General features: G+C 40.7%; 56 protein-coding genes, 3 tRNA genes, 2 rRNA genes, 1 pseudogene and 1 riboswitch (2 of these 63 running past the window's edge). Of the genes and pseudogenes, 56 read left to right on the forward strand and 6 right to left on the reverse strand.

The window, feature by feature from the left end:
- The 16 genes and pseudogenes from DBT50_RS03145 to DBT50_RS03220 form a co-directional block, all read left to right on the forward strand.
- Window positions 1–68, forward strand: partial view of a type II toxin-antitoxin system RelE/ParE family toxin gene (locus DBT50_RS03145; protein WP_181566036.1) — the 3' portion only. It extends 232 nt beyond the left edge of the window; the window shows 68 of its 300 coding nt (coding positions 233–300); its start codon lies beyond the left edge, outside the window; its stop codon occupies window positions 66–68.
- 94 nt (window positions 69–162) lie between these two features.
- A complete protein-coding gene (locus DBT50_RS03150; RefSeq protein WP_111851686.1) occupies window positions 163–567 on the forward strand; it encodes a hypothetical protein in 405 nt (134 codons plus the stop codon).
- Between the two features lie 12 nt (window positions 568–579).
- Window positions 580–864 carry a helix-turn-helix domain-containing protein gene (locus DBT50_RS03155; protein WP_111853043.1) on the forward strand — a complete coding sequence of 95 codons (285 nt, stop codon included), beginning with the start codon at window positions 580–582 and terminating at the stop codon, window positions 862–864.
- Between the two features lie 154 nt (window positions 865–1,018).
- A complete protein-coding gene (locus DBT50_RS03160; RefSeq protein WP_111853042.1) occupies window positions 1,019–1,504 on the forward strand; it encodes a hypothetical protein in 486 nt (161 codons plus the stop codon).
- A 9-nt stretch (window positions 1,505–1,513) separates the two neighbouring features.
- On the forward strand, window positions 1,514–2,452 hold the full coding sequence (locus DBT50_RS03165; RefSeq protein WP_060778032.1) for a primase alpha helix C-terminal domain-containing protein: 939 nt from the start codon (window positions 1,514–1,516) through the stop codon (window positions 2,450–2,452).
- On the forward strand, window positions 2,445–3,923 hold the full coding sequence (locus DBT50_RS03170; RefSeq protein ID WP_060778033.1) for a DNA primase family protein: 1,479 nt from the start codon (window positions 2,445–2,447) through the stop codon (window positions 3,921–3,923). Before DBT50_RS03165 ends, DBT50_RS03170 begins: the two co-directional genes overlap by 8 nt.
- A 300-nt stretch (window positions 3,924–4,223) precedes the next feature.
- Window positions 4,224–4,472 (forward strand): hypothetical protein, encoded by a 249-nt coding sequence (locus tag DBT50_RS03175; protein ID WP_060778034.1) that lies wholly within the window; start codon window positions 4,224–4,226, stop codon window positions 4,470–4,472.
- Window positions 4,473–4,482: 10 nt separating this feature from the next.
- The gene (locus tag DBT50_RS03180; protein WP_060778035.1) at window positions 4,483–4,725 is read left to right on the forward strand and encodes a hypothetical protein; all 243 of its coding nucleotides are present in this window, start codon (window positions 4,483–4,485) and stop codon (window positions 4,723–4,725) included.
- An 11-nt stretch (window positions 4,726–4,736) separates the two neighbouring features.
- A complete protein-coding gene (locus tag DBT50_RS03185) occupies window positions 4,737–4,979 on the forward strand; it encodes a hypothetical protein (RefSeq protein WP_060778036.1) in 243 nt (80 codons plus the stop codon).
- A 14-nt stretch (window positions 4,980–4,993) separates the two neighbouring features.
- The gene (locus DBT50_RS03190; protein WP_060778037.1) at window positions 4,994–5,263 is read left to right on the forward strand and encodes a hypothetical protein; all 270 of its coding nucleotides are present in this window, start codon (window positions 4,994–4,996) and stop codon (window positions 5,261–5,263) included.
- 157 nt (window positions 5,264–5,420) lie between these two features.
- The gene (locus tag DBT50_RS03195; RefSeq protein ID WP_060778038.1) at window positions 5,421–5,855 is read left to right on the forward strand and encodes an ArpU family phage packaging/lysis transcriptional regulator; all 435 of its coding nucleotides are present in this window, start codon (window positions 5,421–5,423) and stop codon (window positions 5,853–5,855) included.
- Window positions 5,856–5,876: 21 nt separating this feature from the next.
- Entirely contained in the window at window positions 5,877–6,242 is a 366-nt protein-coding gene (locus DBT50_RS03200) for a hypothetical protein (protein WP_111853041.1), read from the forward strand.
- Window positions 6,243–6,265: 23 nt separating this feature from the next.
- On the forward strand, window positions 6,266–6,748 hold the full coding sequence (locus tag DBT50_RS03205; RefSeq protein WP_111853040.1) for a kinetochore Spc7 family protein: 483 nt from the start codon (window positions 6,266–6,268) through the stop codon (window positions 6,746–6,748).
- A gap of 837 nt (window positions 6,749–7,585) precedes the next feature.
- On the forward strand, window positions 7,586–7,753 hold the full coding sequence (locus tag DBT50_RS03210; protein ID WP_181566035.1) for a hypothetical protein: 168 nt from the start codon (window positions 7,586–7,588) through the stop codon (window positions 7,751–7,753).
- 32 nt (window positions 7,754–7,785) lie between these two features.
- Complete coding sequence (locus DBT50_RS03215; protein ID WP_181566034.1) at window positions 7,786–7,947, forward strand: hypothetical protein; 162 nt, start codon at window positions 7,786–7,788, stop codon at window positions 7,945–7,947.
- Between the two features lie 25 nt (window positions 7,948–7,972).
- A pseudogene (locus DBT50_RS03220) lies at window positions 7,973–8,155 on the forward strand (hypothetical protein); the annotation flags it as partial.
- Between the two features lie 680 nt (window positions 8,156–8,835).
- Here DBT50_RS03220 and DBT50_RS03230 read toward each other — a convergent pair.
- Window positions 8,836–8,923 (reverse strand) — tRNA-Ser (locus DBT50_RS03230).
- Between the two features lie 31 nt (window positions 8,924–8,954).
- Window positions 8,955–9,581, reverse strand: coding sequence for a histidine phosphatase family protein (locus DBT50_RS03235; RefSeq protein WP_111851674.1), 627 nt, complete (start codon window positions 9,579–9,581; stop codon window positions 8,955–8,957).
- A 126-nt stretch (window positions 9,582–9,707) separates the two neighbouring features.
- Between DBT50_RS03235 and mutS the strand changes: the two genes are divergently transcribed.
- The 11 genes from mutS to xerD all read left to right on the forward strand — a co-directional run bounded on the left by mutS (window position 9,708) and on the right by xerD (window position 25,662).
- Window positions 9,708–12,296, forward strand: a complete 2,589-nt coding sequence (gene mutS / locus DBT50_RS03240) for a DNA mismatch repair protein MutS (protein WP_111851673.1) — start codon at window positions 9,708–9,710, stop codon at window positions 12,294–12,296.
- Window positions 12,292–14,196 carry a DNA mismatch repair endonuclease MutL gene (gene mutL, locus DBT50_RS03245; RefSeq protein ID WP_111851672.1) on the forward strand — a complete coding sequence of 635 codons (1,905 nt, stop codon included), beginning with the start codon at window positions 12,292–12,294 and terminating at the stop codon, window positions 14,194–14,196. The genes mutS and mutL overlap by 5 nt, the downstream gene beginning before the upstream one ends.
- Before the next feature lie 62 nt (window positions 14,197–14,258).
- Window positions 14,259–14,696, forward strand: coding sequence for a peptide-methionine (R)-S-oxide reductase MsrB (msrB, locus tag DBT50_RS03250; RefSeq protein WP_111851671.1), 438 nt, complete (start codon window positions 14,259–14,261; stop codon window positions 14,694–14,696).
- Window positions 14,697–14,708: 12 nt separating this feature from the next.
- Window positions 14,709–15,317 carry a Holliday junction branch migration protein RuvA gene (gene ruvA, locus DBT50_RS03255; protein WP_041706144.1) on the forward strand — a complete coding sequence of 203 codons (609 nt, stop codon included), beginning with the start codon at window positions 14,709–14,711 and terminating at the stop codon, window positions 15,315–15,317.
- 19 nt (window positions 15,318–15,336) lie between these two features.
- Window positions 15,337–16,374: a Holliday junction branch migration DNA helicase RuvB gene (gene ruvB / locus DBT50_RS03260; RefSeq protein WP_111851670.1), complete on the forward strand. Its 1,038-nt coding sequence runs from the start codon at window positions 15,337–15,339 to the stop codon at window positions 16,372–16,374.
- Window positions 16,349–17,407, forward strand: coding sequence for a tRNA preQ1(34) S-adenosylmethionine ribosyltransferase-isomerase QueA (gene queA, locus DBT50_RS03265; protein WP_111851669.1), 1,059 nt, complete (start codon window positions 16,349–16,351; stop codon window positions 17,405–17,407). The genes ruvB and queA overlap by 26 nt, the downstream gene beginning before the upstream one ends.
- An 88-nt stretch (window positions 17,408–17,495) precedes the next feature.
- The gene (locus DBT50_RS03270) at window positions 17,496–20,870 is read left to right on the forward strand and encodes a DNA polymerase III subunit alpha (protein WP_111851668.1); all 3,375 of its coding nucleotides are present in this window, start codon (window positions 17,496–17,498) and stop codon (window positions 20,868–20,870) included.
- An 89-nt stretch (window positions 20,871–20,959) separates the two neighbouring features.
- Window positions 20,960–21,946, forward strand: a complete 987-nt coding sequence (pfkA, locus tag DBT50_RS03275) for a 6-phosphofructokinase (RefSeq protein WP_060778053.1) — start codon at window positions 20,960–20,962, stop codon at window positions 21,944–21,946.
- Window positions 21,947–21,966: 20 nt separating this feature from the next.
- Complete coding sequence (gene pyk / locus DBT50_RS03280) at window positions 21,967–23,754, forward strand: pyruvate kinase (RefSeq protein ID WP_013668589.1); 1,788 nt, start codon at window positions 21,967–21,969, stop codon at window positions 23,752–23,754.
- Between the two features lie 134 nt (window positions 23,755–23,888).
- On the forward strand, window positions 23,889–24,758 hold the full coding sequence (locus DBT50_RS03285; RefSeq protein ID WP_111851667.1) for a CvfB family protein: 870 nt from the start codon (window positions 23,889–23,891) through the stop codon (window positions 24,756–24,758).
- 4 nt (window positions 24,759–24,762) lie between these two features.
- Window positions 24,763–25,662 (forward strand): site-specific tyrosine recombinase XerD, encoded by a 900-nt coding sequence (xerD, locus tag DBT50_RS03290; RefSeq protein WP_181566033.1) that lies wholly within the window; start codon window positions 24,763–24,765, stop codon window positions 25,660–25,662.
- Between the two features lie 118 nt (window positions 25,663–25,780).
- Here the strand turns inward: xerD and DBT50_RS03295 are convergent, their stop codons facing one another.
- Entirely contained in the window at window positions 25,781–26,587 is an 807-nt protein-coding gene (locus DBT50_RS03295; protein WP_111851666.1) for an FxLYD domain-containing protein, read from the reverse strand.
- A gap of 134 nt (window positions 26,588–26,721) precedes the next feature.
- Here DBT50_RS03295 and DBT50_RS03300 point away from each other — a divergent pair, with 134 nt between their 5' ends.
- From DBT50_RS03300 to tnpC, 8 genes are all read left to right on the forward strand, one after another.
- Entirely contained in the window at window positions 26,722–27,453 is a 732-nt protein-coding gene (locus DBT50_RS03300) for an NAD-dependent protein deacylase (RefSeq protein ID WP_111851665.1), read from the forward strand.
- A 128-nt stretch (window positions 27,454–27,581) separates the two neighbouring features.
- Window positions 27,582–27,986 (forward strand): reductase, encoded by a 405-nt coding sequence (locus DBT50_RS03305; protein ID WP_111851664.1) that lies wholly within the window; start codon window positions 27,582–27,584, stop codon window positions 27,984–27,986.
- Window positions 27,983–28,753 carry a segregation and condensation protein A gene (locus DBT50_RS03310; RefSeq protein WP_111851663.1) on the forward strand — a complete coding sequence of 257 codons (771 nt, stop codon included), beginning with the start codon at window positions 27,983–27,985 and terminating at the stop codon, window positions 28,751–28,753. The genes DBT50_RS03305 and DBT50_RS03310 overlap by 4 nt, the downstream gene beginning before the upstream one ends.
- A complete protein-coding gene (gene scpB, locus DBT50_RS03315; protein ID WP_060778059.1) occupies window positions 28,750–29,310 on the forward strand; it encodes an SMC-Scp complex subunit ScpB in 561 nt (186 codons plus the stop codon). Before DBT50_RS03310 ends, scpB begins: the two co-directional genes overlap by 4 nt.
- Window positions 29,310–30,032: a pseudouridine synthase gene (locus tag DBT50_RS03320; RefSeq protein ID WP_060778060.1), complete on the forward strand. Its 723-nt coding sequence runs from the start codon at window positions 29,310–29,312 to the stop codon at window positions 30,030–30,032. The genes scpB and DBT50_RS03320 overlap by 1 nt, the downstream gene beginning before the upstream one ends.
- Before the next feature lie 55 nt (window positions 30,033–30,087).
- A riboswitch (FMN riboswitch) is annotated at window positions 30,088–30,206 on the forward strand.
- A gap of 108 nt (window positions 30,207–30,314) precedes the next feature.
- Window positions 30,315–30,905 carry an ECF transporter S component gene (locus tag DBT50_RS03325; RefSeq protein ID WP_111851662.1) on the forward strand — a complete coding sequence of 197 codons (591 nt, stop codon included), beginning with the start codon at window positions 30,315–30,317 and terminating at the stop codon, window positions 30,903–30,905.
- Window positions 30,906–31,232: 327 nt separating this feature from the next.
- Window positions 31,233–31,583, forward strand: coding sequence for an IS66 family insertion sequence element accessory protein TnpB (gene tnpB, locus DBT50_RS03330; RefSeq protein WP_111852809.1), 351 nt, complete (start codon window positions 31,233–31,235; stop codon window positions 31,581–31,583).
- A gap of 56 nt (window positions 31,584–31,639) precedes the next feature.
- Window positions 31,640–33,277 (forward strand): IS66 family transposase, encoded by a 1,638-nt coding sequence (gene tnpC / locus DBT50_RS03335; RefSeq protein ID WP_181566155.1) that lies wholly within the window; start codon window positions 31,640–31,642, stop codon window positions 33,275–33,277.
- A gap of 92 nt (window positions 33,278–33,369) precedes the next feature.
- On the opposite strand, the gene DBT50_RS03340 is transcribed toward tnpC, so the two are convergent.
- Window positions 33,370–34,812 carry a helix-turn-helix domain-containing protein gene (locus DBT50_RS03340; protein WP_111853479.1) on the reverse strand — a complete coding sequence of 481 codons (1,443 nt, stop codon included), beginning with the start codon at window positions 34,810–34,812 and terminating at the stop codon, window positions 33,370–33,372.
- A gap of 433 nt (window positions 34,813–35,245) precedes the next feature.
- Here DBT50_RS03340 and DBT50_RS03345 point away from each other — a divergent pair, with 433 nt between their 5' ends.
- The 14 genes from DBT50_RS03345 (at window position 35,246) to DBT50_RS03410 (ending at window position 51,045) form a co-directional block, all read left to right on the forward strand.
- Window positions 35,246–36,250, forward strand: a complete 1,005-nt coding sequence (locus DBT50_RS03345) for a helix-turn-helix domain-containing protein (RefSeq protein WP_181566149.1) — start codon at window positions 35,246–35,248, stop codon at window positions 36,248–36,250.
- Window positions 36,244–37,722, forward strand: coding sequence for a RecQ family ATP-dependent DNA helicase (locus tag DBT50_RS03350; protein ID WP_111852760.1), 1,479 nt, complete (start codon window positions 36,244–36,246; stop codon window positions 37,720–37,722). Before DBT50_RS03345 ends, DBT50_RS03350 begins: the two co-directional genes overlap by 7 nt.
- A 78-nt stretch (window positions 37,723–37,800) precedes the next feature.
- Window positions 37,801–38,529, forward strand: coding sequence for a LysM peptidoglycan-binding domain-containing protein (locus DBT50_RS03355; protein ID WP_181566148.1), 729 nt, complete (start codon window positions 37,801–37,803; stop codon window positions 38,527–38,529).
- Between the two features lie 31 nt (window positions 38,530–38,560).
- Window positions 38,561–39,235, forward strand: a complete 675-nt coding sequence (gene cmk, locus DBT50_RS03360) for a (d)CMP kinase (protein WP_111852758.1) — start codon at window positions 38,561–38,563, stop codon at window positions 39,233–39,235.
- A 132-nt stretch (window positions 39,236–39,367) separates the two neighbouring features.
- Window positions 39,368–40,690 carry a 30S ribosomal protein S1 gene (gene rpsA, locus DBT50_RS03365; RefSeq protein WP_013668927.1) on the forward strand — a complete coding sequence of 441 codons (1,323 nt, stop codon included), beginning with the start codon at window positions 39,368–39,370 and terminating at the stop codon, window positions 40,688–40,690.
- Window positions 40,691–40,780: 90 nt separating this feature from the next.
- Window positions 40,781–42,091, forward strand: coding sequence for a ribosome biogenesis GTPase Der (gene der, locus DBT50_RS03370; protein WP_111852757.1), 1,311 nt, complete (start codon window positions 40,781–40,783; stop codon window positions 42,089–42,091).
- Window positions 42,092–42,215: 124 nt separating this feature from the next.
- On the forward strand, window positions 42,216–42,494 hold the full coding sequence (locus DBT50_RS03375) for an HU family DNA-binding protein (protein ID WP_013669777.1): 279 nt from the start codon (window positions 42,216–42,218) through the stop codon (window positions 42,492–42,494).
- Window positions 42,495–42,610: 116 nt separating this feature from the next.
- Window positions 42,611–43,900 carry a tetratricopeptide repeat protein gene (locus DBT50_RS03380; protein WP_181566147.1) on the forward strand — a complete coding sequence of 430 codons (1,290 nt, stop codon included), beginning with the start codon at window positions 42,611–42,613 and terminating at the stop codon, window positions 43,898–43,900.
- A 46-nt stretch (window positions 43,901–43,946) separates the two neighbouring features.
- Window positions 43,947–44,735 (forward strand): 4-hydroxy-tetrahydrodipicolinate reductase, encoded by a 789-nt coding sequence (gene dapB / locus DBT50_RS03385; RefSeq protein WP_198434803.1) that lies wholly within the window; start codon window positions 43,947–43,949, stop codon window positions 44,733–44,735.
- Window positions 44,732–45,970 carry a CCA tRNA nucleotidyltransferase gene (locus tag DBT50_RS03390; RefSeq protein WP_224786510.1) on the forward strand — a complete coding sequence of 413 codons (1,239 nt, stop codon included), beginning with the start codon at window positions 44,732–44,734 and terminating at the stop codon, window positions 45,968–45,970. Before dapB ends, DBT50_RS03390 begins: the two co-directional genes overlap by 4 nt.
- 27 nt (window positions 45,971–45,997) lie before the next feature.
- Window positions 45,998–48,670, forward strand: a complete 2,673-nt coding sequence (locus DBT50_RS03395) for an exonuclease domain-containing protein (RefSeq protein ID WP_111853478.1) — start codon at window positions 45,998–46,000, stop codon at window positions 48,668–48,670.
- Window positions 48,671–48,681: 11 nt separating this feature from the next.
- Window positions 48,682–49,158 carry a cell wall elongation regulator TseB-like domain-containing protein gene (locus DBT50_RS03400; RefSeq protein ID WP_111852753.1) on the forward strand — a complete coding sequence of 159 codons (477 nt, stop codon included), beginning with the start codon at window positions 48,682–48,684 and terminating at the stop codon, window positions 49,156–49,158.
- Window positions 49,159–49,171: 13 nt separating this feature from the next.
- A complete protein-coding gene (locus DBT50_RS03405) occupies window positions 49,172–50,359 on the forward strand; it encodes a pyridoxal phosphate-dependent aminotransferase (RefSeq protein ID WP_111852752.1) in 1,188 nt (395 codons plus the stop codon).
- Between the two features lie 14 nt (window positions 50,360–50,373).
- Window positions 50,374–51,045: a DnaD domain-containing protein gene (locus DBT50_RS03410; protein WP_111852751.1), complete on the forward strand. Its 672-nt coding sequence runs from the start codon at window positions 50,374–50,376 to the stop codon at window positions 51,043–51,045.
- A gap of 69 nt (window positions 51,046–51,114) precedes the next feature.
- On the opposite strand, the gene DBT50_RS03415 is transcribed toward DBT50_RS03410, so the two are convergent.
- A complete protein-coding gene (locus tag DBT50_RS03415) occupies window positions 51,115–52,119 on the reverse strand; it encodes an NAD(P)/FAD-dependent oxidoreductase (RefSeq protein ID WP_111852750.1) in 1,005 nt (334 codons plus the stop codon).
- Entirely contained in the window at window positions 52,119–52,622 is a 504-nt protein-coding gene (locus DBT50_RS03420; RefSeq protein ID WP_070559043.1) for a divergent PAP2 family protein, read from the reverse strand. The genes DBT50_RS03415 and DBT50_RS03420 overlap by 1 nt, the downstream gene beginning before the upstream one ends.
- 154 nt (window positions 52,623–52,776) lie before the next feature.
- On the opposite strand from DBT50_RS03420, the gene DBT50_RS03425 reads away from it, so the two are divergent.
- From DBT50_RS03425 to DBT50_RS03455, 7 genes are all read left to right on the forward strand, one after another.
- The gene (locus tag DBT50_RS03425; RefSeq protein WP_111852749.1) at window positions 52,777–53,370 is read left to right on the forward strand and encodes a peptidylprolyl isomerase; all 594 of its coding nucleotides are present in this window, start codon (window positions 52,777–52,779) and stop codon (window positions 53,368–53,370) included.
- Window positions 53,370–53,780, forward strand: a complete 411-nt coding sequence (locus DBT50_RS03430; RefSeq protein ID WP_111852748.1) for a CvfD/Ygs/GSP13 family RNA-binding post-transcriptional regulator — start codon at window positions 53,370–53,372, stop codon at window positions 53,778–53,780. Before DBT50_RS03425 ends, DBT50_RS03430 begins: the two co-directional genes overlap by 1 nt.
- A gap of 2 nt (window positions 53,781–53,782) precedes the next feature.
- Window positions 53,783–55,132: a glucose-6-phosphate isomerase gene (locus DBT50_RS03435; RefSeq protein ID WP_111852747.1), complete on the forward strand. Its 1,350-nt coding sequence runs from the start codon at window positions 53,783–53,785 to the stop codon at window positions 55,130–55,132.
- Window positions 55,133–55,617: 485 nt separating this feature from the next.
- Window positions 55,618–57,165, forward strand: a 16S ribosomal RNA gene (locus DBT50_RS03440).
- Window positions 57,166–57,247: 82 nt separating this feature from the next.
- A tRNA-Ile gene (locus DBT50_RS03445) sits at window positions 57,248–57,321 on the forward strand.
- Between the two features lie 34 nt (window positions 57,322–57,355).
- Window positions 57,356–57,428, forward strand: a tRNA-Ala gene (locus tag DBT50_RS03450).
- A gap of 167 nt (window positions 57,429–57,595) precedes the next feature.
- Window positions 57,596–57,671 (forward strand): 23S ribosomal RNA (locus tag DBT50_RS03455) (it continues 2,828 nt past the right edge of the window).
- Together the 16S and 23S rRNA genes with 2 tRNA genes alongside form the textbook arrangement of a ribosomal RNA operon.

Raw genomic sequence — 57,671 nt, forward strand, 5'->3', positions numbered from 1 at the left:
CGGTGGAAATTATCCAAGTTGGTAGCCGTGAAAACTTTTATAAGGAGTTAACACGGAAAATACCATAAAAGTGACCCAGTCTAGCTAAAACACTTAAGCCCTTATCATTGATTTGATGAGGGCTTTTTATATGCCCAAAAACAGGGATAGGAGCGATTAATTATGACTGATTTAACTAAAAATACAGAGGGAATGAACCAGCGGGAAAAGGCAGCGGCAAGGCGGGAGGCTATGCTTAATTACTTTGGTAGCCACTCAACGGTTACTTTTCAGGAAGTGGCCGACAAATTTGGTTACCCATCTGCTGAGGTGGCACGGCCTAAAATGTATCGCCTAAAGAGCCAAGGCTATATTGATTTCACGGTAAAGGACAGCGCCATGCACGGCCTAGAGGTCTTAAAAAGAGCAGATGAACCAATTTGGATTAAGAGCCAAGAGCAATCCGCCGAGTATTGGGAACTTTACTATCTGCTAAAAGAATTGGCCATGACCGAAAATGATACAACTGTTCTTAATGCAAAAACTAATACCATTCAGGTGGCCATGAAAGCCCTTTCTAAGGTATAGGAGGAAAAGAAAATGAGTGATATTCAAATTCAATTAGACCCTAGCGCTTCAAAGAATTTTGTAGACCAGTTAAAGCCCTATCTGAACCAGCTGGCCGAAGACCTTAAAAGGGACTTGGCCATTAACAGGGAAATGCTGACAATTGATGAAGTCTGTCAGTTATACAGTACCAGCCGGAACACAGTAACAGAAAAATGGCACAGAGAACTAGGCTTGCCCCTCAGTAAGCTAGGAAACAAGATCTATATTGAACGTCAAGTCCTAAACGACTTCATTAGATCACACCCTTACCAATAAAAAAAGCGGCTCATGGCTAACCACAAGTCGCTAAGGACGATTTTATGAACCGAAATTTTTCGGAATTAAAAAGATACTTTGGTAACTTTTTATACGTCCATTATAACAGATCCACAAAGACCGCCGCAATAGGATTTTAAAGGAGTAAATCATTATGAATACAACTAAAGACGATTTAATTAAAGATATTTCTAACCAAACTAAAATTATCCAAAATAGCATTAATGCTATAAGTTCCCGAGAAACTAACCCTAATATCAAAGCTATTCAAGGAGCGGTTAACAACATAACAACTGATCTTTTTTGGCTAAAACCAGCCCCAGAGGGAGACCCGGAAGCTCCTTGCTGCCTGACCGCTGAGCACTTGAACAAAGTGGCCAATGCTTTAAATCCCACTTTATTCACGATCCAAAAGCAAGAAATGATTGACAAAGTGATCAGAATGGCTTCATGCGCTAGCGGGGTCAATTCAGAATTTTTTCAAGAATTAAAGAAAGCTCAGCATGATCTTGACGAAGATTTCCAAAATCAAATTAAGCGCCAAGGTGAGACACTAGAGACCATTTATTGCCTATTATGCAATAGCGATGATGAAGCAGAAGTTCAAAGTAACCTAGAGGCCTTAGGTATTGAATACTAGGTGGCTGCCATGATCTACACAACAACAGGAGTTAAGAACAACCAACTCAAAGAATGCCCCTCTAATGGTAGTGACTTTGAAACCTTAGCCTATCTTTGTCAAAACAATATCCAACACCTAGAGGGCATTCAATCCCAGCCAGACGGTGGCAAGCCGGTTTCTGATGAGATCAAACTAAATGACTGCCTTTACTTCTTTAGTGGCCAAATCCAAGGCTCAAAGCGTTCTGACAGCCAGACCCTTAGCAAGTCACTCATTACCCTAGACATTGAACCTAGGGCCAACGCTGACCCTAATAGCCCTTTTAAATATGAGCCATTGGACTATGAAGAAGCCGTTCAGAAGCTTTTAAAAGAGCTTGAGGGGCTAAGGTATATCATCTATCCAACGATCAATAGCCAGCCCCAGCATGCCAGAATAAGGGTTATTTTAGAGCCTGACCAGCCTATGACTAAGCGAGAATGTAAAGCGACAACTCAGGCGCTTATTGACCACTTGGAAAAGTTAGGTTTACCCATTGACCCAAGTAGTGGCGACTTTAGCCGTCTAATGGGTATGCCAGTAGACAACGGCCTAGACGGTGATTATAAGGTAATTACCCATCTTAGTGGTGCGAAAGTGCCTGTAAATCGTCCTGAGCAACAAGCTAATTTTGAAATTAAAAGGACTTATAGCCCCTATGAGAACGGCCGCTATATTGGCAAAGTGCCCCGGCTATTACAGGAAGTTTATTCCGGAATTTCTCAAGGTGGCCGCAATAACTTTTTCACTAAGGCCTTTGGAACGCTTTTAAAGGCCAATGTTAGCCCAGAATATTGTATTTCTATTTGTCAAGATTGGAATCAGCGCTTCACTCAACCGCCCCTATCTGATCAAGAATTGGTTGGTGTAATGAAAAGCGTTTTATCACGAGAAGAACGAAAGCGAGGTGAACCAGTAAATGACTAATGAATTTGATGAAGTGCTTAGACGTGCCAGAAACCTAACCAATCCCCCTAAGGAAAAAGCCCCCAGAACCATGGAAGAGATCCGTTCAGCACTCGAGGCCGCAGGGGCTAAATGGCATGCTGAACACCAAAAAGAAAACAAAAGCGCCCCCTTTTTACATGAGGGAACAGGGGCAGAACTTTTTATGCAACATGTCCATTGTATTTTGATAGGTAATGACCGGGATAGGGCCATGCTGGCTTATTATGACCCAGAACAAGGCCTTTATATTTCAAGTCAGAATGAAATGAGCGGGCTAATTAATTGCTTGGAAGAATATAAATATAAGCATTGGATCGAGGTTATACGGCAATTAAGAATCAGAGTGCCCCTCAAAGAGCCTTTTTCTAGTCGTGACCTAATCCCAGTGAACAATGGCATTTACTCACTCAAGGAACATAAGTTACTACCCTTTAGCCCTAAGTATGCCATTACCAGCAAAATCGCCACTAACTACAATCCCTTGGCCACTAAGCCTATTATCAATGGCTTTGACTTTGATAAGTGGCTAAAGGCTATTGCTTGTGGTGATGAAGAAGTCGTTACTTTGCTATGGCAGGTTATCAATGAAGCCCTGAACCCTAACCATACACGGAATAAAATCGGTTTTTTAATCGGTAATGGGAATAGTGGTAAAGGAACGTTTCAGCAACTATTAATCAATCTTATTGGCAAAAAGAATGTTAGTGCTTTAAAACCGCCTGATTTTGGCAGTCAATTTGGGAAAGAGGCACTAATAGGGAAAGTCTGCAACATAGGGGATGATATCTCTAATAAATATGTCGATAGTATCTCAGATCTTATGAGTCTAGCCACCGGAGATCCCATTATGATAGAGGAAAAAAGGAAGCCCATTTTTATGGCTACCCTTAAAATATTTTGCTTATTTAGCGGTAACGGCATGCCTAACGTCCGCAATAAGTCTACAGGCTGGTACAGACGGTTACTATTGATCCCCTTTAATGCTGACTTTAACGGGGAAAAGAACGATCCCAATATTAAAGAAGTCTACCTAAAAGACAAGGCTGTTTTAGAATACGTCCTAAAAAAGGCCATTGAGTTGGATTTCACCCACTTTATCGAGCCAGAATCGGTTAAGAAAGAAATCGCTAAGTACCGCCGAGCTAATGACTTTATAGAGGGATACATTAATGATGAGTATATCCCTAATGGCTATCATGAGTTGGGGAAAGTGCCAAACAATTTTATTAAGCATGATTTAACGGTCTATAAAGAGGAGATGGGGAACTATAGCCCCTTGCCCTATGGCTTTTGGACTAAGTTTATTGAGATCTTGGAACGGTTGACGGGTAATAAGTATAAATTGGCCAAACAGAGAATTAATGTTTCTGAATCGGAAAATATGCCAGAGGAAATCCAACCCTATGCCAAGGGCCGCAACCCAATAAGAATTATTCTCAAGCATGAATAATGTCCCGCATTGTCCCGTATTGACCCGCTTGAGGCGGGACGTTAGAAATGCTGGTATATCAACAATCTAACATATATGTCCCCTATGTCCCGCTTCTTTTTAAGTATAACTATAGTAATAAATAATATATATATATAACAAGTTGACAAGAACCGGGACATTTTTTCGAGATAGCTCTAAAGCCTTTGCTATCAAGGGATTTGGGGGCAATTTTTCCCTAAAAACAACCGGGACAAGACTGGGGACACAACCCCCTAAATAGATCATTAACAATGATTAAAGACAAAAGGAGACCTAAAAATGGATGTTTTAGAAATAAAAGATGAATATATCAAGAAGCGAATGAAGCAATTACTTAACCGCCCCCAAGGAGACGGGGCTTATATGTTGGCAGAACAAGAATTCAATCTGATTATGACCATGCAAGGGATCATTTATTACATTGAGGGAGATATTACCAAGGATCAGTTGGAACTAATCAATGATCAAAACGGAATCGACAAACAAGGTTATGAACTCATGCGAGAAGTTGGCATTATTGAATTTTAAGGGGAAATAAATGGACTCACCAGAAAAGAAAAAGCAATTTACAACAATCAGACAAAGCCAAGTGTTGGAATACCCTATCAACCTAATAGCTGATATGGTGGCAGGTCAAGAATACAACACAGCAATGCTTACTAAGGCAATTAATGGCTACTTATCAGGGCAAATCACTAGAGACCAGCTCAAAGCAATTAATGATAAGTACGGAGTGGCCCGGGAAGCTTATCAGATGATGAAAGACATGGATATTTTATAAAGGAGGACCTTATGGACGAAAAAGAAAAGATTGATCAATACATAGAAAAGCGAGTGGCAGGCTTAGTTAATTTACCATGTCCCACTATTGCTAAGTTATTGGCAAATCAAGAAATAGAAATGTTGGGATTGGCCGGCACGGTAATAGACTACCTCAATGGCGATTTACCTAAAGAAGCACTTGAGAAGTATGCCTATTCAGCAGGTATGCCAACCGCAGCAGCTGACCTTTTCAAAGAAGTAGGTATTTTATAAAAGAGGTGGCCAAGATGTTAAGTTTTAGAGAATTAGAATCCCATATAGCGACCTTTGGCGATAACTACATTAATGACCGTGTGGAACTGCTAAAAGGCACTTCAAAAGATGAAGTAAGCAAGGCCTTAGCTCAAAGTGAACTAGATGTGATGGTCTTGTATTATGCCATAACCCGCTACCTTGCTGGGGGCATTAGCGAGGAAAAGCTAGGGAAGATTAAGGAAAACACCGAAATTGAATGCTCAGCCTATAATCTCATGAAGAATTGGAGATTTTTTAATTAAGCAGCCTTTCAGTATCAGGGTATAAAAAAAGCTTATTATCCAAAAAAATGATAATAAGCCCGTTTAGAAAGGAACTTGCAAACCCTTAGCAGAAGCCCACTAGATCAAGTAGGCTATACCAATTATAGCATATTTTGAATCAGAGAGGGGCTAGGTAATGTTCTATATTCCGCCAATTGATGAAGAAAAAACTGCAAAAAAAGCCGATAGTATATTAAGCGATTATGACCGTTTAAGACGACTTAGCGGCTACCAAGGCCGTTTAGTAGCTAACTATAGATATACCCCTGAAAAGCATGTAAAAAATGCTGGTAATTATTCCGAGGACCTAATAGAGATCAGAGAAGAGGCTAAAGCTAAAGTATTAGAAATTGAAAACGCAATTGATTTAGTAGAGCCCGAACTAGGCAAAATTTTGGAAAAAAAGTATATTAAGCACTTCAAAAATACTGATATATATAGAGAGTATTACTATTCTGAATCCACTTTTTACAGGTTCTTAAAAAAGGCTCAAATTCAGTTCGCAGAGGCCTTTAAAGGAGGTGAGCTATTATGCTTTAAGAACGAAACCGATCGTATTACTTGGAATTAAAAAAGAAAAGGAGAATTAATTATGAATGATGTTCAAGATGAAATTTTAAGAAAACCCGGTGCTTTTGACTTAGGCGTTTATATGGAAATTAAAGAGGAAGAAGCCGCCAAAGAATACCAACAATATAAAGAAGCCCAAAAGGCTAAGATTAAAAAAATGCAAGAGGAGGAAGAAAAGAACCGCCAATTCTTAGCAGATGCTATGCAAGTGGAAAGTGATCGCCTAGCCAAAGAACAGGCTAACCGTGAACATGATCGCAGGGTCTTAGCCCAACGGAAAGCATTTAAGGAGGCTGGGCTAGTTTATAACGAGAAAACCACAGAAGAACAAGCCCTAAATGACTCTTACGCTAACTTGGCCAATAATTTAATTGACCAAGTGAAATAGCTTCATAGAAAGAGATAACAGCCATGGACAGAGAATTTCTAAAACAATTTGGCTTAGATAAGGAGGCTATTGGTAAGATCCTAGGGGAATATCATAATTCCTTAGATCAGATTAAGGAAGAATATAAAGTTCGTGCCGAGGAAGTTTCTGAGTTGGAACAGCTCAAGGAAGCCAACAGCACCCTTGAAGACACCATAGCCAAACAAGCCGAGGAGCTTTCAACTTATGAGCAGGCACTATCAGAAAGCCAAGACCTCCTAAGCCAAGAGCAGGTAAATAGTATTAAGATTAAAACGCTAGCAGAGTATGGGCTTAACCCTAACATAGCTAAGTATGTTAAGGGATCAACAGGCGAGGAGATCGCAGCAGATGTTCAATTGCTGAGAGATACCCTAGACAGCAGGCCACAGCCGGAAGCACCTATGAAGTCTTTAGAGCCTAGCCCCTATCAGGGTAACCCATGGGCTCAGATGGCTGACAGCCTTATCGAAGCTTCATGGCGCTAAAGTATTATTAACTGGTGGTAAGCATAATAAGAGAAGTATAGGTATGGGGCTGGTGGAACACCGCCCCTTTTCCTTTACCCCACTACCTTGAATAGCCTATAGGTCTGATAGTCTGCCTACCTGTTTGCCTCTATTACCTAGACCCAGTAGCCTACTATGATGGCTAGCTGATATAGATAAAGATTGTTAGTTGGTATAGATAAGGATAACTAACTGATATAGGTTAGCTATTACATTCACAGCAAAGCATAAAGCTATTGACTGATAGGCGGACGATTAGGAAAGTAATAGATAAGTAAGTGCTGCTGCTAATATTAATAACTATGATCGATTAATCTAATCAATGATCACTTGGAACACTGATAAAGATTTAGATATAATAAAGTAAATAGTTGTTCAGTCTAATTAAGAGTTGAACCGCAGCGAGGTCAATGCGTGAACCTATGCTAGCTAAGCTTCAAGGTAAAGTAATAATTAAAATAAAAAAGATAAAAAATAAATTATTTTTTTATTTATTAATAAGTGATAACTTTAGAAATATTTTTTATAAAATTCTATGAGCGGCTGACTCAGTAGGTGGGGGGATACCTCCCCCACCCCATGGCCGGCCGGACTTCAGCCGTCTATTGCACAAATTTTCTTATGGAAAATATATGAACAAGAAAAGGGAAAAAGCTATGCTAGAAGATGATCAAACCATTTTTATAGAAAGCGTTTATATTTTTTTGCCTGACTACCCCGACAAGTAACGGACAGGGAAAAAGAATTATTTGATAAAGAAATCCCAGACTTGGCCCAATTTAAATAAGTTACTGACAGAATAAGGAGTAAGACACCATGGAAGACCCTAATAAACTAACTAGGCAAGAGCTAGAAGAAGAATACATAGCTAGAATTAAATCAGAAAGCCGTAGACCAGAAACGGAGGAACAACGCAAGTTGGCCGCTGAACGAAAACAAAAATTAAAAGAAATGGTTAAAAAGTTACAGCAACAAAGTAGCTAATCACCACTCACAAGGTAGGAGTAAAAGAGACTATGGAAAACAATAGCAAACCGACCAGACAGGAGCTAGAAGAAGCCTATAGGGTAAGAATAGAATCTGAATCCCGTCCGCTAAGAACAGAAGAAGACCGAAAGATTGCCCAAGAGCGTATAAAAGAAATTGATGAGTACATAAATAAGCACCTAAGGGATTAACTAGCGTTTTATTAGGAGACCGACAATGATAATAGATAATTTTGACTCACCTAAAAAAGTTAAATACATAGGCCGATCCCAAGGCGTTTCCCTAACAAAGAATAAAATATATGAGGCTTTAGGCTATGAAGCGGGTTTCATTAGAGTGATTGACGATACGGGGGAAGATTACTTATATAATCCCAAAAAGTTTCAAATTATAGAGAAAGCCAGGGAAGACGTTAACAAACTTACAGATGAAGAAGTCGGTGCGATCATTCAAGCAAGGTATAATGCAGAAAGCTTACAGCCAGAAACCGAAGAGGATCGTAAAGTTGTAGAAGAACGATTAAAAAAAGTTGAAGAGTATATGAAAAAATATTTAAGTAAGTAACCACCGCAGGTGTGAACGGTGGTTTTTTTGTGCCAACAATCGTGCAAAAACAGCTAAAAGCCTTGATATAAAAGCATTTAATCGTGAGAAAATCGTGCGAAAAAGCTTTCAAGAATAGGAACATAATTGTAGAAGCATAGGGGGGATTAAAATAAGCACCCCCTTGTTTTCTCAGAGCACCCAATAGGGCAATTAGGCAGCCGCTTTATTTTATGTTGATCAAAACATACCCTCAGACTTAAATATAGACCCCTACAGGCGTTTTTAGCCTTAGGGGGTATAAATATATCTTAGGTTTATTAAATCAGCCCAGCAGCCAATAAAAGGCAAATAAAAAAAGCCCTTAAATTAAGAGCTTTGACTTGCTAATTCAGCTATAGGGATAGTGAGAATTTTGCGCAATATTTTGCGAATCCAGTCGCAATATTAGGCGTTTTCATCTGTTATCAACTTTTTTAAAAACCTTGTTATATCGCTGTTTTTGACACCTATTAATAATAGAAAAAAGCTATTTACGGAGAAGGTGGGATTCGAACCCACGTGCCGGTTTCCCGACAACTTGATTTCGAGTCAAGCGCGTTACGGCCTCTTCGCTACTTCTCCCGGCTAAACTAAGTTAGCAACAAAGTATATCTTATAACGTTTTGTCCGATTTTGCAAATAAATTTTCACCAGACACGGACATCTCCCGATAAGGCTTCATATTTTCTATAAAGGTGAAGGTGTTGAAATCGTAAACAAAGTGAAAGATTTCGCAGTTGCCGATACCAGCAACCGGGTCAGGGAGGAAGTCTTTTACAAATTGGTAGATGACAGCCCCATGAGCGACCGCTAAGACTTGCTGGCTATCCTCTTTTGTCATGATGGCTTGGAGGCTATGGTTAATGCGTTGACAGACTTCGCTAGCTCTTTCACCACCATATTGACAATAGTAATCATCCGTTTTGGGGGCTGAGAGAGGTTTAGGCATGAGGTCGCGAGATTGCCCTTCTAGTGAACCAAAGCCCCATTCCTTCAAACCGGTGACTGTTTCTGTGGGCATGGGATTAGGAATAGCGTGTTTTAGAGTCGTAATTGCCCGATCAAGCGGTGAGCTGTAGCCATGGGTAAAAGTGATTTTCCGTTCCCTAAGCATATCTCTAGCCAGCTCGGCTTGTCGGATGCCTTTTTCAGTTAAAGGGGAATCACACCAGCCCTGTACGCGGTTCTCCAAATTAAATTCCGTTTCGCCGTGGCGCATGAGATATAAGTGCTTTAACATGATTAATTCCTTTCCTTTTTTAGCTTTTATTCTATCACGAATTATTAAAGCTGTGAATTTCACCCTTTGCTTTTCTGTGTTAGAATAGATAAGATTGTAAAAAGTTAAGATTAAAGGATGTAAACAATGGCGAAGAAAAAAACACCAATGATGGAGCAATACTATCAGATCAAAGATCAATATCCCGATGCCTTTTTATTTTTTAGGCTGGGCGATTTTTATGAAATGTTTGATGATGACGCCAAAAAAGCGGCACAGATATTAGAAATAACCCTAACGAGTCGAAATCGGAATGCGGATGATCCCATCCCCATGTGTGGTGTTCCCTATCATTCAGCGGACGAATATGTGAAAACCCTAGTTAATCAAGGCTATAAGGTAGCCATCGCTGAACAAATGGAAGATCCTAAGCAAGCCAAGGGTATGGTAGACCGCCAGGTAATCAAGGTGATTACCCCGGGGACTTATTACAATTCTAGCGATAAGGAAAATGTCTTTATTTGTGCGATTATACATCAAGAAGGCCCCTATGCTTTAGCTTATACTGATATTTCAACAGGCGAGCTGAAAGTGACCCATATGGATTCATTTGAAATGCTGTTAACAGAATTCTCACAAATTCAAGCCAAGGAAGTCGTCTTTTATCATGAACTGAGCGAAGATGACTTGGCCCAACTCGAGCAGCTCTTTCCTTTTACCACTTCCTATATTAATCAGAAAACCCTCGATCAGTTGCCGGAAAGCGCCTTTGAAAAAATTACTCAAAATATTAAGCATAGCATCGAGCTTAATGCTTTGCGCGTTTTGATGGCTTATGTTTATAGCACTCAGTTTCGTATGGTTAACCACTGGCGCCAAGCGGAATCCTATGAGTTAGACTATTACTTGCATATGGACTATTTTGCTAAACGCAATTTAGAATTAACCGAATCCATTCGAACTCAGAAACGTTCAGGAAGTTTACTGCATTTTCTCGATGAGACTAAAACCGCCATGGGCGGACGTTTGCTAAGACAGTGGCTGGACCGGCCTCTTATTATCCAAGCAACGATTGAAGAGCGCTTAGACCAAGTAGAATCCTTGATCGACGCCTTCTTTGAACGGCGCAATATCCAAGAAAATCTCTCTGGGGTCTACGATTTAGAGCGCTTAGTGGCTAAGATCTCAATGGGACAGGTCAATGCCCGCGAGCTCCTGCAATTGATGAATTCCTTGAAAAAGGTTCCCCAAGTCTCTGAAAATTTACAAGCTATCCAAGGTAATCAAAGTGACAATCAAGAGACTGGCGTTTGGACCAAGCTTCTTAACAGCCTGGCAGCCCTACCAGAAGTGGTTAAAACCATTGAAAGCGCTATTGATCCGGAAGCTAATATATCGATTACTGAAGGTGGCATTATTAGGGATGGCTTTAGTGATCAGCTGGATGACTATCGTCAGGCGATTCGCCACGGATCAGAATGGATTGCTAACCTGCAAGCCAAGGAGCGTGAAGCGACCGGGATTAAATCTTTAAAAATTGGCTATAATAAGGTCTTTGGTTATTATATCGAGGTAACCAAGGCCAACCTCCATCTTTTACCAGAAGGGCGTTATGAGAGAAAGCAAACCCTGACCAATGCGGAGCGTTTTATTACCCCTGAATTAAAAGAGATGGAATATCGGATCTTGGAAGCTCAGGAAAAATCAGTTGACCTGGAATATGAGCTTTTCCTTGGGGTGAGAGAAAAGGTAAAAGTCTACCAAAAAGACCTACAAGCCATCGCCCAGGCTATTGCCCAGGTGGACGTGATCCAGTCCCTAGCGGAAATTAGCGAACAAAATCAGTATGTGCGTCCTCATTTTAGTGGAGAAGACCGGGCCTTATTGATTAAAGATTCCCGACACCCAGTGGTTGAAGAAACTTTAGGCCGAGATGATTTTGTCCCTAATGACATCATCATGGATAAGGACACTTCCATTCTATTAATTACCGGACCTAATATGTCAGGAAAATCCACTTACATGCGCCAGCTGGGCCTCACCGTGATCATGGCCCAAATGGGAAGTTTTGTACCCGCTAGTCAAGCGACCCTGCCTATTTTTGACCAGATCTTTACCAGGATTGGGGCAACCGATGACTTGCAAGCGGGGCAAAGTACCTTTATGGTCGAAATGATGGAAGCTAACCAGGCCATTCAACACGCTACTGACCGGTCCTTGTTACTCTTTGATGAAATTGGACGGGGAACTTCGACTTATGATGGCATTGCCTTAGCCCAAGCTATTTTAGAGTATTTACACGACCATCTTAAGGCGAAGGTGCTCTTTTCAACCCATTACCATGAACTGACTGACCTGGATAATCACTTGCCAGCCCTTAAGAATATTCATGTCGGAGCTATTGAAAAAGATGGGGAAGTGGTTTTTCTTCACAAGGTTTATGATGGCCCGGCCGATAAGAGCTATGGGATTCATGTTGCTAAACTAGCTGGCTTACCTAAGAGCTTATTAGCCAATGCAGCTAATATTTTATCTGACTTGGAAAGTGCAGCGTCTAAAGGGGCTGAGCCTAAGCAGCTTAATCTCTTCAATGACCAAGAAAATTTCAATCAAAAAACAGCGAGTGAAGATTATGTCTTAGACCAGCTAGATGCTGTCGATATTAATCATTTATCACCTATTGAAGCCTTAGAATTATTGAACCAATTACAAAGGAAACTAAGCGAGGAGGATTAGGATGATCCACGAACTTCCTGAACAAGTTGCTAATCAGATTGCCGCTGGGGAAGTGGTCGAACGGCCGGCTTCCGTGGTAAAAGAACTCTTAGAAAATGCGATTGATGCCCAGGCAACCAGTATCGATATCAAAGTCGAAGAGGCTGGTTTGAAGAGCATCCAAGTCATTGATAATGGTTTAGGAATGAGTGGGGAAGATGTGAAGTTGGCCTTTAAACGCCATGCTACCAGTAAAATCTATCATTCACGAGACCTCTTTCGGATCAAAACCTTGGGCTTTCGTGGTGAAGCCTTGCCCTCGATCGCCTCAGTTGCTGAAGTTTCGCTGGAAACCAGTGATGGAAAAGAGGGTTCCTATATTAGTTTAATTGGGGGCGATGAGGTAGAACTCCGTCCTTCCCATTTACGGCAAGGAACCACCATCCGGGTTGAAAATTTATTCTACAATACCCCAGCACGATTAAAACATATTAAACAATTAAGCACCGAACTTTCCCATATTACGGACGTTGTGAATCGTTTAGCTATGGCCCACCCTGATATCCGGTTTACTTATAATCATGATGGCAGGGAACTACTAAGGACCAATGGCAAGGGCCGCCTCCAAGAAGTTATCGCTGCAGTTTACGGTTTTAAACAGGCTCAAGACATGTTAGCGATTGAGAATGAGGACCATGATTTTCAACTCAGCGGTTATATTTCTAAACCAGAACTTACCCGGGCCTCACGCAATTACATGTCCCTATTTGTTAACGGCCGTTATATCAAAAATTATGTCCTCAGTCAGGCAATTATCAAGGGCTATGCATCTAAGTTAATGATTGGTCGTTATCCCATAGCTGTCCTTAATATTTCTACAGATGCCCAATTACTTGATGTTAATGTCCATCCAACCAAACAAGAGATTCGCATTAGTAAGGAAGAAGAACTTTACGATCTCATCCAAAGCAGTGTTCAGGAAAGACTATCTCCCCTAAGAAGGATCCCCGATGTAGGCAAGAAAGAGATTACTGAGACAGCTAACCACCAAGCCAGCATTGATCTAAGCAGTCAAGAAGATAGCCAGCAACTGCGTTTTGATTTTAAAAATCAAGTAGAGCCAGCTGAGAATGAAGCTTTCCTAGTTAAGGAAACAGACCATGGCAAAGACTGGCAAGCGGAAACCAAGACAGTTGACCAAGGGGAGGGTGCTCATAGAGAAAGTTTCCCACCAAGCACAAGCACACCTAGTGATCTTAAGCTAGCTAGCCCTAATCATGAAGAGGGGCAAGTCCAAGGTCAAAGGAATTCAAGCTTCCCTCAACTGGACTATGTGGGCCAATTACAGGCTTCTTATTTGGTCTGTTCCGATGAAACCGGGATGTATTTAGTTGACCAGCATGCGGCTCAAGAACGGATTAAATATGAATACTTCCGCGAAGCCATCGGTGATATGGATATAGCTAGCCAGGAATTACTGGTTCCTTTAGTTTTAGACTATCCCTCATCAGAAAGTCATGATGTCAGGCAAGTCTTAGACCGGATACGGGCTATGGGGATTGGCATTGAAGAATTTGGCCCCAATCAATTTTTAGTCAACTACCATCCCGCTTGGATGGGGAGTGACCAGGTCCAAGAACACATTGATTCCATGATCCAACTAGCCATTGAAAATAAAGATTTTTCGGTCAATATCTACCGGGAAAAAACCGCTATTATGATGTCTTGCCGGCTTTCGATAAAAGCTAACCATTATTTAGATGATCGTCAGGCCCGGCAATTGTTAGATGACCTGACTTACTGTGAGAACCCTTATAATTGCCCCCACGGACGTCCCGTTTTAATCCATTATTCTAATTATGAAATCGAACGCAGCTTCAAACGGATCCAAGATGCCCATGAAAGTCCTAAGAATCAATAATATAGGGATTATCCGCTAGTTATGATAAAATAAAGCAAATTAAAGAAAGAGGAGAGACTGCTATGAATCAAGAAGAAAAAACCGCTCGTTTAAAAGAACTTAGTGACTTAGCTTATGAAGTGACTCAAAATCAAGCCACTGAACGTCCTTTTTCAGGTGACTATGATGAATTTTTTGAAAAGGGAATTTACGTAGATATTGTGGATGGAAAACCCTTATTCTCTTCCAGTAAAAAATACAATTCCGGTTGTGGTTGGCCGGCTTTTACCCAACCTATTGAAGAGGATGTTGTTAACGAGCATCAAGATACTTCACATGGCATGGTTCGTACTGAAGTACGAAGTCAAGAAGCAGACTCTCATTTGGGACATGTCTTTACTGATGGTCCAAGTGAAGCAGGGGGGTTAAGATATTGTATTAATTCTGCTGCTTTAAAATTTATTCCCTATGAAGAAATGGACCAAGCTGGCTATAGTGACTACAAAAAATATGTGGAGTAATGAGGTTGAGTGATGTACCAATATATCAAGGGATTACTTGTTGATTTAACTAGTGAAGCGGTAGTCGTTGAAACGGCGGGACTTGCCTATTATATTTATTTTCCAAATCCTTATCGCTTAAGTGATCAAAAAGGCCAGCAGGTGCAAGTTTGGCTCTACCAAGCGGTTAGCCAGGATGCCATACGCCTGTATGGCTTTTTTGATCAGGCCGAGAAACAACTCTTTTTACAATTAATAAGTGTTTCGGGAATCGGGCCTAAGAGTGCTTTATCAATTTTAGCTTATGGTGACCAAGCTGGCTTTATTGCAGCGATTGAATCGGAAAATGTCAAATTCTTAACCAAGTTTCCCGGCGTTGGTAAAAAAACAGCCCAACAGATCATCTTAGACTTACAAAGTAAGCTCAGCCGCCTTAAATCCGAAGCGCTTCCAGCTGACCAAGAAGTCATTTCTGATCAATCAGAGTCAAGTCAGATGATGATTGAATTAGAAGCAGCCCTAAACAGTCTAGGTTACGCTAAGCGGGAGATTGATCAAGTGATCAAAAAAGGCGATTTTTCAGAGGTCGATAATACTGCAGATGCTATCCGGGTCGCTTTAAGATACATAACCTTAAAATAAGTAGTGAGGAGTTATAAGTATGTCTAGTGAAAAAAGGCTTCAAAGCGGGGAAGAATTTTTTGAAGAAGAAGACATGGAGGCTAGCTTAAGACCGCAACTTCTCAAAGACTACATTGGTCAGGAAGAAACCAAGCACGAACTATCGGTTTATATCCATGCTGCTAGACAGCGAACGGAATCCTTAGACCATGTCTTGTTATACGGCCCACCGGGATTAGGAAAAACCACCTTAGCCAATGTCATTAGTAATGAAATGCAGGTCAATATGCAGACCAGTAGCGGTCCAGCCATTGAAAAAACGGGTGATCTTTTAATTTTACTCAACGAACTGGCCCCTGGAGATGTCTTATTTATCGATGAAATCCACCGCCTGCCCCGCAATGTCGAAGAAATGCTCTACAGTGCCATGGAGGACTTTCGTGTTGATATTATTGTTGGCCAAGAGAGTTCAGCCCACGCGGTTCAATTTGATCTGCCTCCATTTACCTTGGTAGGAGCCACGACTAGGGCTGGGAGCTTGTCTGCCCCCTTAAGGGATCGCTTCGGTATCATCCAGCATATGCGCTATTATAAGGTGGATGAATTACAAGAAATCGTTAAGCGGAGTAGCCAAATCTTTGAGGTAACCATCGAAGATGAAGCAAGTTATGAAATTGCCTTACGGTCGCGTGGAACCCCTCGGATTGCCAACCGCTTATTGAAGCGAGTCAGAGACTTTGCTCAAATATATAATACCAATGCAATTATTGATTTAGCAATCACTGAAAGAGCCCTAAGTATTTTAAAAATTGATAAGGTTGGTTTAGATGATCTTGACCGACGCATCTTAGAGACTATTATTTTCTATTATCAAGGTGGCCCGGTAGGTTTATCCACTATTGCGGCTAATTTATCAGAAGAAAAAGAAACCATTGAAGATATGTATGAACCTTATTTAATTCAAATGGGCTTTTTACAACGCACCCCTAGAGGGCGTATGGCCACGGCTAAGGCTTACCAACATTTAGGAATTGATAAAGAGGAGAACGAGGATGACCTTAAAAACGACAGATTATGATTATGATTTACCAGAAGAACTCATTGCCCAAAGTCCCACTAAGGATCGCTTAAACTGTCGACTTTTATGTTTGAATGCTAGAGATGGCCACTACCAGGATAAGATGTTTTCAGCTATTGAAGAGGAGTTTGATCCAGGGGATGTCTTAGTCTTAAATAATACTCGGGTCTTACCGGCCCGTCTTTACGGCGAAAAAGAAGCGACAGGTGGCCACGTTGAAGTATTACTCTTAAACAATGTCGAAGGCGATCTTTGGGAGACCCTGGTTAAACCAGGACGACGCTTGAAAGCAGGCACAAGGCTTAGCTTTGGCGATGGTCGCCTCAAGGCTGAAATCAAAGAAACACTTGACTATGGTGGTGGTCGCCTGCTGGAATTTTATTATGATGGGATTTTCTTAGAGATTTTAGAGAGTCTAGGAGAGATGCCTCTGCCACCTTACATTAAGAACAAATTAACTGATCCAGACAGCTACCAAACAGTTTATGCTAAAGTGAATGGATCGGCAGCAGCCCCGACTGCGGGTTTACACTTTACTGAGGACTATCTAAAGAGCCTACAGGAAAAAGGAGTTAAGATTGCTTATCTGACCCTCCATGTCGGTTTGGGAACTTTTCGACCAGTGAATGAAGAAGATCTGAGTGACCACCAAATGCATTCAGAATTTTATCGCTTAGATCCAGAAAATGCTGAAATGATAAGTCAAGCCCAAGCAAATGGCCACCATGTCATTGCTTGCGGGACAACCTGTATTCGTACTTTAGAGACTATTGGTCAAAAATTTGATGGCCAAGTGAAAGCAGATTCTGGCTGGACTGATATTTTCATTTACCCAGGTTTTAAGTTTACTGTGGTCGACCATTTCATTACCAACTTCCATTTACCTAAATCCACCCTAGTGATGTTGGTGGCTGCTTTTGCTGGAAGAGACCATGTGCTTAACGCCTATCGTCATGCGGTCGAGGAGAAGTATCAATTCTTTTCTTTTGGGGATGCCATGTTTGTCCGCGGCCCGCAATACATAGAAAAATAAGTGTCTTTACCATCAGTAAGCGGTGACTATATGTAAATAAGCTGGTTAAACTGATGGTTTTTATCATGTTAAAAGGAGTTGGTCTATCGTGTTTACACCCTTAAATGTGAATACATCCTATACGCTTTTAAAGAGTCCCATGTCGGTAAAGGATTATGTCGAAGCGGCCAAAGCCTTAGACTATCAAAACTTAGCGATAAGTGATGTCAATGTGATGTATGGGGTAATTGATTTTTATAATTATTGCAAGCATTATGACATCAATCCCTTAATTGGAATGACCGTTTCAATTCAACGTTCTGACCAGCATGACCAAGAAGAGTGGCTAATTTATGCTAAAAATGATCAAGGTTACCGCTCTCTTATGCGCTTAAGTTCCTTAATTAAAAGCCAAGAGCCCATTGATTATCAGGCGGTTAGAGACTTTATCTTTAATAACCACCGCAATTGGATCACTATTTTAGAAGCCAATAATGGCCCACATATGCATTTTCTCAAGCAACAGCGCCAAGAAGAGGCCGCTGCCTTCTTAGATAAATTACGGGATATCTTCAAGGCTTCTGACTTATATATGGGGGTTGATGAATCTTATCTCTACCATCAAGAAGCCTTGGAAGACCTGGCTAAGAAAAGTCAGATTCCCTTGATCGCCCAGTCAAAGTTGGCTTATTTGTCAAAAAATGATGTCTTTACCCAGGAAGTATTAGCTGCTATTGAAGTCAATCAGCCCCTAGATAATTACCGAGAAAAAGCAGGGGCAGAAGGGCATTTTTTTCTAAGGAGTCTAGCGTCTTATCAAGAATCCTACCAAAACAAGGGACTAGCTAAGGCTTTTGACCAAGTGTCAGAGGCTTTTGATGGGGTTCATTTAGACATTCAGTTTGACCAAGCGCTTTTGCCTAAATATCCTATTGAATCGGGGCAAAGTAGTAAGGAATTTCTCAAAGATTTAGCCTATCAAGGTCTGTCTAAGCGGGTGGGTAATGAGCAAAGCTACCGAGAGCGCTTGGATTACGAACTTTCCATTATTGATCAAATGGGCTTCAATGATTATTTTCTCATTGTTTGGGACGTGATGGACTATGCTCATAAGAAGCATATTATGACCGGACCAGGTCGAGGATCTGCTGCGGGTTCCTTGGTAGCTTATTGTCTTTTTATTACCGATGTAGACCCTATAAGAAATCATTTACTTTTTGAGCGTTTTCTTAATCCTGAACGCCAGTCGATGCCGGATATTGATTTGGACTTTCCTGATGATAAGCGCCAGGATATTTTGAATTATGTCTATCACAAATATGGTAGTGACCACGTGGCTCAAATTTCTACCTTTGGTACCTTTGCTGCCCGCAAGGCCATCAGGGACGTTGGTAATGCTTTTAATAAGAGTCAAGCGACCATGAGCCGTTGGGCCAATACCATTAGCTCGCAAAATCAGACTCTTGAAGAAGCTTATCAAAGTTCCAGCCAACTCCAACAATATATAGCAGAAGAGGAGGATGGCCAGCTCTGGTTTCAGACCGCTAAAAAGATTGAAGGCTTGCCACGCCACGTCTCTACCCATGCGGCAGGGGTTATTCTCAGTGACCAAGACTTGACCGATTTTATCCCCTTACAGGCTGCCCTTAACCATTCCATTCACCAGTCCCAATACACCATGCATGAAATTGAGCGGATTGGTTTATTAAAAATTGACTTTTTGAGTTTAAGTAACTTAACGATTTTAGCCAATAGTGTCAGAGCAGCGGAAAAAATCAGCAAAAGTCGCTTACGTCCGATAGACTTTCCTCGTAATGATCAATCGGTCTATCGTGTCTTTAGTCAAGCTAATACCTTGGGTGTCTTTCAATTTGAATCTAATGGGATTCGCCGTGTCTTGAGGCGAGTGAAGCCAAGTTCAATGGCGGACCTTGCGGCAGTAAATGCTCTCTACCGGCCAGGGCCCATGCAACAAATTAATCACTTTGTCAATCGTAAACATGGTAAGGAGCCGATTACTTACCCCCATCCGGACTTAGAAGGTATCTTGAAGGAAACTTATGGCATTATTGTCTACCAGGAACAAGTCATGCAAGTTGCCCAAAAAATTGCTGGATTTTCTTTGGGAGAAGCTGATATCTTACGGCGGACGATCAGTAAGAAAGATAAGGCAACCATGGACCGCTTACAGGCGAAATTTATCCGCCAAGCTGTTGCTAAGGGCTACAGCCAAAGCGTTGCCCAAAAAATTTATTCCTACATTGAAGCTTTTGCTGATTATGGATTTAATAAGTCACATGCTTATGCATATTCCTATTTAGCTTATGAGATGGCCTGGCTAAAGGTTCACTATCCGGCCGCCTTTTACTATGGGAATCTCTTGCAACATAAGATTTATGAGACTAAGGGTCAGCAATTAACTTATGAGGCTAGTCTTTGCCAGGTTAAGCTCCAACTCCCCGATGTCAACCGGTCCTATACCACCATGCAGGTAGTTGATGACCAGCATATTTTACTCGGCCTTACTGATATTCGTGGCTTGATGCGAAACTTTACCACAGCCATTGTCCAGGAACGGCTCAATGGGGGGCAGTATCGGTCATTGGGAGACTTTATTCAACGCCTGCCAAAAAACTATTTAAAGTCTGACAATCTGGAAAAATTGGCGCTTGCAGGAGCTTTGGACAGCTTTGGATATAATCGCCGCACCTTAATAGAAGAGGCTTTGCCAAAGTTACTAGAAGCGGTGAACTTATTTGGTGGAAGCAACAACCAGCAACTTTCCTTGTTCAATCAGGAGAATCGCGAGCTTTATGCTCCTGAAATTAAGCAATTGAATGAGTATGATGATCGTCTTCTTTTGGAGGGGGAGCAAGAAACCCTAGGGCAGTCCATTAGCGTTGAATTATACAGTGACTACCGTCCTTACTACCAAAATGGTCAAATTCAACCCATCAATAAGTTAAGCGATAAAAGTCAGGTGACGATTATTGGAGAAATTGTCAAGGTGAAAAGAATTCAAACGAAAAAGAACCAGCCCATGGCTTTCTTAACTTTGCGTGATGAGCATAGTGAAGTTGAGGTGATTGCTTTTCCTAAAGCTTATATTGATTTTGCTGCCTACATAAGGGAAGGCCAGCAAGTCCTTGTCCAAGGCAAGACTCAGACCAGGAAACAGGGCTTGCAAGTGGTTTTAGACCAGTGTCAACCCTTAAATCATCAGTTGCTCACTGAATTGGAAAGGAAACGGCTGAACTCGATTCAAACAATAAACATTCGCGTGGCAAGTAGCCAGCTGGCTAGTGAGAAAAAAGCAGACCTCCTTGCTCTTATCAACCAGTATCACGGCAGAGTTAAATTAACTTTCACCATGGCCAAAGAACAGAAAAAATATCAATTGGGTGAGCGCTTTGCTGTTCAAGCTCGCCCCGAAGTCATTCAAGAATTAAGAAAAATTTACGGCTCTGAGAATGTTCTTTATTAATGAAATCGTTTTAATAGGAAAACCCTTAGTAATCAGCTTAGAAACATGATATTATATGACGTGAAGGGAAAAGAAAGGATAAGATTTATATGGCAAAAAAAATTGCGGTCTTAACAAGCGGTGGCGATGCTCCCGGCATGAATGCTGCGATCCGCGCAATCGTACGTAAGATCATTTTTGATGGTAACGAAGCTTATGGGGTACGTTATGGATTCCGTGGCTTAGCAGATGGAGATATTTTCCAAATGACTGCTGCTGATGTTTCCACCCTATCTTCGCGTGGCGGAACGATTCTGTTTACAGCCCGCTACCCTGAATTTGCAGAGGAAGAAGGCCAACTCAAAGCCTTAGAACAATTAAAACGTCATGAAATTGACGGCTTGGTTGTCATTGGCGGAGACGGGTCCTACCAAGGGGCTTTGGCCTTGTCACGACGTGGCTTCCCAACGGTTGGTATTCCTGGAACAATCGATAATGATATTCCTGGTACTGACTTTACCATCGGTTTTGATACGGCATGTAACACTGCCCTAGAAGCTTTGGATAAGTTAAGAGATACCGCCAAAAGTCACATGCGGACTTTTGTGGTTGAAGTAATGGGGCGGCATGCCGGAGATATCGCCTTATGGTCTGGCATTGGATGTGGTGCTGACCAAGTGATTATTCCAGAAATTAATTTTGATATCCAAGAGGTCGTTGACCAAATTAATCAAGGACGTGAAAAGGGTAAGAAGCATACCCTCATTGTTTTAGCTGAAGGGGTTATGCCAGGCTATAAATTTGCTGATTTACTGGATGAATATGGAAATTACCATATTCGGACTACCGTATTAGGACACGTTCAACGTGGAGGATCACCAAGTGCTAAAGACCGTATGTTAGCAACTTCTTTAGGACATGCAGCGGTTGAAGCTTTAGCTAAGGGTCAATCTGGAGTATGTATGGGGATTGTAGATAATAAAATTGTCTATACCGATATTGAAAATGCTCTAGAGAAAAAAGACGACCGTCAAAAACGTAATACGCTCAATAAATATCTCTATGATCTTAACCAAGAAACCTCAGTTTGGTCTTAAAAATAAAAGGAGAAAATGAAATGCCATTTGATATGAAATTATTAAAGAAAACCAAAGTTGTATGTACGATTGGACCTGCTTCAGAAGATCCAGAAACCCTAGTCGAACTGGCTAAAGCAGGTATGGACGTTGCCCGGATGAACTTTTCTCACGGTGACCACGATGAACACTTAGCCCGCATCAAAGCGATTCGCCAAGTGGAACGTGAAGCTGGAAAACGGATTGCGGTTATGCTAGATACCAAGGGCCCTGAAATTCGTACCCATAACATGAAGGACCATGCTCCGGTTTTCTTAGAAAAGGGTAAAACCGTTAAAATTTCTATGACTGAAGTTGAAGGAACCCAAGACATGATTTCAGTCACTTATCCTCAATTAATTAATGATGTTCATGTTGATTCTCATATTCTCATTGATGATGGTTTAGTTGATTTACGTGTTACTGACATTGACTTTGATAAGGGAATTGTTACCACTGTTGTGGAAAATAGTGGTTTAATCAAAGACAAGAAAGGGGTTAATATTCCTGGCGTTTCCGTATCCCTACCTGGTATCACTGAAAAAGATGAAGCCGACATTCGTTTTGGTCTAGAAAATGGAATTGACATTATCGCTGCTTCCTTTGTTCGTAAGCCAGAAGATGTTTTAGAGATTCGCGAAATTTTAGAAGAAACCGGGAACGAAACCGTTCAAATTATCCCTAAAATTGAAACCCAAGAAGGGGTAGATAATATTGACGGTATTTTGCAAGTTTCTGATGGTTTAATGGTTGCCCGTGGTGACCTAGGGGTAGAAATTCCAACTGAAATGGTGCCAGTTGTTCAAAAAGAATTAATCCGTAAGTGTAATGCGGCTGGTAAACCAGTTATTACTGCTACCCAAATGTTAGATTCTATGCAACGTAACCCACGTCCAACCCGGGCTGAAGCTTCTGACGTTGCTAATGCCATTCTAGATGGTACTGATGCGATTATGTTATCCGGTGAAACAGCTGCTGGTGACTACCCACTTGAAGCCGTTAAGACCATGACCCGTATCGCTATGACTACTGAACGTGAAAGCGAATTACGTGGTCAAGCCCAACAAGCCCTTAAAGAATATCAAAACAGTGATGTTTCTGAAGCCATTGCCCAATCTGTTGCCCATACAGCTCGCAATTTGAATATTCAAACCATCGTTGCTGCAACAAATTCAGGTCATACTGCTCGTTTAATTTCTAAGTACCGTCCTAATGCCATGATCTTAGCACTTACCTTCTCTGAAAGTCGTGCGCATAAGTTATTACTTAGCCGTGGTGTGGTTCCAATGGTCATTGAAAAACCAGCATCTACCGATGAAATGACCTTACTTGCCACCCAAATTGCTAAAGAAGAAGACTACGCTAAAGATGGCGACCTTATCCTTATTACAGCTGGTGTACCGGTTGGGGAAACAGGAACCACCAACTTGATGAAGATTCAAATGATCGGTGAACGTTTGATTGAAGCTCAAGGGCTAGGAAATCAATCAGTCATTGGACACGTGGTTAAAGCTCAAAGCCCAGAAGAAGCCATTGAAAAAGCTAACCATGATAACATCTTAGTGGTTTCTACAACTGATGAACGCTATAATGAAGCCATTAAGAAGGCAGGGGCTGTTATTGTAGAAAATGCCACCCTAACTAGCCATGCTGCTGTAATGAGTGTCAATACCGGAACACCGGTTATCGTTAATGCTAAAGATGCGACGAACATTCTTGAAGAAGGCCAATTGATTACCTTGGATGCACGTCGCGGTATGGTTTATGATGGTGCCACAACGACTATCTAAGCCTGAACGAGACGAAGTCAGTGCCTATAAGGTACTGGCTTTTTTATTTTTCCTCATAGGCCTTCTGGCAATTCATTTGGGGTGGGCCGCGTCTATGCTATACTTAAAGAAATCGATATGAAGGAGACCAGTAAATGAAAGAACTAGCTAGTGTAGTCTCTGCTAGAGTGAGTGACTATAATGCAAAGAATTATTATGTCCAGTTCGAGGGGAAGACCTTTGAATTAAACCCCAGTGATAAGATAAAATCGCTGAATATTGGGCAAGAAATCCCAGTGTTTATCTATACTAATCAAAAAAATCAAGCCAAAGCGACTCTAGATTTTCCCAAGAGTCGACAAAATACCTATGGCTGGGCTGAGGTCACCCAAGTTCGCCATGATCTAGGTGTCTTTTTAGATATTGGCCTTCCAGATAAGGATATGGTCTTGTCTATGGATGAGTTACCCAGTGAAACAGGGCTTTGGCCTAAAAAGGGCGATAAGCTTTATGTGAAATTATCCGTAGATCGTAAGGACCGGCAATGGGCTAATCTTGCCGATTCTGTGGTTGTCCAGTCTTTAACCAGTAAAGTTAAGGGAAATGAAAAGCGTTGGATTAATCAAGTCAAAAAAGCCCGGGTCTACCAGTGTAAATTGAATGGGAGCCACTTAATCACAGAGGATTACTACTTGGCTTTTATTCACCCCAGTGAATGGGAAGGAGAGCCTCGCCTAGGAGAAGAGGTGGAAGCTCGGGTTATTGGTATCGGACAAAATGGGAATCTGAACTTATCCCTAAAGCCACGTGCTTTCGAAGTAATCAATGATGATGCCGAAATGATTTATCAAGTCTTAAAACGTACTCCTGAGGGCTTTTTGCCTTATAACGATAAGAGTGACCCCAATGCGATTCGAGCAGCCTTTAATATTTCCAAGGCTCAATTTAAACGTGCCTTGGGCCACCTGATGAAAACTCAGCGAATTGAACAAAATGAAGATGGGATAACTTTAAAGGATAAGTGATTTTTTGACTATCAATGATTTGATTGAGGATTTTTTAATTGCTTTACGGGTAGAACAAGGCCTTTCGGAAAATACCATTAAAACTTACCACAATGTCTTGAAACAATTTCAAATGATTTTGTCTGAAGCGGGGATAGAGGATATTCAAGCCGTTAAACGCCAGGATATTATCCAACAGCTGGAAAAGTTAAACCAAAAGGGTCGGGCAGTCTCAACTATGAGTCAATATTTATCGACCTTACGTCACTTCTTTAAATATTTGATTTTAGACTCTGTGATTGAAGAGAACCCAGTGGAAAATATCTCCTTGCCTAAGAAGAAGCAGCAGCTCCCTCAAGTGCTAAGTGTTGAAGAAGTTGATCGTTTGTTAGAAATGCCGGACGTCAATTCGACTCTTGGCTTGCGAGATCGTAGTTTATTAGAGTTACTTTACGCGAGTGGGCTGCGGGTAAGCGAATTGGTCCATTTAAAAATTAGTGATTTTCACGAAGATCTCGGCTTTCTCCAAACGGTTGGTAAGGGCAACAAGGAGCGCATCATTCCTCTAGGAGAAGTTGCCAAAGATTGGCTACAGACTTATCTCAAAAAGAGCCGCCTCAAACTCTTGGGAGAAAATGATCAATCTCAAGGGATGATTTATTTGAACCATCACGGACGTCCCCTTAGTCGGCAAGGGGTTTGGAAGAAGCTCAAGCAATATATCCAAGCTGCTGGGATAAGAAAAGAAGTCAGCCCCCATACCTTGCGGCACTCATTTGCAACCCACTTATTGGAAAATGGGGCAGACTTAAGAGTGGTTCAAGAACTTCTGGGGCATGCTGACATTTCTACCACGCAAATTTATACCCACATCCATTCGCAACATATGCGCGAAATTTATAAAAAAACTTTTCCGAGAGCATAGAAAAAGAGGTTGGAAGTTATGTTCCAACCTCTTTCTGTAGTGATGACTCTTTTAAGATGTCTTCGCTAAGTATCCGAAACAGACCTTATCAGCATTTATTTATCTTCTTAGATTGATATTATTTTTCAATAGACAGGCCGTCATTCAATTCGATTTGAATGTGAGCTGCTTGAGGAGCGGTATTCTTAATGGTTACAGTTTGACTTTCACCTTGTTTGAGCCGGTCAGTCTTCCAAGTATCAGAAGCTAACTCTTTTTGGTCAGCATCGACAAATTTAAAGGTTATCCCCAAATTCACCAAGTCAGCTTTGGCATGGTTAGTTAATGTCCCCGTCATGACAATGCTTTGGTCAGTACTTGCCGCTTGGTCAACAGTGAACTGTAAATTATTTAAATCCTCTTCAAGTTGAGAATAGGCTGCTTTACGGAAGTCAAGATTTTCTTTAGCATCTTCAAGGGCTTTGGAATTTTTATCTGCGTCAATTTCTTCCAAAGCTTCTGCTTGAATGATAAAGCGTGAATCTTGGGATAAGTCTTTCAGGATATCAATTCGTTTCCGGTAATGATCATTAAAAGCAGTCTGACTATCGATGGTAGCTGGCTCTTGGTTCAAAGCATCCACACAAGCTTTTAATTCATTTAAGTAGTTCTTCACCTTATTTTCTAAATCTTTATCTTTAAAGCTTTGGTCTTGATACTTTTTCATTTCCTCCCACTCAGTATTGAAGGAATTGATGAGGGCTTGACTACCTGCATTGTCACTATTTTTATCGACTTGGCTAGCTGCTTCCTGTTTCTTTTGCCAGTTGGTAAAGAGATCACTAAAAAATAGGTCATCGGTTTTGTTTTGCGAAGAGCAAGCACTTAGAAAGAATAAGGTCGCACAGAGGCAGGCCAAGGCAATGATTTTCTTGAATGGCTTCATTAAATTGGTCCTTTCTACATTTAAGTTGATATTATTATATCATTACTTTAATAGGCATAGAAAAGAATTGAAAGGAAAAGCCATTCGAAGATCATGCTAAACTTTGATACAATAGAACTATAGGAGGGCTGGTAATGAATAAGATCGAAACTTTAAAAAATATGATTTATGAAAGTGATCGGATCGTCTTCTTTGGAGGAGCAGGAGTATCCACAGCAAGTGGCATTCCTGATTTTCGTTCTGCGGATGGTTTATTTATGCAAGATTCGGGATATCAGGTCAGTGCAGAAGAAATTATTTCACATTCTTTCTTTGAGAAATATCCCCAAATATTTTTTGACTATTACTTTGATCATTTAGTTTATCCAGATGCTAAACCCAATGCCTGTCACCGCTATTTAGCTGATTTAGAAGCTAAGGGGAAAGAAGTTGCCATTGTCACTCAAAATATCGATGGTCTTCACCAAGAGGCGGGAAGTCAAAAAGTCTATGAATTGCATGGCAATGTCTGGGATAATTACTGTCTAAAATGTAAACGACACTATCGGACAGAAGACTTAGAAAAAGATGTGCAAGGGATCCCACGATGCAGCTTTGACCAGGCCATCGTACGTCCTAATGTCGTTCTTTACGAAGAAGCACTCGATCAAAAAGAGATATTAGGGGCGGTTAGAGCCATTGAGCAAGCGGACTTGATGATCGTTGCTGGGACTTCTTTAAGAGTCTATCCTGCCGCTGGTTTAATTGATTATTTTAATGGCTCTTATTTAGCAGTCATTAATAAAACAAAGATTCAAGTGGATAGAAAAGATACGTTGGTCTTTGAGGATTCCTTAACCAAAGTATTTAAGGCATTAGATATTTAAGATGTTTTTTCAAAAAGTTTTCTATTTTTATGGTATTGGATATTTGCTTAGAAAAGTGAGTATTTTCTTTTTGGGGCGTTTGTGATAGTCTATGAACCATAGAATCTTTAAGAGAGGTTAGGTGAGTTATGCTAATTCCATACATTTCAAATTATGAGAAAGTAGTTATGGGTTTGTTATCTTATCTAGATGCCTATAAGTCTATGGATGACTTGATGGCAGAAATGAAGCGTATAAAAACAGGTAGACGTCAACTCTATTTATGGCGTGATGAAGAAACCGATAATATTGTCGGTATTATTGGTTTTGACCAAGATGAGGAAAAAGAATTAGTATTAGCACGTTATAGCTCAGTTAATCCTTCTTTTGACCAACAGGAGATTACCTATGCCATGCTGACTGCTTTAACCCAGGAATTTCCTATGTATACCATTAGCGGCTCACTAGCTATGTCTGATATCTTAAAAGGATGGGCCTTACATGAGCAACGTACCATGCCACATATTATTCATCACGATGGGGAAGGTTTATGAATAAAACTAAGCAAGAAAACACTGAAACTTCTAATGATGAATTACACATCGATCTAGCGGCTTTTGAGGGGCCGCTAGATTTGCTTTTGCACTTAATTAAGCAGATGGAAGTTGATATTTTTGACATTCCCATTGTTGATATCACCAACCAATATTTAGAAACAATTCACCGCCACCAAAAAAGGGACTTGGAACTAGCCAGTGACTACTTGATTATGGCGGCCAGTTTAATTGAAATTAAGACTAAATTACTCTTACCCAAAAAAGCTATGGAAAAAGAAGAGGAAGACGATCCACGAGCCGATTTGGTCCAACAATTACTAACCTATAAGCAATATAAGGCTGTCTCAGCGATCTTAGAAGAAAAACAAGCTGACCGGTCTTTGAGTTACTCTAAAGAGGCCAGTGACCTCTCGGATTTACAAGCCGTTGTGCCTTTACCTGAAAACGAAGTAAGCAGTGAAGACCTCTTATTGGCCTTTAAAAAAATGTTTTTACGCTTGAAGCAGGAACAACCACTTGAAAGAACTGTAAAAGGGGAAACTTTTACTATTAATGAGGCAATTACGAGTATCGAAGAAGCCTTGGACCAAGAGTCAGACCACTTGTCCTTTTTTTCTTTGCTGAGTTCGAATCAGCCTAACAGAGAGAAAGTGGTGACTTATTTTCTGGCTCTGTTACAATTAGTTAAACAAGGAAAATTACTTATCCAGCAAGATCAGATTGCTGCAGATATAAGCATACAAAAGAAGGATGATGGGGATTGACCATTGAGGGTGCTTGCGAAAGTTTATTATTCGTTGCTGGTGAGGAAGGCCTTAGCCTAGAGGAACTAGCTAATCTTTTAGATCTTTCTAAAGAAAAGGTCCAGTATAGTTTATGGAACTTAGACAAAAAATTAAAAACTGATAGTCAGCGGGGGCTAGAATTAGTATGTCTAGGGGGGCGCTATCAATTACTGACTCAAAAGATCTATGCTGACTTAATCCAAAAATATGCAGTCAGTCCTTTTGCTTTGAAGCTGTCCCAACAAGCCTTGGAAACCTTGGCAGTGATTGCCTACCAAGGCCCAATTACCCGATTAGAAATTGATGAAATCAGGGGAGTTCAATCGCAAGCCATGATTAAACGCCTCTTATTGCATGACTTGATTGAAGAAGCAGGGCGAAAAGAGGGACCTGGACGTCCGATTCTTTACCAAGTAACTAATTATTTTTATCAATATTTTGGATTGAATTCAATAGCTGACCTCCCTGATATATCATCGCTTTTACCTGAAGATGAGGAAGATAAGGGCTTATTTGATGAAGAAGGAGATAAATAATGGAAAGATTACAAAAGGTCATTGCCCATGCTGGTGTGGCTTCGAGACGTGATGCCGAAAAATTAATCCTTGCTGGCCGGGTGCAGGTCAACGGCCAGGTGGTTACTGAACTCGGCACTAAGGTCACCAAGAAGGACCTCGTTGAAGTTGACCAGGTGCCTATATATAAAGAAGAACCCGTTTACTACTTATTTAATAAGCCGGATGGGGTCATTTCTTCTGTTGCTGATGATAAGGGCAGAAAAGTAGTGGTTGATTATTTTAAAGAGATCCCCCAACGTATTTATCCTATCGGGCGTTTAGATTATCATACGACTGGAGTCTTACTTTTAACCAATGATGGGGAATTTGCTAATTTATTAATGCATCCTCGTTACGAAATTGATAAGGTCTACGTGGCTAAGGTAAAGGGCTATCCTAGTCCCGATGCTCTTAAGCGCTTAGAAGAAGGTCTAGTGATAGACGGGCAGAAAACCGCTAAGGCTAGGGCACGCATTCGGAAAAATAAGGCTGCTAAGGAAAATGCAACCGTTGAGCTGACAATTCATGAAGGACGTAATCGTCAAGTCCGTAAGATGCTTGAAGCAGTTGGCCATCCCGTAAAACGTTTGAACCGCGAACGCTATGGCTTTTTAACGACTGAAGGTCTAGGAGTGGGTGAATACCGGCCATTATTAAAAGCTGAAGTTGAGCGTTTAAAACAATATGCCTTACAAAAATAAAACGCTTGCATTTCTCCTATAATGGGGTTATAATTTATTTGTAAAATTAAATAAATGAAATCTTCGGGGCAGGGTTAGATTCCCGATCGGCGGTGATAGTCCGCGAATCAGTGAGCTGATAGAACTAGTGAAATTCTAGTACCGACTGTAAAGTCAGAATGGGAGAAGATAGTAAATACTTACTAATTAATTCTTTTCATTGAAGACTTTCGGTGAAAGGAATTTTTTATTTTCAAGAAATAACAATTAACCCTGACTGAGAAGAAGAAAGGGGAAATTGTTATGAAAACAAGTACACGTCAGTTAATTGTTACCGCAGTTATGGGGGCTATTGCCTTTATCCTTATGATGTTTTCTTTTCCGATATTGCCTGCTATACCTTTCTTAAAGGTCGATTTTTCTGATGTACCGATCCTATTCACCACCTTTTTGTTTGGACCATGGAGTGGAGCAGGGGCTGCTTTTGTACGGAACTTTTTACACTATATGCAAACAGGTGGCAATGCAGGTTACCCAATCGGAGATATGGCTTCTTTCATAGCTACTCTTTCTTATTGCTTGCCAATTTACTATATTTTACGTAATTATGACCTTCGTTTGAGCAAACAAGTTGAAAGAGCTAAGTACTATGTCAAAGTCTGCTTTGCTTTTGCAATCGGTAGCGTATTAATGACCTTTGTCCTTTCCTTGGCTAACTACTATGTTATTACTCCCTTCTATATGGCTGTGATGAATTTCGAAATTCCTAACATGCAGGAATATATTCTTTATGGCATAGTTCCTTTTAATTTACTCAAGGGTCTGATTATTTCGATAGCTAACTTTATTGTTTTATCGGCTGCCTTACCTGTGGCTAAGCGGCGTTTAGTTTAGTTCAGGGCAGTTATTATTCGCTAGGTAAATCCCTTGCCATTGAAATAAAAAAGACACCAGCTTAATGAGAAGCTAATACTGCTTGGCTCTTTAAGCTGGTGTTTTTATATGTTTCGTGCTGTGAAGATGGCATTCTTCTTCCTGGACTTTAAGAAAATTTGAGTTGGTTAATCATTTGGTAAATCCAACCTAAATCTTCAGTCGTTAGATCATCCTTTATTGTATGAATGGTTATGCCCTTAAGATTAAAGTAAGCGTCAAATAGAAACACGGCTATAAAATGTAAGCCCTCCAAACTATACTTCTAATAGTTAGGAGGGTTTTTATATGATTATTAATATGGATGACCTTCATCATATTTACATTGCCTACGGCAAAACTGATTTAAGGAAAGGAATTGATTCGCTAACAACTATTGTTCAGGAAGAATTTAAAATGGATCCGTTCAGTCAGTCATTATTTTTATTTTGTGGAACCCGCAATGATCGTTTTAAAGCACTCTATTGGGATGGCAGTGGCTTTTGGCTATTCTACAAACGATTTGAAGATGGTAAAATGCAATGGCCTAAGACTCATAGAGAATTGAAACAGATTTCAAAGCAACAGTGGCAATGGTTACTCGATGGTTTTTCTATCGAAAGTTCTGTAAGAAAAACACAAAAGAAAAAGTTTTATTGAAATTTTCATTTTCCAAAACAATTGGTAAAATAGGAAAAACAGTAAGGAGGATGACTATGGCTTCAAATAGAGAACAGCAATTACTTGAAGAAATTAAAGTATTGAAGAAAATGATCAATCATCAAAAACGTGTCATCGACAGTCAGCAGTCATCCATCGACAATAAACAGAATGAATTAAATCATCAGAATAAACTACTAAAAAATAAAGAAGTAACGATTGCTCATCAAGATGAATTGATTCACTATTTGAAGAAAAAGCTCTATGGTCGTTCGAAAGAAAACTTAGTGGATAATAATCAGCTAAGTCTTTTCGAAGTCGATGCTAGTGATTTGATCAGTGAAAAAGAGGATGAAACTTTTGAAACGATTAGTTATCGTCGCAAAAAACGACCAAAAGGTCGTAAACAAGTAATTCTTGACAATTTTCCTGATTATGATCTTCATTACACCTTAGAAGGTGAAGATCGCAATTGCTCTGGATGTCAACAAGAAATGGCAGAAATTGGCCAAAAGAAGATTCGCCAACAGTTACGCTACGTTCCTGCGGAAATTCGTTGTGAGAATGTTATTCAGCATAGCTATAAATGTACGAATTGTTCAGAAAAAGCGGGGAAAGAAATGGTGATCAGTGCGGATGTTCCAAAACCTGTCTTTAATGGGAGCTATGCGACCGCAGGTCTTGTCTCTCACTCACTTCAACAAAAATATGAGCTGAAAATTCCTGCTTACCGCCAGGAAGGTGAATGGGAAAAGATGGGCTTACCGCTCTCTCGTCAAACGCTCATTAATTGGCATGAAAAAGCAGCAGAATATTACTTTGAGCCTCTTTATCGACTGCTTTCTGGAAAGCTAATCAAACAGCCAGTCATCCATATGGATGAAACGAGTTATAAGGTCATTGAGCATGAGAAAGAAAAGACCTATTACTGGTTAACGTGCTCTTCTCGAGAAACTCAGCAACAAATCTATCTCTACCACCATTCTCCTGGGCGAGGCTTTAATGACCTTCCCAAGGGAATGGCTGAATATGAGGGTGTGATTCATTGCGATATGTGGCATGTCTATCCAAAAATAAATAGAGTGACTATTGCTGGCTGTTGGGCGCATTTAAGACGAAAGTTTTATGATGCCTTACCACCTAAAAAATATCAAGGTCAATTCCTCAGCTCATGGGCAGTAAAACAATGTGACCAATTTTTCACTTTAGAAAAGAAATGGCAAGATTTATCGATAACCGAACGTTTAGATAAACGCCAGAAAATTTTAAAAGTGAAAATTGACCACTTTTTCGAACGCCTTCGTGAGGAATCATCTACTGCTGGAGGAAAATTAGTAACAGCCATCGCCTATGCCTTAAAATATGAAGCTTATTTTAAAGCATTTTTGGAAAATGGTGCGGTTGAAATGAGCAATAACCGGGCAGAGCGTGGCATAAAAGCACTCGTAATAGGTAGAAAAAATTGGTTATTTTCTACCTCTTTTAAAGGTGCTCAGTATTCTGGAATTATTCTATCGATCATTGAAACTGCTAAGGCCAACGGCCTTGATCCTGAAAAATATCTCACTTTCTTATTAAGTGCCATGCCGAATGAAAAGCATCTAAGTGAAAAAGTGCTTGAAGATTATCTTCCCTGGCATCCCGCTATCCAAGCGATCTGTCGAAAAAAATTAAAAAGAGAATTACTTAAATAACAAAAAATCTTGATAAGTTTAGCATACAGAGTACTTAAGAACTCTTCGCTAGCTTATCAAGATTTTTTGAATTCTATTCTCCTATTTGACGCTTACAGATTAAATAAGGGGTAGGTGGTTAATAAAATATCAATCCTTGAATGGTCTAAGTCTTCCATAAAGTAAGTATCTGTGATGGGGGTGACCTCAATTAATGAGCCAAAAAACAGGTGGAGTTTTCCACAGATTTCTCCAGTAGAGTAAGAACGACCGGTATAAACCGCGATATTTAGGCGTTTATAGTCCTTATAAAAATGATTGATAGTTAAGGGATAAAATGAATAGACATAAGAAAACATAATAGCCGTACGTTTGGCCATTAGCCCTTTACTGAAATAGGATTGAAAACTTTCTAGGATTGGCTGTAGACGGGCGTTAAAGCCGGGAAGGATGAGTTCCCATTTTTCCTTTAAATTACTGATTTCTAAAGCAGTCAACTGTATCTTAGAATAATTTTCATTTTCCTTTAAATCGAGCTTATCCTGGCAGCAATTATAGAGTAATAAAAGCAACAAATCCTTCTTATCTTGGTCTAAAGGACTTAATTGCTGGCTGGTCGTTAGTTGATCCAATTCTTTAAAGAAGTTAGCGACGGCTTGAGAATGATCATTTGAAGAACGAATTTCTTCCTGTAAGGCTTGGATAGATAAGTAGGTGGTGTGTGGTGCTAGACCGACTAAGAGTTGACGGACGGCTTCAGAATTGATGGATACCTTTAGGCGATACTCGATATCAAAGATAATAAATTGGGCTTTTGTGGCGGTTAAGGATTCTTGTAAGCTCGATAGGTCCCTTGGTAAGTAACTGTCTTGGACCAGGTCTTTATGCTTATAACGAATTAAATTGATGGCAAGAATAATGGGGAACATGGGGTGACTACTATAAAGTCCTAGGCTAGGCATGGAGTGCCTTAAGTAGAGGGAGATTTTGTTAATGTCCTGATGACTCACCTCATTAAAAGGCCATTGGGTTAACTGGTAACCAAATTCAAAAAAATCGTAATAAAATTTCCTTACCTCACGTTCGGGCCCCTCAATAGTAAAGGGGTTCATGGTGAGACTGATACTTGGATAATAACTGGTAAAAAATTGGTTAATGGAATCAATGATGCGATAAAGAGTAGACCGACTAACGAATAACTTTTCACACATATAAGAAATATAGTAAATTTTTTGACTGAAAATGGTCCGTATTAAAATGAAATAAATACTATTGTTAAAAAAGTAAGGATAAAACGCATTAACCTGAGGCGGAGTAGAAGCAACTAATTTGATGTATTTATATTTCATTTCAAACTGTAGTTTGTCAGGAAAAATTAGAATGAGTTGCTTTAAGTCAGAAATTATTGTCTGTGATGAACAATTAAAACGGTTCTTTAATTCTTTGATGGCCACCATTTCTTGGTCACTGCTAATGAGGTATTTGATAATATTTAAGCGCCGCTGGTCTAATTTACTCAGTAGCTTGGCCATTGTTTGGTCTGTTGATGTATCCATTTAAATATTACTCCCTTCTGTAAGAAAAATTAAAGACGACTTGGAAAATTATCCAGTCGTCCTTTTTGTTTTTAATCTCAATCATGTTGATAGTAAATGTCTTTTTAAATAGTGGGTTGGCTTTTTAGAAAAACAGTTATGATACACATGCAGTCTTGATGCGTAAAAACAAATAGTCTTATTACATTAAAACATAAGAATTTGATTTTTAATATACAATCCTTGGGATAGCTATCCCAAAAATTAAATAAAGGCTAAATTATTGAGATCAAACTTAGTAAGAATTACAAAGTCGTATTGATCAGTAATGGTGAGTTAAATAGATAAAATTAATAGACTTTATTTCGATTGGCCTTTCATCTGCCTCTTCTTTTCCCTTTTCCGTAGGTCTTCGCTATAATGAATGTGAAAATAGACAATGAGGGGGAAAAAGATGTTAGAACTCTTAGCTGAAGTCAAGAAAGGCACAGCAGACTTGAATCAAAATACACTTTATCAGATTCTTATTGGTAAACGCACACCCTCTAGCTTGTTCTACGCCTATAATCACCAGCTCTTATTCTTATTTAACTTATGTCCTCAATTATCCAAGTTAAGCTGGAAAAAGTTAGACCAGGTTGATCATGAGCCAGAGACTGATATGCAAACTTTACTGGCTGGTCTAAAATACCGGCAGGGGCTATTTCCAAAAACTAACCACCAGGCTATACAGACTAGTCTACTCTTATTCTTTCAAGCTCTAGCTAATGCTAGCCATGGTGAAAAAAGCTACCAACCCCTTACTCAAAGTGCTCAAATTCAATACCAGGTCAAGTGCTTCTTTGCTTGGACGCAAAAAAAGTATCGTAAAAAGGAGTTAGCGACTATACTAGGGCAGGAATTAGAAGCCATTTTAGCTGCTTGGCCACTGGAGCAAGCCGATATGTTATTGGCACGGATCGGTTATGTTGACCTGCCAGCACTGACTTATGAAGAATTAGCAAGTCGTTATCATTTTACTTTAGACCAATGCCATTTGTACTATAGTAGTTTAATTGACCGCCTCATGATCACAGTGCTATCAGCGGATACTTACCCCCTCTTAAAAAGCTTTTTTGAAAGCTTTATTGCCCCCTATCCTCCTTGGTCAGATTCTGCTAATGTGAGCTATCGCTATATTAAACAGGGCTATTCATTAGAAAAAATTGCTAAAAACCGCCATTTAAAAGTTTCTACCATAGCTGATCATTATGTGGACATTATGCTTTCTCGACCAGAAGTTTTAGCCCAGGAAGCCAGTGACTTGTTCGGCGCAGATTTAAAGAAGATTGATTGGTCGCTTGCTTATAATCACTTTGAAAGTTTTCAGAAAGCTTTTCCTAAAGCGCCTTATTGGCTTTACCGTTATTATCAAATGATGCAAGTGAAAGAGGCCAGAAAGGAGCAAGTAAGATGTTAGAAGATCTCTTAGCGACTCACTTTGGTTACCAGTCTTTTCGCCCTGGGCAAAAGGAAATTTTACTCCACTTACAGAAACGAGAAAACACGATTGGTATTTTACCCACTGCTGGCGGCAAGTCATTGATTTATCAGATCTACCAGTATTTAAATCCCGGTCCCATTTTGCTTATCTCCCCTTTGTTGGCATTGATGGAAGACCAAGTTAGTCAGCTGCAGGCACTAGGTTTTAAAGCAAGTGTGGCAATAACTAGTCAATTAAGTAAACAAGAAAAAAACTGGTTACTTCATCATCTCCATGACTTTCAATTTATTATTATGTCACCAGAAATGCTCTCCCAACCCGCAGTCTTACGGCGCTTAAGACAAATTGCTATCCAACTGATGGTCATTGATGAAGCGCACTGTATTTCTCAATGGGGCTATGATTTTCGGCCGGAGTACAGTGCCCTCAAACAATTTCGCCAAGCCCTAAATCATCCTTTGACCTTAGCCCTGAGCGGTAGCGCTAGTCAAAATACAGTAACAGAGATTGCCCAGCATTTGTTTGATGAGCGTGAAAGCTATCAGCAAGTCCAATGCCCCTTAGACCGGCCTAATTTGTTCTATGGTCAATTGAAGTTTAATGAAAAGGACAAGTTTCACCATCTTAATTCCTTGCTTGAGACCTTACCGAAGCCGGGAATCATTTATGTCCACAATAAAATGGAGTTGGAAGAACTTTACCAAAATTTAAAAGCGAGCGGCCAGCTAAAGCTCGCCAGCTACCATGCTGACAAGACTAGTGAGGAGCGCTTGCAAGTCCAAGAGCAATTTCAAAAGGGACATCTTGACGCGATTTTAGCCACATCTGCTTTTGGCATGGGGATTAACCAGGCCAATGTACGTTTTGTTATTCACTATCATGCTCCGCAATCATTAGCTGACTATCTGCAAGAGAGTGGCCGATGTGGTCGTGACGGCCAAGAAGCTTTGGTATTACTTTATTCTAATCCCCAAGAAATTAGCCGTTTAAATTATTTTAAAGAGCAAATTGACGCTCAAGCTTTGCCTTTTTATCAAGGATTAAAACAGGCTTACAAGCGGGCTGATTTTTTGCAAAGTCAGACTTTCTTAGCACTTGAGGAGCAAATCCAAAATTTAATCACTTATTTTTACTATAATTATTCACCGCAGGATAAGGACCAGATTCAGAAGGACTTTCAAAACTATCAAAGAATAAAGAAAAATGAAATCGAACAAATGATCCAATACCTCATCTTAAAGAGCTGTTATCGTCGTTACTTGCTAAGTCATTTTTCCAAGGAAAGGATAAGTACTAATCGCTTTTGTTGCTCGCATTGTCAGGCTGACTTTGAAGATACGGCAACTTTTAAGGAATATCTGACCTTGGCCCCTAAGCGCTTGGTGAATCCCAAAGAAAAAGTGTTGAAGGATTGGCGGGCGCGACTTAATGTCTTATTTCCTAGTTAGGAATGGTTTAACTAAGGAAAATACTGACATTTTGCCTAATAAATGCTACAATTTTCTAGTAATAAAGGAGGAATAATCATGGCATTCAAGGACAATTGGAATCAGTTTAAAAATAAATGGAAAAAAGAAGAGCCAGCAGTTGAGGAAGAAAAGGCTAACTTAGAAGAGGAAGTTGAAGCAGGACCAGAGACGAGTTCGGCCGATGAGTACGAAAATTTGAAGAACCGTCAATATTCACGGTCTTCCAGAAATAAAAAGGAAAAGGGTGTATCCCCAACGGTCAAGGTTTTGATTGCTCTAGGACTCTTGTTTATTTTGATCCCTTATGCAGCCTATATTATTTACGGCAACCAACAAAAACAACCAGAAAGCATGAATGTGGACCAAGTGATGGTGTCTAAGTCTGAAAATGATTCCCAAAAACAAGCCGAAGAAGAAAGCAAGAAGGCGGAGGAATCAAAACAAGCAGAAGAAAGTAAAAAACAAGAAGAAAGCCAACAAGCGGCTCAAGCTTCTCAACAAGCTGCCCAGGAAGCCCGTCAAGCAGCTGAACAATCCCAAGCCGTTCAACAATCCCAACAACAAGCAGCTGCCCAAGAGCAATCCCGTCAACAAGCGAGTCGAAACCAAAATCAACAAAATACCAATCAAAATCAAAATGTAGGAAGTTATCAAGTTTCTGCTGGAGATAACCTTTATCGGATAGCAGTTAACCATGGAATGACTCTGAATCAATTACTGGAATTAAACGGCTTACATGCCAATTCACCGATCGCACCGGGTACGGTTCTTCGGGTCTACCAATAGGCGCGAAGGTTGAGTAATTGAGGAGTAGAAAATGAAAAAAATTAACATTGCTATTGACGGCCCCGCTTCTTCGGGAAAGAGTACCATCGCTAAACGATTGGCTGAACGTTTAAACTATGTTTACTTGGATACGGGTGCCATGTACCGCTGTGTAACTCTCCTGGCCTTAAAAGGACAGATTGAAGCTGAAAATTCACCAGCACTTAATGACCTATTAGAAAGCATCGATATTCAATTTGAGACGGACTCTGAAGGCCAAAAGATCTTCCTTAATGGACGGGATGTGACTAAGGCAATCCGCCAAGACCATGTTACCCAAGCGGTTTCTGCCTACTCTGCAATCGACCGAGTTCGCCAGGCTATGGTTGAACGGCAACAAAGTTGGGCTAGAAACCATGCTGGCTTAGTGATGGATGGTCGTGATATTGGAACCGTGGTATTGCCTGATGCTGATCTTAAGGTTTTTCTCACCGCTTCAGCAGCAGTTAGAGCGAAGAGACGATTCTTAGAAAATCAGGCTAAAGGACTATCTGAACAAACAATTGAAGAATTAACTGAGGCAATTGAAGCTCGTGATTACTACGATGCCCATCGTGAAAATAGCCCCTTAAAAGCAGCTGGGGATGCTATTGTTATTGATAGTTCTGATTTGAATTTAGACCAGGTTGAAGAAAAGATATTGAGTCTAATTGAGGAAAAAGAATAAATAAATAAGATAAATCTAAAAAAAGCTTTAAGAAATTTGTCTTATTTAAATTAACATGTTATAATCGAAGGGTATTCATTGACCAAAGTGTCGATGGTTAGTACTTTTATTTACAGGAGAGGATATAAGTTTATGACAAATGAGTTTGAACAACAAGCAAATAACGAAGTAGAGGCAAATGAAGAAATGCCTTCTATGGAGGATATGCTTGCAGAAACAAAAGAAGTGAAAATTGGTGATACGGTAACAGGAGAAGTATTAACCATTGATGAAAACAATCAATTAATTGTTGGTATTGAAGGCGCTGGTGTTGAAGGGGTCGTACCTTTCCGTGAATTGTCATCTTCCCATGTTGACGATGTCACTGAAATCGCTAATGTTGGTGATACTCTCGAATTAGTGGTTGTAAAACACATTAAAGATAAAGAAAACGGAACTTTCTTACTTTCTCGTCGTCGTTTAGAACAAAAGAAAGTTTGGAAAGAATTAGAAGAAAAAGCTGAAAATGAAGAAACCATTACTGTTCCAGTAACAAAAGTTGTTAAGGGCGGTTTAGTGGTTGATGCTGGCGTTCGTGGTTTCATCCCAGCTTCTATGGTTGAAGATCACTTTGTACGTGACTTCACACCATATAAAGGCAAAGAATTAGAAGTGAAAATTGTGGAAATTAATCCTCAAGAAAACCGTTTAATTCTTTCCCATAAAGAAATTGCTCGTGAACAAGCTGAAGCTGAACGTGCCGAAAAATTAGCACAATTTGAAGAAGGCGAAGTTGTTGAAGGAACTGTCGCTCGCTTAGCTAACTTTGGTGCTTTTGTTGACCTCGGTGGTATCGATGGTTTAGTTCACATTTCACAAATTGCTCACCACCATGTTAACCATCCTTCTGATGAATTAGAAGTTGGCCAAACTGTTAAGGTGAAGATCTTGTCAATCGATGAAGACCGTGATCGTATCTCCTTATCTACTAAGGCAGCTACTCCAAGTCCTTGGGAAGATATTGAAGAAAAAGCTCCTAAAGGCGCTGAACTTGATGGTGTGGTACGCCGAATCGTAGACTTTGGTGCTTTCGTCGAAGTCTTCCCTGGCGTTGAAGGTTTAGTTCACATTTCACAAATTTCTCATGAACATGTCAACCATCCTTCGGATAAACTTGAAGAAGGCCAAGATATTAAAGTCAAAGTTCTTGATGTAAATCCAGAAGAACACCGTCTATCTTTATCAATCAAAGCGCTTGAAGAAGCTCCAGAACGTTCTGAGTCTGACAAAGACGAACAAAGAGCTCCACGTCGCGAACGTAAGAGCCAAGCAAATAACCGTCGTAACAAACCGGCTCAAGCAAAACGTTCACAAGCATCTCAAAGTAGCAATGACGAAGACACAGGCTTCTCATTCGCTGATCTTTTAGGTGACCAACTAAAAGACTTAAATCTTGACGATTCTTCAGAAGATTAGTAAAGATTAATAAGGGCTGGGAGCTATCCCGGCCCTATTTTTGTTTAATCCGATTGGAATATTTATTCGCCTAGAAGGAGGGGACTATGGATGAAAACCTTAAATATCGCCATTGTCGGACGACCTAATGTGGGAAAATCGACAATTTTTAACCGGATCGCCGGGCAAAGAATCAGCATCGTTGAAGATGTTCCTGGAGTAACCCGTGACCGTGTCTATGCCCAAGGAGAGTGGCTGGGGCGGAAGCTACGTTTAATTGACACTGGGGGGATTGAATTTAACGACGAACCCTTTGTCGAACAAATCCGCCTGCAAGCAGAAATTGCAGTGGAAGAGGCTGATTTAATTATTATGATGACTAGTGTAGTTGATGGGGTTACAGAAACGGATGAAATGATCGCCCGTCTACTGCAAAAGTCTGATAAACCTGTCCTCTTAGCGGTAAATAAGGTGGATAACCCCGAATTACAAGCAGAAATTTACGATTTTTACCGACTAGGCCTTAATGATCCCTATCCAATTTCAGGTGCACACGGCCTAGGAATCGGAGATCTCTTGGCAGAAATCTACCGTCTCTTTCCTTTAGAAGATGAGGATAGCGAAGATGAGGAAACGATTTCTTTTGCCTTAATTGGACGGCCAAATGTGGGAAAATCTTCCTTAGTAAATGCGATTTTGGGTGAGAACCGTGTGATTGTTTCTGATATTGCTGGCACCACCCGAGATGCAGTGGATACTTACTTTTCATATAAGGAGCGCAGTTTTAAAATTATTGACACTGCAGGGATTCGCCGAAAAGGGAGAGTCTCTGAATCAACTGAGAAATATAGTGTCATGCGGTCGATGTCTGCGATTGAACAGGCATCTGTTGTCTTGCTGGTCCTGAATGCCGAAGAAGGGATCCGTGATCAAGATAAAACCGTAGCTGGCTACGCTCATGAGGCAGGGAAGGGAATTATTATCCTAGTTAACAAATGGGACGCTCTAAAAAAGGACAGCCACACCATGAAGGAATTTGAAGATAATATCCGCGCTCAATTCCAATTCCTATCCTATGCCCCTATCCTTTTTGTCTCTGCGAAAAGTAAGCAGCGTTTAGATAAGATTCCAGATCTTATTATCCAAGTTCATGAAAACTTTAACCGTCGGATTCAATCCTCCCTACTTAATCAAGTTTTGGCGGATGCTATCCGCATTAATCCAGCGCCTTCAGATAAAGGGAAAAAGTTACGGGTTTACTATATGACTCAGGTGAGTGTAGGGCCACCGACCTTTGTCGTGATGGTCAACGACACTGATCTTATGCATTTTTCTTATGAGCGCTTCCTGGCTAACCAAATTCGGCAAGCCTTTGATTTTAGCGGAACGCCCCTGCATATCATTAGCAGAAATCGGCGGTAAAACATTGAAATATAAGGTATAAATGTTGTTATGACGTGCTTTCTGTGGTATATTTATAGAGAATTGTCATTGATGATAATTCTCCATTCACGAGAAGAATGGAAATATTTTTGGAGGTGTAAAAATGGCTAATAAAGCTGACTTAGTACAAAAAGTAGCTGAATCAACTGGTGAATCTAAGAAAAATGTTCAACCAGTCGTCGATGCAGTATTTTCTTCAATTGAAAACTTTTTAGCTGATGGGGAAAATGTTCAAATTATCGGTTTTGGTAATTTTGAAGTACGTGAACGTGCCGCTCGTAAGGGACGTAACCCACAAACCGGTGAAGAAATTCAAATTCCAGCAAGTAAAGTACCTGCATTTAAAGCAGGTAAAGGTTTAAAAGACGTTGTTAAGGGCTAATCTTCCTTAACTTGAAACTGCCAAGTTCTCAGAAGGACTTGGCAGTTTTTATTTATTACTTATCGGTAGGGTTAAGCTTTATATCTATGCTAAAATAAACAAATATGGAGGTTAGCATGAAGGAATTATATGAAGAAATCACCGAACTGATTGTTCAAGAAAAATATGACCAAGCCCAAGAAAAATTAGCGGACTTGCTTAACCAACTGATTAAAAGGGGAAGTAAGGAAGATTTTGCTCAGCTGGGCTATAATTTCCAACAACTTGGCTTTATTCCCTATGCCAAAGCCATTTATCAGGAAGCCGCTAAGCGTTATCCCGGTGAAGCCACCTGGCCTTTGCTATTGGGAGAATTGGCTATGGACGATGGTCGCTATGAAGAGGGCTTGGATTACCTACTCAGTATTGATCCAAATGATGATTTATATCTGGAAGCCTTGCTATTGGAAGCTGACGCTTATCAAATGCTCAGTCTACCTGAAGTTAGTCTGGCTAAATTGAAGGAAGCCAACCAACTGGCTCCTGGTCAAGAGGCGATAGAATTTGGTATGGCTCAATTAGTCTTTACTATGGGGGACTTCAAAGAAGCCCTTAAACTTTACCATGACCTAAGTCAAAAGGAGGGCCTGAGCCCTGAAATTAGAGAAGAAGTAAAAGATAACTATCAGTATGCCCTAGTTGCTACCGGTCAATATGACAAGGCGGCTCAGCTGCTTTCTAATAAAGAAAACAGCGCACTGAGCCAGGCTGAGAAGGAACAATTAGCCTTTCTCGCATACCACGACGAGGATTATAGCTATTGTGACCAATTACTAAGTCCTCTCTATGAAAATAATTTGCTAGATCCTTCCTATTACCTACTTTTAGCCAAGTGTAAATGGGAGCTTCATGAAAGCGATCAGGCTCTAAGAGTCATTAATGAAGCCATTAGTAAGGACCCTTATGCCAGCGTCTTATACATGGAAAGAGCAAATTTCTATTTCTATCTTAAGGAATTCAAGCGGGCCCAAGCAGACTATGAGAAGGTCCTAGAAGCTGATGAGGATAATATCAGAGCTTATCAACAATTATTACGTTTGGCGTTAGACTCTGATAATGAGGATAGGGCTCAAGAACTTATTGAGTCCATGAAGGATAAGGGGATCAGTGATGGAAATAGTCACTGGTTAATGGCCCAGTTCTATAATCAAACGGAAAATTATGATCAAGCCCGAAAATATTATGACCTGGCTAGTCGCGATTTAAAAGATGATAATGACTTCTTAGTGGATTATATCTATTTCTTAAGGGAAGAGGGTCAATTTAGAAAAATTGTCAAACTATTAACTGATAAACCAGAACTCAAGCAATCCTCAGCGCTTAGCTCAGTTATCGACCAAGTAAAAGACTGGGAACAAGAGCTTTAAGTCATGCTATAATGGTGCATATGAAGATTGATAGTGAAAGGAAGCGATCAAGATGAAGGTAATGGTTACTGGTTTTTTAGGAAAAATGGGACAGACGACTGTCAATATGATTAATGAAAGTGATGACTTTACGCTAGCAGCCCTCGTTAACCATCATTTAGACCAACATCAAGACGACTTGGAAACTTTTAAAGGCTTGGCGCCAATTTACTCTAGTTTGGAAGAAGCCCTAGCCGAAGTTGAAGTTGATGCTGTGGTTGACTTTACCCATCCAAGTGTGGTATTTGATCATTGTAAAACTTATATTGAACATAATATCCATCCTATCATTGGGACTTCAGGTTTAGAAAGTGATGAAATAAACCGCTTACAAGCTCTAGCCAGTGAAAAGAAACTAGGTGGAGTGATTGCACCTAACTTTGCGATTTCATCCGTCCTCATGCAACTATTTAGTCAAGAAGCAGCCAAATATTTGGACCATGTCGAAATTATTGAATTGCACCATGCGCAAAAAGCGGATGCGCCTAGTGGTACCGCCATTAAGACAGCGGATTTAATCCATGAAAGTCAAAAGCAAAAAGGGGATATTGTTGTTAACCGTAATGAATCTTTAGCTGGGGCTCGTGGGGCTGATTATAAGGGGATTCCTATTCATAGTGTCCGTTTGCCTGGCTTAAATTCGCATCAAATTGTTCAATTTGGTGCGCCAGGAGAAGGTTTGACCATCCGCCAAGACTCCTATAACCGTGAATCTTATATGCATGGTGTTGCTCTTGCTCTAAAGGCTTGTGAACAATTAGAGGAATTTGTCTACGGATTGGAACACATTTTATGATTATTGATAATAGAGAATTTCAAAAAGCCTTACCGGTTTTAAAGAAAATAGAGACTTTCGGTTACCAAGCCTACTTTGTCGGAGGCTGTATCCGTGATGCTTTATTGGGATTGGCTAGTCATGATGTCGACATCGCTACCAGTGCTTTTCCTGAAGAAATTCAGGCAATCTTCCCCAAACATTTTGATGTAGGCCTAGAACATGGAACGGTTATGGCTTATTTCAATGGAGACACCTATGAAATCACTACCTTTAGAACGGAATCTGAATATGAAGATTACCGCCGACCTAAAGAGGTAACTTTCGTTCGCTCCCTAGAGGAAGACCTTCTTCGCCGTGATTTTACGATTAACGCAATGGCCATGGATTCTGAAGGGCAGTTAATTGATTATTTTCAGGGTCAAGAAGATTTAAAAGCAGGGCGTTTACGTGCGGTCGGGAAGGCTCATGACCGCTTTCAAGAAGACGCTCTGAGGATGATGCGGGCAGTGCGCTTTGCTAGTCAATTAGGTTTTGACCTTGAGCTTGATACTGCTCAAGCTATAAAGGAGTCAGCGCCCTTACTTGAAAAAATTGCTGTCGAACGGATAGAGACAGAGATGGCTAAATTATGGCAAGGCCAGCACTGGCAAGCCGGCCTGACCGATTTTATTGATTTACAGCTCTATCGTTACTGTCCACTAACCGAAAATGGCCAAGACACCTTCCAAAAGATGTTGGATGTCTTGAGTCCTGAGCAGGTTTTTCCTAGTGATACTTTTGCTTGGGCAGTTTATTTTTTCCTGGCTAAGTGTGACTTGCAATTTATTGATGACTCTACCCGGGCTTGGAAAATGTCAAATAAACAGAACCGGTTAATTAAGGAATATTTCTTAGCTTTAACCGCCCGTCAAGAAAGTCAATCTGCTTGGACAGCGCAATTACTCTATCGTTTTGGCTTAAACACAGCTCAAACAGTGGAAAATTTCATTCAAGCAGAAGGCCAGGCTAAGAGTGAATTTGCTCGCTATTTTCCTAAGAGTGAAGCCGGGCAAGTGGAAGCCATATGGGAAGCGCTGCCTATCCATAGCCGTAAAGACTTAGCCCTTAATGGCCGCGATATTATTGCTGACTTAGCCCCGAATGATAAACGCCTTATTGGCCAGTATCTTAATCAGGCTGAAGCAGCTGTTGTTGCTGAACAATGTCCTAATAGCAAGGACGACTTACTAGCCTATTTGAAAGCCAATCAATGAACTGAAAATAAAAGGAGTGTACGGTAGATGCCTGTTAAATATGCCGTGGTTGATTTAGAGACTACCGGTACCAAATATAACCGTGGCGACCGCATTATTCAAATTGGGGTTGTTTTTTTAGAAGGGCAGAAAAAGATTGGTGAATTTAAAAGCAATATCCAGCCACTCATCCCTGTTCCTAAAAATATTAGCGATTTAACTGGTATCCAGACTGAAGATTTACGGGATGCCCCCCTATTTGAAGAGATTGCTCCAGACCTCTTTCAACAATTACAAGATTGTGTCTTTGTGGCCCACAATATTAATTTTGATTATAAATTTCTTAGTGCTTCCTTTGAAGGCGTAGGCTTACCGGCTCTTGACCTAGAGGGGATCGATACAGTGGAATTAATCCGCGTCCTATATCCCCAGGCAGCCAGCTATAAGCTAGGAGATTTTTCTCTTGACCATGGCATTAATCTAGTGAAGGCCCATACTGCTATTGAAGACGCCCGGGCCACTGCTCAATTACTAGTCCAAGTCATGGATAAAGTGGCCAGCCTCCCTGAATCTTTATATAAAGCAATGCATCCCTGGTTAAAATTTTTTATTCGGCAAAGCGGGAAATATTTCAACTATTGGTATAATCACGCCCATTGTCAAAGAAATAAGGGCCTGATCCGTGGATCATTTACCCTTAATCCTGAAATTCATGAGGGCCTATACAGGCCGATAGCTGGTACAGAAGGAGACCAAGATAGTGGTCATCTGAATATCCAAGAGGATGTAATGAATTTCTTTGACCAAAATAGTGAGCAATTTGCCTTTTTGAAAGCCAATTCGGGCCAAGGAAAAACCTATAACAGTATCTTAGGTCAATTACAAGTTGCTTCTAAGACTGGGAAACATTTAATCGTATCTTTTCCCAATAATGTCATGATCAGACAATGGCAAGAAGATCACCTGCAAGAATTGGTGAATCAATTGGGACGAAGGATACAAGTGGCGGTCTTAAAAAGTAAGGACCATTATCTCGATTTAAACACCTTCCAAGCTTATATCAATTACCTGAAGGCTAAGGAAAATCATGTTTCTAAAAATGAAAGTATGTTTACCTTGTCCTTATTACTTTGGGTAAGTGAGACGCAAACAGGAGATTTAGCGGAATTAAATCATGGCTTGAGACAATCTCCCCTCTGGGAACAGTGGGATAATCTGGCACTCTATCAGAATCGTTATCATAGTGACCAGATGCCTATGCAGTGGAATTATTACCAACACCAATTACACTTAGCCAAAAAGGCTGATATTATTTGGACTAACCACGCCTACTTAATTCGCCATAAAGAGGACCTAGTGGCTAAGAACTTATGGACTAAGGCAAGCGATCTGATTATTGATGAGTGCCACCAGCTCCCACAAATTATCGAAAAAGATCTCGCTGTTCATCAGAATTTGGCAGACATCAATGATTACTTAAACCAACAAGAGTATTTTTTTGGTCAGTTAACGGACAAGTATTATCTTGATACCAGTAATCGAGCAATTGAAGAAGTCCTATACACTTGGCAAGACCAACTCCAAAATGCTCTTAAAACCTTTGACCATGTCCTGGATGAATTATTGAATCATGACAGTCATGAAGCCGTTTATTTTTCTGGAACTGATCCTCGTTTATATAATACTTATTTACTTTTTGCCCAATTGTGGGAAGATCTCAAAGGGGTTCAAAGAGTCTATGGCACTAGTTTAGCGATGGCGCAAAAAGAAAAGTTATTAAAGCAAAATCACATACAAAAATGGCTACAAGCCTTGGGGCTGGGTCAAAAAATTATCGAAGATATTCAGAAACTGTTTACCAATAAGAAAGATTATTATTATATAATTAGCTATCCAGAAAATTATCCTCGAGTTAGCGCTTATCCTAAGGCGGTAGCAGACTTTATGAGTGAAATTTGGGAAAAGTGTCCGAGTCAGGTGCTATTCCTATCGGCTACAGTTAACTTGCCAGAAAGTCGACGGAGTCTGGAAAGCATGTATGGGATAAAAAAATATCATCTCTATACTTATCCAATTGATCAGACGATTTATGCCAATAAAGGCTTGTATATTCTTAGCGATTACCCCTCCCTCCATGATTTATCGGAGACGGAATCGATCCACTATTTAGCAGAGATTTTACAGGCGCTATTGATTAACTGGGATAAGAAAATTTATCTCATGCTCAATTCCAAACAGCTATTGGCTGCCTTAAATCATTTTATTCAAGAATCTTGGTCGGAAGAACTCATCGCTGTCACTTTTATTCAGGGGAAAAAATATGGCCACCAAGATGCCATCAGTCGCTATAATGATAGTCACCATGGCCTCCTGATCGGATTGCAAGCTTTGACTGAGGGCCTACATTTACCATCTCATAGTGACTATTATCTGCTAGCGAGATTACCTTTTCGCTCGCCAGATGAAGTGAGGGAGCAAGCCCGTCGTGACTACTGGGAGGAGCGTAATCAGAGTTATTTCTACCAAGAATCCTTACCACAAATGCTCTTACGTTTCAAGCAGAGTTTAGGACGTATGCTAAGTGATCAAGCGCCAGCCGCCTTTATTGTTTTAGATAAGCGGCTCTTTTACAGTTCTTATAAGGATGCGATTGATAAGGTAATTGGGGATGAACTAAGAGTAGAAGAAGTCAGTTTAGACGCTATTCTCAAGTCTGACTAAAGGAGAGACCTATGACAAGAAGATTAGCAAATGCATTTCTTGTGTGTTTAATTATTATTAATTTTGGCTTATTTACGATTTTCTTCAATTCACAAAAACCAATTATTCAAGAGGAAAAACAGTTAATGACTATGGCTCGAGAAGATATTGGTTTAAAAAATATGGGGAAATTTTATGTTTTAAATAAGGATCACACGACTTATACTATCCAAGGAGCGAATGACCAAGGTGAGCTCATTTATTATGCCTATCAACCGGAAACTAATAAAAAAATAACCGGCAAGGTGAATGAATTAGTCAATGAACAAGAAGCTAAGTCATTGACCTTAAATAATGTGAATACCCAAGAGGTCAAAGAAGCCCGGATTGGAATTGAAGATGACCAATTGGTATGGGAAGTTTCCTTTATTAACCAAGATGGACACTTGGGCTATCATTATATTAATGCAGCGAGTGGCCATTGGTATGAAACCATAGATAAATTATAGGAGGAAAGCTAGCATGTTTTCGAAACGCGCTTTAGAATTAAAAGAATCAAGTACCCTTAAAGCCAGTGATCGCGCCAAACAATTAAAAGCTCAAGGCAAGGATATTATTAGTTTAACCTTAGGAGAGCCAGACTTTCCTACGCCTAGTCCAATTGTTGATTATGCTAAAGCAGCATTAGAGCAAGGGAAAGGCCACCATTATACGCCAGCTGGAGGACTTTTAGAAGTTAGAGAAGCTATTGCTAAATTTCATCAAGAAAAAGATGGGGTGCCTTATACAGCTGATCAAGTCTTTATTGCTAACGGCAGCAAGTTAGTCCTTTATGATTTGTTCCAAATTCTCTTAAACCCAGGCGATGAAGTTATTGTGCCAAGTCCCTATTGGGTGAGTTATGAAGAACAGATACGCCTAACTGGGGCCAAGGCGGTTTTAGCTCAAACTGATGCTGACAATGATTTCCGCTTAACCCCAGAAATTATTGACCAATACCTCACTCCAAAAACAAAGATTTTGCTGCTTAATTCACCGGCTAATCCGACCGGAACGGTTTTAAGTAAGGAAGAGTTAGCGGCTATTGCTGACTACTGTTTGAAGCACAATCTATTGATGATTGCTGATGAAATTTATAGCCAGTTAGTTTATAACGGCAACCAGTTTTATTCTCTTGCTGCTATAAGCCCAGAGGCTCGTGCCAATACCATTGTGGTGAATGGTATGTCAAAGAGTTATGCGATGACTGGTTGGCGCTTAGGCTATTGTTTGGCTGATCAAAAAATTATAAAAATGCTCAACAAATTAGCGGGCCAAATCAGTGGTAATGCAGCTGGTGTGAGCCAATACGCGGCTTTAGGGGCCTTTAAGAGCGGTCCGGAATTGGTTGAATCCATGCGTTCAACCTATGAAGACCGTCTAAATAAGGGCTATGAGGCCGTAATCAATTTACCAGGTTTTGAACTAGCTAATAAACCCCAAGGGGCCTTTTATCTGTTTCCAAAATGCCAGCAAGCTGCTTTAAGCTGTGGTTATGATAGTGTCGATGATTTTGTCATGGCGATTCTAGAAGAAGCCCACGTTGCTTTGGTAGCGGGATCCGCCTTTGGCATGCCAGAACATGTCCGTTTATCTTATGCGACTGATGAGGATTTATTCTTAGAGGCAATTGAGCGGATTAGTAGCTTTATGCAAGAAAAAATGAATTAAGAGGGTGGACTTTAGTGGTTGAAAGAAAACAATATACGGTTCTACAGACCAGCTTATTAGAAAACTATCAAGCGCTCTCTTTGAGCAATGAGGAAGTGATGTTTCTCATTCATATTGTCAGCTTTCAGCAAATGCAAGATGATTTTCCACCGATTCAAGCCTTACAAAAGCGTATGGGCTATAGCCAGGGTGAAACTTATGATATGATTCAGAATTTGATTGATAAAAAATTCTTATCAATTGAGAGCGAAGAAAGTGACCAGGGTCAGCAGATTGAATACTATAGCCTAGACTTGCTTTATCAAAAATTAGAGCGTTTATTTGAAGAAAACCATGCCAAAAAAGAGAAACAAGCGGAAGAGAAGGCTGAAGGGTCGATCTTTCAAATTATTGAACAAGAATTTGGTCGTCCCTTATCGCCGATCGAATACCAGCAAGTGGCGGCTTGGTTTAGTGAAGACCACTATGATGTGGTAACGGTAAAGGCAGCCATTAAAGAAGCGGTTTTGAATGGCGTATTAAATTTGCGCTACATTGACCGCATTCTAATCAATTGGCAAAAGCAAAATAAAAAAGGTAACGTCGAGACTAGTCCGAACTACCGCAATGCTAAAATTCGTCAGCAAAACAATGACCTCCCCCCAGTCCCTATGACTAAGGTTATCAATACACCTGATGATGAGTGAGAAAAATAGAAATCCTAGCATAAGAAAACCGCAGGCAATCATTAGCTGCGGTTTTTTTGTTTATGCAATTTATTTTTTAAAGTAAGTGGTGCTATGAAGAGGGGCTAGTTTTTCCTCGGGGTAGAGGTAGTGGGTGATGGCGTTGATGGCTGTTGGTGCCTCACCGAAGCCACTAGCGATTAACTGGGTTTTACCTGTATAAGTACAAATATCACCGATGGCGTAGACCCCTGCCAGACTCGTTTGCATGTGTTCATTAACAGGAATACGTTGGCTGAGAGACTCGATAGGCCATGACTTAAAGGCATTGATATTTGCTTGAAAACCATAAGAAGAAATAATACTGTCTAGCTGGAGGATCCTGCTTTCCTGACTGCGACTTTTGGTCAACAAGAGTTCTACCTGCTGGGACCCTTCGAGGGCATGAATGGCCTTAGCTTGGTAGGGAGTAAGAATTTCAACATTGCTTTTAGTCTTCAATTGCGCTTGACTAAATTCATGGCCACGAAATCTATTTCGGCGATGGACCAGATAAAGCTTCTTGGCGTACTGGCTGACTAATAGAGCATTATCTAAAGCGGTATCGCCTCCCCCTAAAATAGCAACTGCTTGACCCTGAAAATCTTGAGCCTGATTAACGGTATAAAATAACTTGTCTCCTTCAAATTCAGCTTCATTTTTAATATTTGCCGAACGTGGTCTAAAAGCGCCGCCCCCAGCGGCAATTAAGACGGCTCGGCTATAAAAGCATGCCTTTTGACTTTTTAAGGAAAAGTAGTCCCCTTCATCAGTGATTTCAGTGATGTCATGGTTAAAGTGAAAGCTAGTGGTCGAAGCAAAGGGCTTCACTTGTTCCATTAGTGCTTGACTGAGTTCCTTACCCGTAATTTGCGGAAGGGCCCCAATATCAAAAATCGCCTTGTCAGGATACAAGGCGTGGGGCTGTCCGCCAACTTGAGCAAGACTATCAATAATTTGTACAGAAAGCTGACGCATTCCTGCATAAAAGGCGGCGAATAAACCACTGGGTCCAGCGCCAATAATAGTTAAATCTTTGATGTTTTTTTCTGTCATTAAATCATCCAATCAAAATAAAAAAAGATAAAGCGAATAAAAAAGGCAACACCGACCCCAGCGACAAAGCCCCCAAAGACTTCCGAAGGTTTATGCCCAAGATAATCATCGATAACCATATTTTGGTCATCAATCTGATCTAACTTCTCATTGATTTGACCATCCTCTTCACTAACATAGTGTTCACGTAAAATGGCCAATAACTCTCTAATCAGAATGCCTTGTTCACCACTTTGTCTTCTTACCCCCATGGCGTCGAACATAACGATTAACCCATAGGCCGTTGCTATGGCAACGTAGGGAGACAAAAAGCCTTCTTGAAGGATGAGGGAAGTGATTAAGGCGGTTACCGCGGCGGTATGTGAACTGGGCATGCCACCGGTCGTATGGATAATAGAAAGTTTGGTTTCCTTTTTTCCCATAAAGAGATAGGCAATCGGGTATTTAATTATTTGGGTGAAAATAATTGCTACAATCGTGGCAGTTAAGGGGAAATTTTTCACTGGAATGTTTCCTCTCTAATATTAACTAGTGTAATCTTATCATGAATTAGAAGGCTAGAAAAGTTTTTTAGGACCCTGAGAAAGTTTGCTGCTATTGAAAGTCTTCTATACAAAAATTTGCGATCTTGGTACAATTAAACTAAGGAGGTAAATAATGAACTATCTACAACTGGAAAGCAATGATCAGAATCCTACCGCAACAATTAAAACCACTTTAGGGGATATTACCCTCACTCTATACCCTGAGGTAGCGCCCAAGGCAGTGAAAAACTTTATTGAACTGAGTCAATCTGGGTATTATGACGGGGTTATTTTCCACCGGGTCATTCCAAACTTTATGATTCAGGGTGGCGACCCAACCGGAACGGGTAGAGGGGGAGAAAGTATCTACGGCAGTGCATTTGAAGATGAGTTTTCTAATCAAGTCTTCAACTTTAACGGAGCTCTCTCCATGGCTAACGCAGGGCCAAATACCAATGGCTCGCAATTCTTTATCGTCTCTGCTCAAGAAGTGCCCCAAGCCATGTTAGACCAGATGAAGGCACTCTCTTGGCCTGAAGACGTTATTGAGAACTATGCACAAAAGGGTGGAACCCCTTGGCTCGATCACAAACATACGGTATTTGGTCAAGTAGTCGATGGGATGGATGTTGTCTATCAGATCGAAGCAGTCGAGCGAGACAGCCATGATAAACCCTTAGAAGATGTTTCAATTGTTACGATTGATATTGAAGGCCTTGATCAGTAATGGAGCGTCAAGAAAACTATCGGATTGGCGATGTTCTTAATGGAACAGTGACTGGCATTCAATCCTATGGTTTATTCATCAAATTGGACTCTCATTGTCATGGCTTGGTTCATATTTCTGAGGTTGACCATGGCTATGTCACCAATCTCGAAGAACGTTTTTCAATTGGTGACCAGGTTAAAGTAAAAATCATCGATATCGATGAATACACCAAGAAAATCAGTTTATCGATTCGGGCCCTTAAAGCAACCAACACCCCAAATTTTCCAGCGCGGATAAAGAAACCCAAGCGGCGTCACACACCACAAATAGGTTTTAAAACAATCAATAAAAAAATGCCTGAGTGGATTGAAAACTCGTTAGCGGATATCCATTCAGGAAAGATTAAAGATTATCGATTGGAGGAATAACATTGTCTACATTAACTTTTGATTATTCAAAAACACAACACTTTATTCAAGATCATGAATTAGACTATTTACAACCCTTTGTGACCGCAGCAGACAAGATGCTACGTGAAAAGACAGGACAAGGTGCTGATTTTACGGATTGGGTAACTCTTCCAGCAGACTATGACAAAGAAGAATACGCCCGCCTAAAAGCAGCTGCCAAACGTATCCAAGCCGACTCTGATGTCTTAGTGGTGCTTGGAATAGGTGGGTCCTATTTGGGAGCCAAAGCAGCCATTGACTTTTTAAGTCATCAATTTATTAACTATTTCCCAGCTGATAAAAGGGACTATCCTCAAATTTTATTTGCCGGTAACAGTTTAAGCTCAACTTACCTTAGCGAATTAATTGAAGTGATTGGTGACCGTGATTTCTCAGTCAATGTTATTAGTAAATCAGGAACTACTACTGAAACAGCCATTGCCTTTAGAATCATTAAGCAATTACTAGAAGATAAATATGGCAAAGAAGCTGCTAAACAACGGATTTATGCGACAACTGATAAAGCAAAAGGTGCCCTACGAGAAGAAGCCGATAAAGAAGGCTATGAGACCTTTATTATTCCTGACGGGGTTGGGGGACGTTTTACCGTTCTAACACCGGTAGGGCTTTTACCAATTGCGGTGAGTGGTGCTGATACAGATGCCCTCCTTGAAGGGGCTAAGCAAGCCATGGAAGACCTATCAGACGCAGACTTGAAGAAAAATAGTGCCTACCAATATGCAGGCCTAAGAAACATCCTTCACCGCAAGGGTTATGACACTGAAATCTTAGTGAACTATGAACCAAAGATGCAATACTTTGCAGAGTGGTGGAAACAATTATTCGGTGAATCTGAAGGAAAAGACCAAAAAGGGATTTATCCATCTTCTGCTAACTTCTCCACCGACTTGCATTCGATTGGGCAATCTATCCAAGACGGAAAACGGAACCTGATGGAAACAGTTATCAAAGTGGATACACCTGAAAGAAATATTGATATCCCTCGCTTAGACAGTGACTTAGATGGACTTTCCTACCTAGAAGGCAAGGACTTGGACTATGTAAATACTAAGGCTTTTCAAGGAACCTTGTTAGCCCATACGGACGGTCGCGTACCTAACTTTGTGATTCACCTAGAAAAAATGGACGCTTATCATTTAGGTTACATGATATACTTCTTTGAATTGGCAGTAGGGATGAGTGGTTATCTCAACGGCGTTAATCCATTTAACCAACCTGGCGTAGAAGCATATAAGAAAAATATGTTTGCTTTACTCGGAAAACCAGGATTCGAGGATTTAGCTGATGAACTTAACCAACGCTTAGATTAATTTAAAACTAATAATCACTTTTATTAATTAAACTAATAGGCTATAAAAACTGAAAAATCAGGCTTTTAGAAGAGGAGTTTCATCAAGAAGCTTCTCTTTTTTATTTATTTCAAACTTTTTTGGAAAAATCTATTGACTTTGATAGCAAAACATTATATTATATTTCTTGTCGCTGATGAGCGGAGCAAAACACAGTTGTTAAATCTTTGCTCGTTCTCAAAGAACTAATAAAATTTATTTCTTCATTTTGAGAGAAAATTCAACAATAAAAAATAAATTTAAAAAAGTTCTTGACAAAGAGATAGTGGTTGCGGTATGATAATTAAGTCGCAACAAGCGATATAGACCTTTGAAAACTGAACAAAGAAGACGAACCAAATGTGTAGGGCATCAACATTTTGTTGATGAACCAACAATTCAAACAATAAGTCTAGACCAGACTATAACTAGTCAGCAAACAAATGAGCTATCAACGCTCATGATTCTTTCATGAGAGTTTGATCCTGGCTCAGGACGAACGCTGGCGGCGTGCCTAATACATGCAAGTCGAGCGAACCGACGAAGTGCTTGCACTTCTGACGTTAGCGGCGGACGGGTGAGTAACACGTAAGGAACCTACCGATAAGCGGGGGACAACATCCGGAAACGGGTGCTAATACCGCATAGGAAACACCACCTCATGGTGGTGTTTGGAAAGACGGCTTTGCTGTCACTTATCGATGGCCTTGCGGTGCATTAGCTCGTTGGTGGGGTAACGGCCTACCAAGGCAATGATGCATAGCCGACCTGAGAGGGTAATCGGCCACATTGGGACTGAGACACGGCCCAAACTCCTACGGGAGGCAGCAGTAGGGAATCTTCCGCAATGGGCGCAAGCCTGACGGAGCAACGCCGCGTGAGTGAAGAAGGTTTTCGGATCGTAAAGCTCTGTTGTAAGAGAAGAACAAATTGGAGAGTAACTGCTCCAGTCTTGACGGTATCTTACCAGAAAGCCACGGCTAACTACGTGCCAGCAGCCGCGGTAATACGTAGGTGGCAAGCGTTGTCCGGATTTATTGGGCGTAAAGGGGGCGCAGGCGGTTTCTTAAGTCTGATGTGAAAGCCCACGGCTTAACCGTGGAAGTGCATTGGAAACTGGGGAACTTGAGTACAGAAGAGGAAAGTGGAACTCCATGTGTAGCGGTGGAATGCGTAGATATATGGAAGAACACCAGTGGCGAAGGCGACTTTCTGGTCTGTCACTGACGCTGAGGCCCGAAAGCGTGGGTAGCAAACAGGATTAGATACCCTGGTAGTCCACGCCGTAAACGATGAGTGCTAGGTGTTGGAGGGTTTCCACCCTTCAGTGCCGGAGTTAACGCATTAAGCACTCCGCCTGGGGAGTACGGCCGCAAGGCTGAAACTCAAAGGAATTGACGGGGACCCGCACAAGCGGTGGAGCATGTGGTTTAATTCGAAGCAACGCGAAGAACCTTACCAAGTCTTGACATCCTTTGACCACTCTAGAGATAGAGCTTTCCCTTCGGGGACAAAGTGACAGGTGGTGCATGGTTGTCGTCAGCTCGTGTCGTGAGATGTTGGGTTAAGTCCCGCAACGAGCGCAACCCTTATTGTTAGTTGCCAGCATTCAGTTGGGCACTCTAGCGAGACTGCCGGTGACAAACCGGAGGAAGGCGGGGATGACGTCAAATCATCATGCCCCTTATGACTTGGGCTACACACGTGCTACAATGGATGGTACAACGAGCAGCGACCTTGTGAAAGCAAGCGAATCTCTTAAAGCCATTCTCAGTTCGGATTGTAGTCTGCAACTCGACTACATGAAGCCGGAATCGCTAGTAATCGCGGATCAGCACGCCGCGGTGAATACGTTCCCGGGTCTTGTACACACCGCCCGTCACACCACGAGAGTTTGTAACACCTGAAGTCGGTGAGGTAACCTTTGGAGCCAGCCGCCGAAGGTGGGACAGATGATTGGGGTGAAGTCGTAACAAGGTAGCCGTAGGTGAACCTGCGGCTGGATCACCTCCTTTCTAAGGATATATTCGGAATACATATTTGAATCTTCTTTGTTTAGTTTTGAGAGGTCTATCCACATGGTTGATGGATTTAACCGGGCCTGTAGCTCAGCTGGTTAGAGCGCACCCCTGATAAGGGTGAGGTCGATGGTTCGAGTCCATTCAGGCCCATTACATGTTTATTATATGACCATAACTCATACCCGGGGGATTAGCTCAGCTGGGAGAGCGCCTGCTTTGCAAGCAGGAGGTCAGCGGTTCGATCCCGCTATCCTCCATTGCAACGGAAACGTTGCAGATTTGTTCTTTGAAAACTGAATACTATCATAACATTCCGCATTTCTATTTTTTGCGAGATAGAAATGTCAATAAACCAATTTTACCAAGCGTAAAAACCGAAAAAGAAAGAGTTTTAAAACTTTTCGCATCATACAACTTAACCGGTGGTTAAGTGAATAAGGGCGTACGGTGAATGCCTTGGCACTAGGAGCCGATGAAGGACGGGACGAACACCGATATGC

Origin of the sequence: Aerococcus tenax, from assembly GCF_003286645.3 — a bacterium.
GTDB classification, from domain to species: domain Bacteria; phylum Bacillota; class Bacilli; order Lactobacillales; family Aerococcaceae; genus Aerococcus; species Aerococcus tenax.

Excerpts from the sequence above, each read along its gene's own strand:
- DBT50_RS03195 (WP_060778038.1), top strand. The coding sequence starts at position 5,421 with ATGTTCTATATTCCGCCAATTGATGAAGAAAAAACTGCAAAAAAAGCC.
- DBT50_RS03395 (WP_111853478.1), top strand. The coding sequence starts at position 45,998 with ATGCCTGTTAAATATGCCGTGGTTGATTTAGAGACTACCGGTACCAAA.
- DBT50_RS03180 (WP_060778035.1), top strand. The coding sequence starts at position 4,483 with ATGGACTCACCAGAAAAGAAAAAGCAATTTACAACAATCAGACAAAGC.
- mutS (WP_111851673.1), top strand. The coding sequence starts at position 9,708 with ATGGCGAAGAAAAAAACACCAATGATGGAGCAATACTATCAGATCAAA.
- DBT50_RS03320 (WP_060778060.1), top strand. The coding sequence starts at position 29,310 with ATGGAAAGATTACAAAAGGTCATTGCCCATGCTGGTGTGGCTTCGAGA.
- DBT50_RS03325 (WP_111851662.1), top strand. The coding sequence starts at position 30,315 with ATGAAAACAAGTACACGTCAGTTAATTGTTACCGCAGTTATGGGGGCT.
- tnpB (WP_111852809.1), top strand. The coding sequence starts at position 31,233 with ATGATTATTAATATGGATGACCTTCATCATATTTACATTGCCTACGGC.
- ruvA (WP_041706144.1), top strand. The coding sequence starts at position 14,709 with ATGTACCAATATATCAAGGGATTACTTGTTGATTTAACTAGTGAAGCG.
- tnpC (WP_181566155.1), top strand. The coding sequence starts at position 31,640 with ATGGCTTCAAATAGAGAACAGCAATTACTTGAAGAAATTAAAGTATTG.
- DBT50_RS03185 (WP_060778036.1), top strand. The coding sequence starts at position 4,737 with ATGGACGAAAAAGAAAAGATTGATCAATACATAGAAAAGCGAGTGGCA.
- rpsA (WP_013668927.1), top strand. The coding sequence starts at position 39,368 with ATGACAAATGAGTTTGAACAACAAGCAAATAACGAAGTAGAGGCAAAT.
- pfkA (WP_060778053.1), top strand. The coding sequence starts at position 20,960 with ATGGCAAAAAAAATTGCGGTCTTAACAAGCGGTGGCGATGCTCCCGGC.
- cmk (WP_111852758.1), top strand. The coding sequence starts at position 38,561 with ATGAAAAAAATTAACATTGCTATTGACGGCCCCGCTTCTTCGGGAAAG.
- DBT50_RS03160 (WP_111853042.1), top strand. The coding sequence starts at position 1,019 with ATGAATACAACTAAAGACGATTTAATTAAAGATATTTCTAACCAAACT.
- DBT50_RS03350 (WP_111852760.1), top strand. The coding sequence starts at position 36,244 with ATGTTAGAAGATCTCTTAGCGACTCACTTTGGTTACCAGTCTTTTCGC.
- DBT50_RS03205 (WP_111853040.1), top strand. The coding sequence starts at position 6,266 with ATGGACAGAGAATTTCTAAAACAATTTGGCTTAGATAAGGAGGCTATT.
- DBT50_RS03175 (WP_060778034.1), top strand. The coding sequence starts at position 4,224 with ATGGATGTTTTAGAAATAAAAGATGAATATATCAAGAAGCGAATGAAG.
- DBT50_RS03165 (WP_060778032.1), top strand. The coding sequence starts at position 1,514 with ATGATCTACACAACAACAGGAGTTAAGAACAACCAACTCAAAGAATGC.
- DBT50_RS03340 (WP_111853479.1), bottom strand. The coding sequence starts at position 34,812 with ATGGATACATCAACAGACCAAACAATGGCCAAGCTACTGAGTAAATTA.
- DBT50_RS03215 (WP_181566034.1), top strand. The coding sequence starts at position 7,786 with ATGGAAAACAATAGCAAACCGACCAGACAGGAGCTAGAAGAAGCCTAT.
- DBT50_RS03375 (WP_013669777.1), top strand. The coding sequence starts at position 42,216 with ATGGCTAATAAAGCTGACTTAGTACAAAAAGTAGCTGAATCAACTGGT.
- DBT50_RS03295 (WP_111851666.1), bottom strand. The coding sequence starts at position 26,587 with ATGAAGCCATTCAAGAAAATCATTGCCTTGGCCTGCCTCTGTGCGACC.
- DBT50_RS03200 (WP_111853041.1), top strand. The coding sequence starts at position 5,877 with ATGAATGATGTTCAAGATGAAATTTTAAGAAAACCCGGTGCTTTTGAC.
- DBT50_RS03355 (WP_181566148.1), top strand. The coding sequence starts at position 37,801 with ATGGCATTCAAGGACAATTGGAATCAGTTTAAAAATAAATGGAAAAAA.
- DBT50_RS03210 (WP_181566035.1), top strand. The coding sequence starts at position 7,586 with ATGGAAGACCCTAATAAACTAACTAGGCAAGAGCTAGAAGAAGAATAC.
- pyk (WP_013668589.1), top strand. The coding sequence starts at position 21,967 with ATGCCATTTGATATGAAATTATTAAAGAAAACCAAAGTTGTATGTACG.
- msrB (WP_111851671.1), top strand. The coding sequence starts at position 14,259 with ATGAATCAAGAAGAAAAAACCGCTCGTTTAAAAGAACTTAGTGACTTA.
- DBT50_RS03285 (WP_111851667.1), top strand. The coding sequence starts at position 23,889 with ATGAAAGAACTAGCTAGTGTAGTCTCTGCTAGAGTGAGTGACTATAAT.
- DBT50_RS03300 (WP_111851665.1), top strand. The coding sequence starts at position 26,722 with ATGAATAAGATCGAAACTTTAAAAAATATGATTTATGAAAGTGATCGG.
- DBT50_RS03190 (WP_060778037.1), top strand. The coding sequence starts at position 4,994 with ATGTTAAGTTTTAGAGAATTAGAATCCCATATAGCGACCTTTGGCGAT.
- DBT50_RS03235 (WP_111851674.1), bottom strand. The coding sequence starts at position 9,581 with ATGTTAAAGCACTTATATCTCATGCGCCACGGCGAAACGGAATTTAAT.
- DBT50_RS03380 (WP_181566147.1), top strand. The coding sequence starts at position 42,611 with ATGAAGGAATTATATGAAGAAATCACCGAACTGATTGTTCAAGAAAAA.
- DBT50_RS03305 (WP_111851664.1), top strand. The coding sequence starts at position 27,582 with ATGCTAATTCCATACATTTCAAATTATGAGAAAGTAGTTATGGGTTTG.
- DBT50_RS03345 (WP_181566149.1), top strand. The coding sequence starts at position 35,246 with ATGTTAGAACTCTTAGCTGAAGTCAAGAAAGGCACAGCAGACTTGAAT.
- der (WP_111852757.1), top strand. The coding sequence starts at position 40,781 with ATGAAAACCTTAAATATCGCCATTGTCGGACGACCTAATGTGGGAAAA.
- DBT50_RS03155 (WP_111853043.1), top strand. The coding sequence starts at position 580 with ATGAGTGATATTCAAATTCAATTAGACCCTAGCGCTTCAAAGAATTTT.
- DBT50_RS03390 (WP_224786510.1), top strand. The coding sequence starts at position 44,732 with ATGATTATTGATAATAGAGAATTTCAAAAAGCCTTACCGGTTTTAAAG.
- DBT50_RS03415 (WP_111852750.1), bottom strand. The coding sequence starts at position 52,119 with ATGACAGAAAAAAACATCAAAGATTTAACTATTATTGGCGCTGGACCC.
- ruvB (WP_111851670.1), top strand. The coding sequence starts at position 15,337 with ATGTCTAGTGAAAAAAGGCTTCAAAGCGGGGAAGAATTTTTTGAAGAA.
- queA (WP_111851669.1), top strand. The coding sequence starts at position 16,349 with ATGACCTTAAAAACGACAGATTATGATTATGATTTACCAGAAGAACTC.
- DBT50_RS03170 (WP_060778033.1), top strand. The coding sequence starts at position 2,445 with ATGACTAATGAATTTGATGAAGTGCTTAGACGTGCCAGAAACCTAACC.
- DBT50_RS03150 (WP_111851686.1), top strand. The coding sequence starts at position 163 with ATGACTGATTTAACTAAAAATACAGAGGGAATGAACCAGCGGGAAAAG.
- DBT50_RS03400 (WP_111852753.1), top strand. The coding sequence starts at position 48,682 with ATGACAAGAAGATTAGCAAATGCATTTCTTGTGTGTTTAATTATTATT.
- DBT50_RS03310 (WP_111851663.1), top strand. The coding sequence starts at position 27,983 with ATGAATAAAACTAAGCAAGAAAACACTGAAACTTCTAATGATGAATTA.
- DBT50_RS03430 (WP_111852748.1), top strand. The coding sequence starts at position 53,370 with ATGGAGCGTCAAGAAAACTATCGGATTGGCGATGTTCTTAATGGAACA.
- DBT50_RS03405 (WP_111852752.1), top strand. The coding sequence starts at position 49,172 with ATGTTTTCGAAACGCGCTTTAGAATTAAAAGAATCAAGTACCCTTAAA.
- DBT50_RS03425 (WP_111852749.1), top strand. The coding sequence starts at position 52,777 with ATGAACTATCTACAACTGGAAAGCAATGATCAGAATCCTACCGCAACA.